This window comes from Kingella pumchi, from assembly GCF_022288825.1.
Classification (GTDB): Bacteria; Pseudomonadota; Gammaproteobacteria; order Burkholderiales; family Neisseriaceae; genus Kingella_D; species Kingella_D pumchi.
The window spans coordinates 1-47,239 of the sequence record NZ_JAKOOW010000009.1; the positions used below are offsets into that span (position 1 = coordinate 1).

Below are 47,239 nucleotides of genomic sequence, written 5' to 3' on the forward strand. Positions count from 1 at the left end.
GGTATCCAAACGGCTTGATTTGAGTTTTGGTATTTTTGCCCGACGGGGTGAAAAATACAGTTGCTACGGGAACTCTGCAGAAGGCGGAGTAGGGTGCCGCACCACGCACCGTTTTGCGGCTTCAGGCTGCCTGTTCCAAGCAGCCTGAAAAGCTAAAACAGGCAGCCTGAAAGGTTTTCAGGCTGCCTTTTGTGTTTGATGAAAAAGCAGCCTAAAAGCGGTAAAACCCTTTCAGGCTGCCCAAAAGCGGTATTAGGCATCAAGAAAGCCGTCGCGACTGCCAAACCAGCGCTGCAGGTGCTGTTCGACAATTTCCGGCTGCTGGTCGAGCAGTTGTCCGGCGGCGGCAGCGGCGGCATCGAGCAGGGCGTTGTCTTGCGGCAGCTCGGCAAAGCGCAGGATTTCGGCACCGCTTTGGCGGGCGCCGAGAAACTCGCCGGGGCCGCGGATTTCCAGGTCGCGGTTGGCGATTTCAAAGCCGTCGGTGCTCTCGTAAATTACTTTCAGGCGCTGGCGGGCGGTGTCGCCCAGCGGCTCGGCAAACAGCAGCACGCAGGTGCTGGCGGCGGCGCCGCGGCCGACGCGCCCGCGCAGCTGGTGCAGTTGCGACAGCCCCATGCGCTCGGCGTGTTCGATCACCATCAGGCTGGCATTGGGCACATCGACGCCGACTTCGATCACGGTGGTCGCCACCAAAACGTTCAGGCTGCCTGAAACAAACTGTTCCATCACCGCCGCTTTTTCCGCGGGCTTCATGCGCCCGTGCACTAGGCCGATATTGAGTTCGGGCAGCGCGGCCTGCAGCGCGGCCTGGGTGTCGGTGGCGGTTTGCAGCTGCAGCGCTTCGCTCTCTTCGATCAGCGGGCACACCCAGTAGGCCTGGCGGCCTTTTTGGCAGTGGCCGAGCACCAGCCCTTCGACTTCGGCGCGGCGGGCGCTGTTGACCAGCCGCGTTTTTATTGGTGTGCGGCCGGGGGGCAGTTCGTCGATTTGCGAAACTTCCAAATCGGCGAAAAAACTCATGGCCAGCGTGCGCGGAATCGGCGTGGCGGACATCATCAGTTGGTGGACGTCGCGCCCTTTGTTTTTCAGCGCCAGCCGCTGGGCGACGCCGAAGCGGTGCTGTTCGTCCACAATTACCAGGCCGAGATTGGCGAACTGCACGTCGTCTTGAAACAGGGCGTGGGTGCCGACGGCCAGTTGCGCGCGGCCGTCGGCAATCGCGGCTTTGGCGGCGTCTTTCTCTTTCTTTTTCAGGCTGCCTGAAAGCCAGACGACGGCAATGCCCAAAGGCTCGAACCATTGTTTGAACTTGAGATAGTGCTGCTCGGCCAGGATTTCGGTGGGCGCCATCACGGCAGCCTGAAAACCGCCCGTATCTTCGATGGCGGCCAGCGCGGCGAGCGCGGCGACGATGGTTTTGCCACTGCCGACATCGCCCTGCAGCAGGCGGTGCATCGGGTGCGGCTGCGCCATATCGGCGCGGATTTCGGCGAGCACGCGCTGTTGGGCGGCGGTAAGTTCAAACGGCAGGGCGGCGGTGAGTCGGCTGCTGAGACTGCCGTCGCCGCGCAGCATGGGGGCGCTGCCGCTGCGGCGGCGCTGTTTGGCCAGCCGCTTGGAGAGCTGCTGCGCCAAAAGTTCGTCAAACTTCAGGCGGCGGCGGGCGGGCAGTTCGGGATCGGCCAGCTTGTGGGCGGAGATTTCCGGCGGCGGGTTGTGCAGCAGGCGCAGGCTGTCGGCCAGCCGGGGCAGCCTGAAACGCGTCAGCAGCGGCTCGGGCAGGATTTCTTCGATGTTCAGCGCGTTTAAGGCAGCCTGAACGGCGCGGCGCAGCACCGGCTGGCTGAGACCGGACACGGTGGGATAAACCGGCGTCAGGCTTTCGGCCAGCGCGGTGCCGTCGGCAGCCCGGAGCTTGGGGTGGATCATTTCGCTGCCGTAAAAGCCGGCTTTGATTTCGCCCAGCGCGCGCACCCGTTTGCCCTGCGCCAGCTGCTGCTGGTGGCTGGGGTAAAAATGGATGAAGCGCAGATTGAGCATGGCGCCGGCGTCGTCGCGGATGCGGGCGATCAGCTGGCGGCGCGGGCGGAACTGCACTTCCTGCCAGATCACTTCGCCTTCGACCATGCACGGCACGCCGGCGGGCGCGTCGGCCAGCGGCGTGATGTGGGTTTCGTCTTCGTAACGCAGCGGCAGGTGCAGCGCCAGATCCCATGCGCTGTGCAGGTGCATTTTTTCCAGCTTTTGGGCGGCGCTGTCGGAAATTTTGAGCTGTTTGCGGATGTCGGGCGTCATGGCGGGCGGCGGAAAACGGGCGGGATGGCCGATTATAGCGAAAAAGTTATAGCGAAAAAGGGCAGCCTGAAAACGGCAGCGGGGCTTTTCAGGCTGCCTTTGACGGGCAGGCTTACAGCGTTTCCAAAAACGCCGCCAGGTCTTTGCGCTCCTGCGGGCTTAAATCCAGCGGGCGGATCAGCGGGTCGATTTGCCGCGCCGATTCGCTCTCGGCGGTTTTGGGGTTGCGCATGCCCAGGTTGTAGATGGCGACGATGCCCTGCAGATTGACGAACATGCCGTGGTGGAACCACGGTTTGCTGCGGCTTAAGTTGCGCAGGGTCGGCGTTTTGAAGCTGCCCCAGTCTTCGCGGCGGCCGGTGGTTTCGTAGCGGCCGTAGTCCTGATAGAGCGAGCCGGACAGGGTTTGGTTGAGATTGTGCATTTTGCCGTCGGTCATCATGGTGCCGGAGTGGCAGTTCATGCAGCGCGCTTTGGTGCGAAACAGGTGCAGGCCGCGGATTTCGCTGTCGCTTAAGGCTTCGCGCTCGCCAAGCAGGAAATCGTCGAAACGGGTGGGCTCGGGGCGCAGGGTGTGTTGGTAGGCGGCCAGCGCCGCGGCCACGCCGTCCAAATCAATGCCGCGCCCGAACACGGCGGCAAACTCGCCCGCATAGCCGGCCTGCGTGAGAATGGCGGGCACCTGTGTTAGATCCAGATTCATTTCATTGGGGTCGGACATCGAAAAGCGCATCTGCGCCGCCAGCGAATCGGCGCGGCCGTCCCAAAACAGCGCGCTCTGCGGCTGCCACAGATGGATCAGCGCCGGACTGTTGCGCCGCCCCTGCCGTCCCATCACGCCGGTGGATACGCGCTGCGGCTCGGCAAAGGCATACTCGGCGCGGTGGCAGCTGGCGCAGGCAACGGTGCCGTCGGACGAGAGCCGTTTTTCATTAAACAGCTTTTTGCCCAGCGCCACTTTGGCATCGGCCAAGGGTTTTTCAGGCTGCCTGGGCAGCGGCGCCAGTTCGCTGAAAGCCACGCCCGCATCGACGTGCGCCGCCGGCCAGTAGCGCGGCGGCAGGCTGTACACCTGCCGCAGGCAGTCTGCCTGGCTGCGGTCGCAATGCGGCGCCAGCGTGCAGGCAGCCAGCAGCAGGGCGGGCAGAAAATGGCTCAGGCAGCGCAATGTAGTCGGCGCGCTTATCCGGCGGGTCATGGTTTTTCCTTGCAAGGGCGGAACGCGATTTTAACAAGAATGGTTTTCTTTTGTGCAAAGTGTTAAGATTAAGTAAATTTTTACTGATATTGCGCAAAGGAGAAGCGATGAGGGTAAAAGCGATATGGCTGCTGCTGGCAGCGGCGGGCGCGGTTGAGCCGCTGTGGGCAGAAAGCAGCCTGAAACCGCAAAATCAGGATGAAACAGAACATTCAAGCACGCTGCTGGTGGTGCGGGTGCGCGCCGCGCAGAAAAAAGGCGCGTCGCTGTATCTGCAGGCAGACGATATCGCCCGCCGGCCGACCCGCAACGGCACCATTACCGAGCTTTTGCGCAACCATCCGGGCGTGCAGTTTGCCAACACCGCCAACGAATCGACCCACGCCGGCGAAATCGCCCCCGAGCTGGTGGGTTTCCACGGCCAGCCGTATTACAACAATCTGTTTTTGCTCGACGGCCTGTCTGCCAACGACATTATGAATCCCGGCGCGGCCAACGGCGGCTACACCACGCCCGAAAAGCAGTTTGAAGCCCGCGACCAGCTGTTTCTCGCTCCGGGCGCGCCCGAAGCCTTTCAGGTGGATTCGTCGCTGCTCAAAGACGTGGCGGTGTACGACAGCAACGCGCCGGCGAAATATTCGCGCTTCAGCGGCGGTGTGATTGATGCCCGTTTGAAAGACCCCGATCCCGAGCGTGCCGGCGGGCAGGTGGGCTGGCGCACCACCCGAAGCAGTTGGACGCGCTTTCATCTGGGCGAATACCAGGACCGCGACGAATTTGAAGCGGCCAATGCCGAAAACGACGTACAGCCGCGTTTTGTCAAACACAGCTACAACCTGAGCCTGAACCAGCCCTTGGGCAAAAACGCCGCGCTGCTGGCCGGCTACACGCGCACGCAGTCGGCCATTCCCGAATACCACAGCATTCTCGGCCGCTGGCAAAAAGAGCGGCGCCGCTCGGAAACCTGGCTGCTCAAAGGACTGTACCGTTTTAGCCCGCAACAGCAGATCAGCGCTTCGCTGATGTATTCGCCCCACCAGAGCGTGTACTTCCGCAACAATGCCGACAAGGGGCGCTATGTCGCGCACGGCGGCGGCTGGCGCCTGCAGCTTGAAGCGGATAATGCTTTTGACTGGGGCAAAATTCGCTCCACGCTCGCCTATACCCATAACCGCAACCGCATCGCTTACGATGCCGGCCATGATTCCTATGTGTGGCTGGGATCGAAATACATTGCAGGCAGCCGCCACATCGACTGGTGCAGTATCCGCGACCGCAACGGCGACTGCACCTACGCCATCACCGGCGGGCTGGGCGAACTCGAATCGCACACCGCCACTTGGAGCCTGAAGCAGGAATACGGCATCCGCGCTTTGGACTGGGGCGCCGCCCGCCACAAAATCGACTTCGGCTGGCAGGCCGATATTGCCCGCGCCAAGTCGCGCCGGCCGCAGGATGCGCGTTTTTTCCAAACCTATTTCGCCCCGCAAAACGGCTATCCCGACAACATCACCCATGTTAGCCCCGACTGCACCGACTGCATCGCCGGCGAACAGTACGCCAACCGCTACTGGGTGTCCAAAGCCCACAGCACCGCCGTCGGTGCCAGCCATTACAGCCTGTGGCTGGCCGACGATATCCGCTGGGGGCGCTGGACGCTGCAGCCCGGCTTCAATCTCAGCTACGACAGCCATCTGCGCAACTGGAATGCCGCGCCCCGCTTTGCTTTCGAACACCGCTTCATCAGCGACGGCCGTTTGGCGCTCAGCGGCGGCCTGAACCGCTATTACGCCGGCAGCATGCTGGCCTACGCCCTGCGCGCCGCCATTCCCCGCTCCGAAATCTACAAACGCATCCGCGACCCGCAGCACGGCGAATCGGGCTGGACGTTTGAAAACTACTCGCCCGTTCCCGCCTACCGCAGCGGCAGCCTGAAAACGCCCTACAGCGACGAAGCCAATCTCGGCCTGCGCTGGCAGTTTGCCGGCCAGTTGTTCGAGGCCAAATACGTCCACCGCAGCAGCAGACGCCAGTTCGTCCCCCTGCGCAACGCCCGCGACAACAGCTACACCTTGACCAACGACGGCCGCGGCCACAGCAACCATTTCAGCTTCAGCCTGCAAAGCGCCGAACCCTACCGCTGGCGTGGTCTGAATCTGGGCTACCGCCTGGGCGCCCGCTACCAGAAACACCGCAGCAGCCACCACGGCAATTACGACAGCTCGCTGGTGCAGGAAGTAGCCAACGGCCGCACCACCTTTTACCTTTACGAAGGCCGCCGCTACCGTTCGATAGCCGAATTGCCGCCTTTTGATTTCAACCGCCCGTGGGAAGCCTTCGCCGAAGTGCAGACCGACATCCCCGCCTGGCATCTGAGCTGGACGCACAGCCTGAATTTCCGTTCCGGCTACAAAAACTACCTGCGCTACGGCGTGCGCGAATGCAGCCAGTCGTCGCAACCGGCCGCCTGCGACGGCTGGAACGGCTATGTGTACGACTATCGTCCGAAAAAATTCAAACACGCGCTGACGCTGGACTGGCGTTTGCGGCTTGCCCTGCCGGTGCGCAAAAGCCGCAGCTTCGAATTGAGTCTGGACGTGCTGAACGTGCTCGACAACAAAAACGCCACCAGCAGCAGCCAGTCGGCCTATCTGGGCGGCGTCAACAATCCGGCGCTGGCCGCCTACGGCGGCATCCAAAGCCCGACTTCCTACGAAACCGGCCGCCAGTTCTGGCTCGGCGCCGCCTACCGCTGGTAGCTGCCTGCCGTTTTCAGGCTGCTTTTGACGGATTAGGCAGCCTGAAAGCCGGTTTCGGTTGTTCAGGCTGCCTTTGTCTTTTACTACACTCGAATACTTTTCAGGCTGCCTTGCGCAAGATGGCAAGGCAGCCTGAAAGTTTTGCTGCGGGGATTTAGGCTTCTAACAGGCTTTGGCCGAGATAGCCGCCTTTTTCAAAGCCGGGTAGGACGAAGAAGTAGCCGCCGCCCACCGGTTTGATGTATTCCTCCAGTGGTTCGAAGTCGAGCAGTTTTTGCACGAAGATAAAGCCGTCGTCGAGATTGGCCTGGTAGCAGATGAAGATCAGGCCGACATCGAGCTGGCCGGCTTTGGAGAGGCCGCGCGAGTAGTTGAAGGGGCGGCGGAACAGCAGGTGTTTTTTGAATTCCTCGGTGCGCGGGTTGGCCAGGCGCATGTGGCTGTCTTTGGGTACGACTTTGCCTTCAGGATCGCTGGCGTAGTTGGGGGTGTCATTTTCCTGTTTCATGCCCAGCGGGGCGCCGCTGTATTTTTCGCGGCCGAAGATGGTCTGCTGCTCCTGCAGCGGGGTGCGGTCCCAAAATTCGACCAGATGGCGGATCAGGCGCACGGCTTGGTAGCTGCCGTTTTTCGCCCAGGCCGGTTCGTCCTGGCTGTTGGGGGCGACGCCGCTCCACAGCACTTCGTCAGCGGTTTTGGGGTCTTGGATATTGGGGTTGGCGGTGCCGTCGTGAAAGCCGAGCAGGTTGCGGGCGGCGGAACCGGGCTCGGTTTTGGGTAGGAAGCCGTCGATACTCCAGCGGATGATGGCGTATTGGGCGGTGTTTTTAATGATGTCGCGCAGGGCGTTTTGGCAGGATTCGGGGGAGAAGCTGCACACTTGCAGGCTGAGATCGCCGTCGCACCATTCGGCCTGGAGTTTGTCGTTGGGGAAGTCTTTCATCTCGCTCAGGTGCTTGGGCTTTTTGCCGGCAAGGCCGAAGCGCTGGTCGAACAGGCTGTTGCCGACGCCGAGGGTCATGGTCAGGCCGTCGGGGGGGACGACTTTGCCGAGTATGCCGCTGCCGGCGGGTGGGAGTTTGTCGTCGCCGTCGATCAGCTCGCCGCCTTTGGTGAGAAATTCGATGCGGGCGGTAATGATGCGCAGCAGTTTTTCCAGATCTTTGGCGCTGGTGGTGGTTACGTCGAAGGCGGCCATGATGGCAAACTGCTGGTGCGGGGTGGTGATGCCGGCCTGGTGGGCACCGTGGCAGTCGTAGCTTTTGTCGGAGTGGCGCAGCAGGTGCTGGCAGTCGCTGTTGTCGGCGGCGCTTTGGTTTCCCTGACTGCTGCCGGCGGGATTCTGGCCGCAGCCGCTGAGAACGGCGCCGACGGCGCTGCCGATGCCCAGCGCGGCGGCGGTTTTGAAAAGGCGGCGTTTGGAAGGGGATTGGGGTTGACCGTTATTCATTTTGTGTCCTTTGTAGGGTGGGTTGTGCGGTTGTTTTCAGGCAGCCTGAAAACTTAAAACGACGAATCGGGCTGCTTGAGAAATTCGATTTCTTCAGCGCTGCTTGGGCGGCCGAGCACGGCGTTGCGGTGGGGATAGCGGCCGAAGCGGTCGATGATGACTTTGTGCTTGAGCTCGAATTGGTAGGCGTAATCGGAAGTGTATTGCTTAAACAGCGCTTCGGCCTGCTGGTGGACGATGCGGCTTTCGCTGTGCATCAGCGGCATCAGCATGAAGTGGCGTTCGCGCTCGGCCATATCGGCAAAGCCGCTCTGGCGCACGGCTTCCTGTGCCAGCGCTACGGCCATATTGTCGTGGGCGAAAGCGGCGGGGCTGTTGCGGTGGAGATTGCGCGGGAACTGGTCGAGCACGATGATTTCGGCAAGACGCCCGTGCAGGCTGTCGCGCCAGCGGTAGAGTTCGGATTGGGCAGCTTGCGCCAGCAGTCCGGCAAAGCGGCTGCGCACGGCTTGGTCGAAGTCGTCGCTTTTTTGGAACCAGAAGGGCTGGTTTTCTTCGGCGAACCAGAAATCCAAAACGGTTTGCGGGGTCATGGCGTGTTTCCTGGGAAAATGTTTTTCAGGCTGCCTAAAAGTTCAGGCAGCCTGTTTGGTCGGCGCGAGACTTAGTTCAGGCCGAGAATGCCGCGCAGTTTGGCCAAGTCTTCAGCCAGTGCGTTGATCGGCGCCTGCAGGGCTTTACGGTCGGCTTCGGTCAGTTTGTCGTAGGTTTCAAAGCCGTTGCCTTTTTTGTATTTGGCCAAGAGATCGTTGACCTGCTTGAAGTTGGCGTCAACTTTTTCCAGCAGGGCTTTGTCTTTTTCCGCAATCATCGGACGGAAGAGATCGACGATTTTCTTCGAGCCGTCTACGTTGGCTTGGAAGTCGGAAAGGTCGGTGTGGCTGTAGCGGTCTTCTTCGCCGCTGATTTTGCTGCTGGCCACTTCTTCAATCAGCGCTGCCGCACCGCCAACCACTTTGCTGGGCGGGAAGGAGAGCAGGTCGATTTCTTTTTTCAGGGTTTTCACGTCTTCTTCCAGCTTGTCGGCAACGGTGTCGATGCCTTTGGTGCTGTTTTCCACCCACAGGGCGTGTTCGATGCGGTGGAAGCCGGTGAAGCCTTCGTCTTTGGCGCCGTTTTTGAAGTCGTCTTCACGGGCGTCGATGGCGGGGTCGAGTTCGTTGAACAGCTCGGCAATCGGCTCGATGCGCTCGTAGTGGCTGCGTACGTCGGCAAACATGGCTTTCGCTTCTTCGATCTTGCCGGCTTTAACCGCAGCGGTGAAGGCGGAAGTTTTGCTGACCAGCTGTTCGGCTTCTTTTTGGACATAGACTTTGTAGTCTGCCAGCGGCTGGGCCAGTTTTTCCAGATCGGCTTCGTTGCCGGTGTCTTTAAAGCCGTTGTCGGTAACCACCAGTTTGCCGCGCGGATTGTTGAGGAAGCCGCAGGTCATTTCGTATTCGCCCGGCAGCAGGGTAACGGTCATTTTGTCGGTCAGGCCGGGAACGATGTTTTCACGCTCGTCCACTACCATCACGCCTTTGAGGATTTCCCATTCCAGCTTGCGTGAGCTGTTGTTTTTGATGTTGAACACGACTTGGCCGCTGGGTACGGTCAGTTCCATCGGTTCGCAGGCTTTGTCGTTTACCGCGATGTTGATCGCGCCGCCGGCAGCGGCATCGGATGCGCCGGTTGCGGCAGAAGCGGGCTGCTTGCCGCCTGCGGAAGATGCGGGCGCATCGGCTTGTGGCGGCTGGCAGGCAGCCAGGCCGAGCGCCAGCAGTACGGACAGTGCGGTGGTGTTGAGTTTTTTCATGGTTGATGCCTTTCTTGGTTTAGGGCTTGGGGTTGGTGGGAGCGGGTTTTGAGTTACGCAAAAACAGATACATAACCGGAATCAGATACCCGAAGTAAAAAACGAAATCGCTGAGAAGCGGATGATCGGTGTAGCCGAAGAAACCGCCCAGCAGTACGCCCAGCGGGCTGTCTTCGTGCAGGTTTTGCGACCAGTCCAGCGGTTGGTAGGACGACCAATCGAAAGGATTAACCTGCATCAGGTTCCATACCCCCGCTTCATGGAAGGCGCGGAAGGCTCCGGAGAGCAGCCCGGCAGCGACTAAAATTAGGAAAATACCGGTCCAGCGGAAGAATTTGGCAAGATTCAGCCGCATGCCGCCTTGGTAAATCAGGGCACCGATAACTACGGCACACAGCAATCCCAATATCCCGCCCCATTTGGCGGCATCAATGGTGGCTGCTTCTTGGGCGGAAGAGGCTTGGTGGCTGAGAATGGCCAGCATAAAGAATACGCATTCCATGCCTTCGCGGGCAACGGCAAGAAAAGCCATACCGACCAGCGCCCAGCCGTGCCCCTTGCCGCGGTTTAAGGCAGCCTGAACGGATTGGTGCAATTCCTGCTTAATCGAGCGTGCCGCTTTTTTCATCCAAAGAATCATATAAGTAAGAATGGCAACGGCAACTAAACCGATGGCGCCTACTACGAATTCCTGCTCTTTTTGCGGGATTTCGCCAATTTGGCGGTGCAGGACAAAACCTACCCCGAAGCACAAAAGCGCCGCAAGCGTAACGCCAAGCCAGACTTTGGGTAATAATGACGAATAACCGGATTGTTTCAGAAACGCGGCGATGATGCCGACAATCAAAGCTGCTTCGATACCTTCGCGCAGCATGATGAGAAAAGAGACCAATAACACTTTGGAAAAAGCTTTGCTGAGACAAAAACGCCTGAATTATAGGTTTTCTTGATATGGAAATGCAAATGGTTTTTATCATTTCCAAATGATAAATTAACAATAACCGCCGCCGAACGGTCTGTTCGGCGGCGGTTTTCAGGCTGCCTGAAAGGGCGGCGCTTTATTGGCAGTCGATATCCAACATTTTTACCGGCTGGGTTTTGGATAGCGGGATTTTGCATTTGACGCTGTTGGAACCGGTAACCACCAGAACGTCTTTGCCACCGGCGCTGGTTTTGCTGATTTTCAGCGGCTCGGCAACACCGGCGCCCATAGAAGAAGCGCTGACGCTGTCGATCAGTTTTTCATCGCTGATGCCGGAAGTATTGCTCTGGATATTCGGTTTTTTCGGTTTTGCCATCGCCACGGGGCTGGCCAGTAGGGCAAAGGCGGCGAGCAGGGCGGTATAGTGTTGTGTTTTCATAATTCGGTTTCCTTATGATGCGGCCGGTCGGGCCGGTGCGGCACTTTACTGCAAATTGTGTATAAAGGCAGCAGGTTTACGCAAATTTGTGCAAAGCCGGACGTAGGGCTTGGGTGTTGGCGCGGGGGTCGGCCAATACGTCGCCGCCGAGCAGGCATTCCATCTGCAGAATATGTTCCGGCCGTTTGCAGTGCAGGCTGGGGCAGATTGAAGCAGCCTGAAAAGGCAGGCGGTGGCGGCTGGCAAATTGGCGGGCGCGCTCGTTGGCGGTTTGCAGCATAAAGCTCATGCTGATGTCCAAGTAGAATTTCCGCGCCTGCAACACGATGATTCTGGCGGCAAACCAATCGGCTTCGTCGGTGAACTCGCTGGGGCTGTGGCGGCTGAAATCGTGGCGCATCGCGGCAATCAGAATGGCGGCAGTACGGATTTCAGGCAGCATGGCTTCGTGCAGTACGTCGGTTTCGTCCAGCCCTTCGCCGGCAGCCTGTGACGGATTGCGGTGGGCGTTGCCGTCGGTAATCAGGCAGCAGTTGCGCAGCGCCTGTGCGGATTGAGCTGGGTTTTGGTTTTCCGTCGGACGGTTCAAAGCGGCTTTCATCATTCTATTTCCTTGTTTTCTGGCAAACCTGCCGAGAGTCTTGAGACGGTTTGCTTTAAAAACTGCAGAAAACAGAAAACCGCCTCGGATAGGTTCTCGGGGCGGTTTGCTTTGCGTTTAATGGTTGTATGTCTTACCCACGCGCAAAGGGATACCGCACCGAAGTGCAGTACCACCAATAACAGCAAGCGCGCAGTAAAGATTTCATGATTACGGAATTCTTGGGTTTCGAAAAACGATGGGGCGAAACATACGCTTTTTGCTTTTGCTTTGTCAAGGCGGGCGGTGAAAAAATTTCGGCGGTTTGGCTTCGCTTTGGTTTCGGGATGGCGGCAGGCAGCCTGAAATGCCTGAATATTCGCCCTTGCCACTATTGAAAGTGTGGGAAACTTTGTTAGAATGCGCCCTGTTTTGCCTATGCTTTGTGCGTGGCATTTCCGCTGGCGGCCAAAGTGCCGGCAGTGTTGGATTTTTGTTTAATTTATTTAAGGATGACCACATGGCCGTCGAACGCACCATTTCCATTATCAAACCCGATGCCGTCGGCAAAAACGCAATCGGCAAAATCTACACCCGCTTTGAAGACGCCGGTCTGAAAATCGTTGCCGCCAAAATGAAGCATTTGAGCCAAAGCGAAGCCGAAGGCTTTTACGCCGTGCACAAAGAGCGCCCGTTTTTCGCCGATCTGGTGAAATTTATGACCAGCGGCCCGGTGATGATCCAGGTGCTGGAAGGCGAAAACGCCGTGGTCAAAAACCGCGAGCTGATGGGTGCGACCAATCCGAAAGAAGCCGCTGCCGGTACCATCCGCGCGGACTTTGCCGAATCCATCGACGCCAATGCCGTACACGGTTCCGACAGCCTGGAAAACGCCGCCATCGAAATCGCGTATTTCTTTGCCGCCACCGAACTCTGCCCGCGTTAAGTCTTCGGATTTTTCAGGCTGCCTGCCCTTTCAGGCAGCCTGAAAACAGATTCCGGCAGGTAGCCTGAAAACAAAAAAATACAAAATACCGCACAAACACACCAAACGAAACCGACCGAACCATGATGAAAACCAACCTGCTCGACTACGACCTGCCGGCTCTGACCGAACACTTCGCCCAAATGGGCGAAAAGCCGTTTCGGGCGCGCCAAGTGATGCGCTGGATTCATCAGGGCGGTGCGGAAAATTTTGACGAGATGACCGATTTGGCCAAATCGTTGCGCGCCAAACTGAACGAAAAAGCAATCGTCGGCATTCCGGCGCTGATGACTTCGCAGGAAAGCCGTGACGGCACGCGCAAATGGCTGTTGGACGTTGGCACCGGCAACGGTGTCGAAACCGTTTTTATTCCGGAAACCGAGCGCGGCACGCTGTGCATTTCTTCGCAGGTGGGCTGCGCTTTGGAATGCACGTTCTGCTCCACCGGCCGGCAGGGTTTCAACCGCAATCTGACCGCCGCCGAAATCATCGGCCAATTGTGGTGGGCAAACAAAGCGCTGGGCGTTACTCCGAAAAACGAGCGGGTGATTTCCAATGTGGTAATGATGGGCATGGGCGAGCCGATGGCCAATTACGACAACGTGGTTACCGCGCTGTCGATTATGCTGGACGACCACGGCTACGGCCTGTCACGCCGGCGCGTTACCGTTTCCACTTCCGGCATGGTGCCGCAGATGGATCGGCTAAAAGACGATATGCCGGTGGCGATGGCGGTATCGCTGCACGCTTCCAACGACGCGGTGCGCGACCAAATCGTGCCGCTGAACAAAAAATACCCGCTCAAAGAACTGATGGCCGCCTGCCGCCGCTATCTGGCCAAGGCGCCGCGCGACTTTATTACTTTCGAATATGTGATGCTCGACGGCATCAACGACAAAGCCGAGCACGCCCGCGAGCTTTTGGAGCTGGTGAAAGACGTGCCCTGCAAATTCAACCTGATTCCCTTTAACCCTTTCCCCAATTCCGGCTACGAGCGCTCCAGCGGCGAGAATATCCGCATATTCCGCGATATCCTGCAGCAGGCAGGGCTGGTGGTAACCGTACGCAAAACGCGCGGCGACGATATCGACGCCGCCTGCGGCCAGCTTGCCGGACAAGTGAAAGACAAAACCCGCCGCCAGCAGAAATGGCAGCAAATCTATATGGAGAGCCGATAATGCGCCGTTTTTTCCGATCCGTACTGCCGCTGTGCGCCGCCGCAATATTTTTGGGCGGTTGCGTAACCGAAGGTCCGGGCTCCGAACTGACCAAATTTAAAAAACAAAGCAGCAAAGAGCGCCACGAAGAATCGGTGCGCATCAAAACCCAGCTGGCTGTCGAATACATCCGCGCCAAAGATTACCGCGCCGCCACCGCGGCAATCGAAGAAGCCATTCGGGAAAACAGCCGCTACGATATGGCCTGGCTGGTGCGCGCGCAGATTTACCAGTTTCTGAAAGTGCCCGACAAAGCCGAAGAAAGTTTCCGCCAGGCCTTGTCGATCAGCCCCAACGGTGCCGAAATCAACAACAACTACGGCTGGTTTTTGTGCAGTATGAGAAACCAGCCCAATGCCGCCATGCCGTATTTCGACCGCGCGCTGGCCGATCCCACCTATCCCGGCCCCGAAGTGTCGTGGCTGAACAAGGGCGTCTGCAGCGCCAAGCAGGGCGCTTACGATTTGGCCGAAAGCTATTTCGAGCGTGCCTTGAATCTGAATCCCGAATTTGTTGTTGTGCATAAAGAGCGCGCCCGCGCCAAGCTTATGGCTGGCAACGTTGCCGAGGCCGACCGCAATTTCCGCGTGTTCCAGCGCCAAGTGGAAAAACTCGGCGCCGACGATCTCTATTTAGGCTGGAAAATTGCCAAAGCGCAGGGTAAAAAACAGGAAGCTTACGAATACGAAGCCCAGCTGCGCAGCAGTTTCCCCTATTCCGAAGAATTGCAAAAAATCACCACTGGAAGCGAATAATGAGCGAAAACCAAACTCCGTCAGCCATCAGCAGCGCCGACGCTCCGGCAGCGCTGGGTGCCGAGTTGCGCCGCCAGCGCGAAGAGCGCGGTTTGTCTTTGGGCGAAGTGTCCGAGCGGCTGAAACTGCCGGCACGGCAGGTTGAAGCCCTGGAAAACGGCCATTACGACGATATGCCCGAGCCGGTATTTGTGCGCGGCTTTCTGCGCAGCTACGGCCGCTTTCTCGATTTGGACGAAACCGTGCTCAACAGCTATCTGGCGCACATCGTGCCGCCGGAAAGCATCGAGCGTTCGCGCCCGCAGCAGCATGCGGCCGACAGCATGGTCAACCAAGAATTGAAAAAACCGTTCCCCACTTGGATTTTCGGCCTGCTGGCCGCCGCGCTGCTGGGCGTCGGCATTTATTACTGGCAGGGCAAGTCGCAAAGCGAGCACCTGCGTCAGGAAGCTGGTGCCGGTTCGGCGGTGCAAAGCGGCGGCAGCCAGGCGGCTTCCGAAGTGCCGCTGGCCAACGGCAATATGGTCGTCAAGCCGATGGAAGAGCCGCAGGCCGCTTCCGGCGCGGCGTCGGCACCGGCTGCTGCCGGCGGCGAGCTGGTGATCAACACCCGCTACCGCACCATGTTGACCGTCAGCAATGCCAAGGGCGAAATCCTGATCAACCAAATCGTTCCCGCCCGCAGCGAGCACCGCTTTAAAGACGGCGCCCCCTATGAAGTGCGCTTGGGTTACGCCATCGGTTCCACCGCCAGCTACGGCGGCGAGAACATCGACATCGACAGCAAACGCAAAGGCAAAACCGCCGTCTTTACCGTAGGCAGCACCGTTCAGGCTGCCTCTGAGCCGCAGTAAGGCAGCCTGAAAAAATGAAACCCCTACGCCGCCGCACACACCAAGTCCGCATCGACCATCTGACCGTCGGCTCCGAAGCGCCGGTTGTCGTGCAGTCGATGACCAATACCGACACCGCCGATGCCCAAGCTACCGCCCTGCAGGTGCGCGAATTGAGCGAAGCCGGTTCCGAAATGGTGCGCATCACCGTCAACAGCCCCGACGCCGCATCCAAGGTGGCCGAAATCCGCAGCCGTTTGGACGATATGGGCTGCCCCACGCCGCTGGTGGGCGACTTCCATTTCAACGGCGAGCGCCTGCTGGCCGAGTTTCCCGACTGCGCCCGCGCGTTGTCCAAATACCGCATTAATCCCGGCAATGTCGGCAAAGGCGCCAAGGGCGACGAAAAATTCGCCTTTATGATCCGCACCGCTGCCGAGCACGACAAAGCGGTGCGCATCGGCGTGAACTGGGGATCGCTCGACCAAAGCCTCGCCAAGCGGATGATGGATGCCAACCTGGCATCGGCTAATCCCAGGCAGCCTGAAGAAGTGATGAAGGAAGCCCTGATCGTTTCTGCGCTCGAATCGGCGCAAAAAGCGGTGGATTTGGGGCTGCCCGAAGACAAAATCATCCTTTCCTGCAAAGTGTCCAATGTGCAGGATCTGATTCAGGTTTACCGCGATCTGGGCAGCCGCTGCGCCTATCCGCTGCATTTGGGGCTGACCGAAGCCGGCATGGGCAGCAAAGGCATCGTCGCCTCCACCGCCGCGCTGGCGGTGCTGATGCAGGAAGGCATCGGCGACACCATCCGCATCTCGCTCACCCCCGAGCCCGGTACATCGCGCACGCAGGAAGTGGTGGTGGCGCAGGAAATCCTGCAAACCATGGGGCTGCGCTCGTTCACGCCGATGGTAACCGCCTGCCCGGGCTGCGGCCGCACCTCCAGTACCGTGTTCCAAGAGCTGGCGCGCGACATCCAGCAGTATCTGCGCATGCAGATGCCGGTGTGGAAAGACAAATACCCCGGCGTGGAAAGCATGAACGTGGCGGTGATGGGCTGCGTGGTCAACGGCCCGGGCGAGAGCAAGCTGGCCGATATCGGCATCAGCCTGCCTGGCACCGGCGAAACCCCCATCGCCCCCGTTTATGTGGACGGCGAGCGCAAAGTAACCCTCAAAGGCGACAATATGGCCGCCGAATTTCTGGCGATTGTGCAGGAATATGTTGAAACCAATTACGGCGAAGGCGGCAAGAAACGCAACGCCCCGCGCGTGATTCCGATTCAGGCAGCCTGAAAGGCTTTTTTCCGCCGGACAAGCCCCATTCGTTATTTTCAGGCTGCCTGACGGCAAAAGCAGCCTGAAACAAGGAAACCGCCATGGCTCAATCTCCCCAAAAAACCGGCAGCAGCGCCAAGGCGCCCGCCGCCGAAGCCAAAGACCTGCGGGCGATGCTGCTGCAGCTTTATCTGCTGAACAATCCGCGGCTGGAGCATAAAGTCTTCATCTATTCCTTCAACGGCGTAACCGACGGCAACACCAACCCCTTCCACTTTATCGGCGGCGATCTGCCGGCAAACGTCAAAAAAAGCCTGATTCTGCAAAACCTTGCCAGCGGCGAGATGATTCAGGCTTTTGTGGTGCCCTACGTTGAAAAAGGCCAGACCCAGTTCCAAATCGAAAACAGCGTGCTCTACGGCAACCGCAGCGGCACGCTGATCGAAATCTCGCTGGCGGCCGACAAAATCGGCGGCAGCGAGAAATACCGCCAGTTCAGCGCGCTGGCAGCCAGCATGTTACGCCAGTTCGTGATATAAACCCGTCCGCCGCAGCGTTCAGGCAGCCTGAAAACCGGTTTGCCCGCCCTTTGCGGTGCCTTTTCTTTTTCCACAGCTCAAGATATGGCACAGAAAATCCAAGCCGTAAAAGGCATGAACGACCTTCTGCCGGTCGAACAGGCAGACTTCAAACTCAACGCCGCCCTGTGGCAGGCCTTTGAAGAAACCGTGCTGCGCTGGACGCGCCGCTTCGGCTACGCGCAAATCCGCACCCCCATCGTCGAGCCGACCAATCTTTTCGTGCGCTCCATCGGCGAAGAAACCGACGTGGTCGGCAAAGAAATGTACACCTTCGCCGATTCCAACGACAGCCTCAGCCTGAGTCTGCGCCCCGAAGGCACCGCTTCCTGCCTGCGCGCGGTGGTCGAACACAACCTGCTGTACAACGCCCCGCAAAAGCTGTGGTACATGGGGCCGATGTTCCGCCGCGAGCGCCCGCAAAAAGGCCGCTACCGCCAGTTTCACCAAGTCGGCATCGAAGCGCTGGGCTTTGAAGGCCCCGACATCGACGCCGAAATCATCGCCATGTGCGCCGATTTGTGGCGCGAGCTGGGCATCGCCGAACATCTCACCTTGGAAATCAACAGCCTGGGCAACCGCGAAGAGCGCGCCGCCCACCGCAGCGCCCTGGTCGCCTATCTGCAGCAGCACGAAGACAAGCTCGATGAAGACAGCCGCCGCCGCCTGCACACCAATCCCCTGCGCGTGCTCGATACCAAAAACCCCGAGTTGCAGCAGATTGCCGACAACGCCCCCGCGCTCGTCGATTATCTGGGCGAAGCATCGCAGGCGCATTACGACAGCTTCAAAGCCCTGCTCGACGGCCTGGGCATCCAATACAAAGAAAACCGCCGCTTGGTGCGCGGGCTCGATTACTACAACCAAACCGTATTCGAATGGACGACCGACAAACTCGGCGCCCAAGCCACCGTCTGCGGCGGCGGCCGTTACGACGGGCTGATTGAAGAGCTCGGCGGTAAGCCCGCCCCTTCCATCGGCTTTGCTCTCGGCATCGAACGCCTACTGCTTTTGGTGCGCGAATACGGCAGCCTGAAAGCCGAAGCCGCGCCCGACATCTACATCATGCAGCAGGGCGAAGGCAGCACGCTGGCCGCCATGCGCCACGCCGCCGCACTGCGCGCAGCCGGTTACGCCGTCGCCCAATACTGCGGCAGCCAAAAGCTCAAAGCCCAAATCAAACGCGCCGACCAGTCCGGTGCCCGCTTTGCGCTGATTGTGGCCGAGCAGGAAGTAGCCGATAACAGCGTAACCCTGAAAGACATGCGCGGCAGCCACGAACAAACCACCGTGCCCGCCGCCGACCTGACCGAACAACTCAAACAGTGGAGCCGCTAATGTCCGCCCATCACGACGAACAACAAGACATCGAAACCGCCAAACACCTGTGGCGCAGCGGCGGTAAATGGGTATTTGCCGCGCTGGTGGCCGCCGCTATCGGCTATTTCGGCTATGTGATTTACCAGCACCAGCTCGGCAAACGCGCCGAAGCCGCCGCCGCGCTGGCCGCCGGCGTTGCAGAGGACGAAGGCCGCTTCAAAACCCTGCAGCAGGAATACCCTGACAGCATGGGCGCCGCCGAAGCCGCCTTCCAAGTGGCCGCCAAGCAGTTTGACGCCGGCAAATACGACGAAGCCGCCGCCACCTACCAATGGCTGCAGGCCAACAACCCGCAGCCCGCCGTTCAGGCTGCCGCCGTGCAGAACTTGGCCAAAGTGCGCCTGCAGCAGCAAAAATACGACGACGCGCTCAAAGCGCTCGCCACACCGGTCGATGAAGCCTACCGCGGCCTGATCGAAGAAACCCGCGGCGACATCTACAGCGCGCAGGGCAAAACCAAAGAAGCCGCCGCCGCCTACAAAGCCGCGCTGGAAAAACTGCCCGAAGACTCGCCCGCCCGCGACCTGTTGGAAATGAAAACCGCCGACTAAACGCCTTGTCCGGCGGCATAAGGCAGCCTGAAAGCCGTTCCCCCGCTTTCAGGCTGCCTGAACGCTATCTGCAAGGAAAGGAAAACCGTGAAGAGCATCTTGTTTGTCCTTGCCGCTTTTGCCGGCACCGGACAACTGGCCGTTTAAGCTTTAGGACGCTTTTTAAAACGTAAAACGCAAAAGGCAGCCTGAAACCCCTTTCCCCCTTTTCAGGCAGCCTGAAACCCGCAGCCTTATTTCCCACCCCGTGCCTATCCCCTGATTGCGCACCTGCTGGCCGCCCGAAACCCGTTTTCAGGCAGCCTGAAACAGAAAGTCAAACTATGAAACCCACCATCGCCCTAGTCGGCCGCCCCAATGTCGGCAAATCCACCCTGTTCAACCGCCTTACCCGCAGCAAAGACGCGCTGGTGCACGATCTGCCCGGGCTCACGCGCGACCGCCATTACGGGCACGGGCGCGTCGGCAGCAAGCCCTATCTGGTGGTGGATACCGGCGGTTTTGAGCCCGTGGTGGACAGCGGCATCCTGCACGAAATGGCGAAGCAAACCCTGCAAGCCGTGGACGAAGCCGATGCCGTGGTGTTTCTCGTCGATGCCCGCACCGGCCTGACGCCGCAAGACAAAATCATTGCCGACCGCCTGCGCCAGTCGCCGCGCCCCGTGTATCTGGCGGTAAACAAAGGCGAAGGCGGCAACCATGCCGTGCTGGCGGCAGAGTTTTACGAACTCGCACTGGGCGAGCCGCATGTGATTTCCGGCGCGCACGGCGACGGCGTTTACTATCTGATTGAAGATATTCTGGAAAACTTCCCCGATGCGGACGAAACGCAGCCTGAAAACAAACACCCCGTGTTTGCCGTAATCGGCCGCCCCAATGTCGGCAAATCCACGCTGGTCAACGCCATTTTAGGCGAAGAGCGCGTGATTGCGTTTGACATGGCCGGCACCACGCGCGACAGCATCCACATTGATTTTGAACGCGAAGGCAAGCCCTTCACCATTATTGACACCGCCGGCGTGCGCCGTCGCGGCAAAGTAGATGAAGCAGTAGAAAAATTCTCCGTTATCAAAGCCATGCAGGCGATAGAAGCGGCAAACGTAGCCGTGCTGGTGCTGGACGCCCAGCAAGACATCGCCGACCAAGACGCCACGATTGCAGGTTTCGCGCTGGAAGCGGGCAGGGCGCTGGTGGTGGCGGTAAACAAATGGGACGGCATCAGCGAAGAGCGGCGCAACGACATCAAACGCGACATCGCCCGCAAGCTGTATTTTCTCGATTTCGCCAAGTTCCACTACATCTCCGCGCTCAAAGAAAAAGGCATCGACGGCCTGTTTGCCAGCATTCAGGCTGCCTACGACGCCGCCTTTATCAATATGCCCACGCCCAAAATCACCCGCGTGCTGCAAAGCGCAGTGGAGCGCCAAGCCCCGCCGCGCGCCGGTTTGGTACGCCCGAAAATGCGCTACGCCCACCAAGGCGGCATGAACCCGCCGGTTATCGTCATCCACGGCAATTCGCTGCAGCACATCTCCGATTCCTACACCCGCTATCTCACCCAAACCTTCCGCAAAGCCTTCAACCTGCAAGGCACGCCGCTGCGGATTCAGTACAACGTCGGCGACAATCCGTATGAAGAAACCGCCGAAAAAGTGAAAAACAAACCGCTGCGCCGCGCCAGCCTGAGCAACCGCATCGCCAAACGCGAAGGGCGCAAGGCGGAAAAAGAGCGCAACAGCGGCGGCAAAAAGAAAACCCGCCAAGTGAGCGTGAAAAAGCGGCAGGGCGGCAACTAGCGGCAAAGGATAAGGCAGCCTGAATCCCCGATTTACTCCGCTATTAACTATGCCGTCATTCCCGCGTAGGCGGGAATCTTGGTTGGCATTCGGCAATACTTGAAAAAACAAGCCGCTGCTTAAGGTTCCAAGATTCCCGCCAGCGCGGGGTAGCGTAGCGGACTTGCGTAAGCTAATGACGTCGCTTGAGACGATTTCAGGCAGCCTGAAAGCCGTTTGATAAAAAACAACCCCAAATAGGAACCCCAACCCATGATTATCCGCGAGAAGCAGGGCATTTTGCCGATGCTCTTTGCCTGGCGCGGCACCATCTTCCCCAAAGTGCTGCCGGCGATTATCGCCTTATCCGGGCTGTCGGTGGTGATGGGCGTGATGTCGCACTACCGCCTGCTGGCGATTCCCCCCCCGCCTTTGGTCGGCTTTACCATTTTCGGCGTGGTGCTTTCCATCTTTCTCGGCTTTCGCAACAACGCCTGCTACGAGCGCTGGTGGGAAGGGCGCAAGCTGTGGGGCAGGCTGGTGGCCACCGAGCGCCATCTGATCCGCGACAGCCGCGTGCTTGATACCGACCGCCGCCGTCACCTGCTCAAGCGCAGCATTCTTTTCACCTGCCTGCTGCGCGACCGCCTGCGCTACCAAACCGCCCACACCGACTTGTTTCTCGAATACGGCGAAGGCGGCGCCGACATCTACCAAAACCACCCCAATCCGCCGCAGTTTGTGCTCGAACAGATGCAGCGCGATCTGATTGCCGCCCTGCGCCAAGAGCAGATCGGCGAAGTAGTCTATAGCGCGCTGACCCACCACATCGAAGCGCTGGGCGAAATCCAGGCCGGCTGCGATCGCATCGCCAGTACGCCGCTGCCCTTTGCCTATTCGGTGCTGCTGCACCGCGCGATTTACAGCTTCTGCATCATGCTGCCCTTCGGCATCGAATCCGTGCTCGGCCTGTGGACGCCGCTGATGGTGGCCTGGCTGGTGTATATGTTTCTCGGCCTGGACGCCCTAAGCTCGCAGCTGGGCGACCCCTTCGGCCTGCAGGAAAACAACCTGCCGCTCGATTCGCTGGTGCGGGTGATCGAGCGCGAAGTGCTCAGCGCGCTGGGCCAGGAAATCCCGCCGCCGCTTGCCGCCGAGCGCTATGTGATGACTTGAGCGCCCAAACGCCAAAAGCAGCCTGAAAGCCGGTTTTTGCCGCTTTCAGGCTGCTTTTTTTCGGATGATGGGTTTTCAGGCTGCCTTTTGCCTGCGCCGCCGTTTTAAAGCAAGCGCCTGTTTTTGCTTCGTAACTTGGTTATGCTGTGCAGGCAGTCTGAAACTTTTGTCCGCCCGAATACCCTAGGCCTTGCGAAAGGTAAGCGCATAAAAACGACCGTCCCACAGCAAATGAGTTTGGCGCTCAAGCGCGGCGGCGGGAATCAGGCTTTCGATGTCGGACAGATCGAAACGTGCGCCGTCAAACGCGCTTCTGGTCAGCGGGTTGCGCCGGTATTGGCGCTCGATCAGATCCTGGGTTTCGTCGGCCACCATCAGCAGCGTGCCGGGCTTGGCCACGCGCAGCATTTCCGCCAGCGCGCGCTGTTTGTTGGAAAAGAAATTGATGCCGCCGACATGAAACACGATGTCGAAACTGTTGTCGGCAAAGGGCAGATCTTCGGCGGCGCAGTGCAGCGGCGTAAACGGCAGCTTGTGCCGCCAGAGCTTATCGGCGCGGCGCAGCATGCCCAGCGACAAATCGGCGCCGACGATATTCAGGCTGCCGGTGTCGATTTGCGGCGGGATAAAGGCGAAATCGCGGCCGGTGCCGACCGACACATACAGCACCGCCACGCCGTTGCGCCATTCGGGCAGCGCCATCATTTCGCGGCGCATGGCGGCGATGCTGCGGCGGTAAACAAAGCGGTCGGCCAGCCGTTCGCCCAGATCGTAAAGCGCGGCCAGGCGGTTGTAGAGTTTCATGTATTTGCCGTTGTCGCCGGCCAGCTGTTCGGGGGCGAGATAGCGCAAAATGCCCTGCTCGGCGGCCAGCCACGCGGGATTGAGATCGCGGCGCAGCAGCGGGGCGATGGCGGGTGGAATCGGAACCTTCATGGCGCTCTCCTTATCGGTGCCGTGGGAAAAAAGCAGCCTGAAAGCCGTTAAAACCGCAGAACCCCTGGCCAGCTGCCGCGGCATGCTGACCGTGCAGGAAGCCGGTGCATTGCGCGCATGGATAACCGCGCCTTATGCGGCCGACCCTGCCCGCCGCTGCGCCGCCGTCCAAGGCAATATGCACCAACTCATGCGCCGCTACGGCATTACCCCTACCGCACGATAAACCGCAGGCTGCCTGAAACGGCTTTCCGCCGCACCGAAAGCAGCCTGCACTTTCTTCATTCCGCCCGATTGATTTCGGTTTCCAAGCGGATAAATGCGGCAATCATCGCCTGCCACACAGCTTCGGCCACATCGGGCGACAACCCTGCGGCAGCGGCCTGTCCGCGGCGGGCGGCAATTACTTGGGCAACGCGGTCGGGCGCGGCCACGGCTTTTGCATCGCCGCGCGGTTTGAGCCGCCCAGCCTGTTCCACCAACGCCTGCCGTTTGGCGAGCAGCGCAATGAGTTCGGCATCCAAGCCGTCTATGGCTTGGCGGACTTCGGTGAGGGTTTGCGGTAACATGATTCGGCCTCCTAATAAAATGAAAAACACAGCGGCGAGCAACCCTGCCGCATCTAATAAAAAGCAGCCTGCACCGCTTTTCAGGCTGCCTGCATTATGCCGCCAGCGCCGCTGCCAGCGTTTCCACCACTTTATCCTGTTCGTCGAAACTCAAACCGAAATACAGCGGCAGACTGATGGCGCTTTGGTAATAGGCTTCGGCGGCGGGGAAGTCGCCGTTTTGGAAGCCGAAGCGCCGCCGGTAATAGGGCTGGGTGTGGACGGGGATGTAATGCACGTTCACGCCGATGCCGTGGCGGCGCAGGTAGTCGAACACGTCGCGGCGGCTTTTGCCGCTGTCGGCGCGGATTTGCACCGGATACAGGTGCAGCGCCGAGCGGCTGGCCGGGTTGCGCGGCGGCAGGATCAGGGGCAGGGGGGCGAGCAGGCGGTCGTAGCGCCCGGCCAGCTCGTGGCGGCGTTCGACAAATTCGTCCAGCCGCCGCATCTGGCTTACGCCCAGAGCAGCCTGAAGCTCGGTCATGCGGTAGTTGTAGCCCAAATCGATTTGCTGGTAGTACCAGGCGCCGTCGGCTTCGCCGCTCATTCGGGCGGGGTCGCGGGTGATGCCGTGGCTGCGCAGCAGCGCCATTTTTTCCGCCAGATCGGCGCGTTGGGTCAGCGCGGCGCCGCCTTCGGCGGTGGTGATGATTTTCACCGGATGAAAGCTGAACACGGTGATGTCGCTGTGCTCGCAGGCGCCGGTTTTCAGGCTGCCGTAGGATGCGCCGATTGCGTGCGAAGCGTCTTCGATCACCGCAAAGCCGTATTCTTTGGCCAGCTTGCCGATGGCGGCCATATCGCAGGGTTCGCCGCACAGATGTACGGGGACGACGATTTTCGGCAGCCGCCCCGCCGCGCGGGCAGCCTGCAGTTTGGCTTCGAGCGCGGAAACCGACATATTCAGTGTGGCGGGGTCGATATCGACAAAATCGACATCCGCGCCGCAGTAGAGCGCGCAGTTGGCCGAGGCGGTAAAGGTGATGGGCGAGGTCCACAGCACATCGTCCGCGCCCAGCCCGAGCGCAAGGCAGGCCAGATGCAGGGCGGAAGTGGCGCTGTTTACCGCCACGGCATGCGCGGCGCCGCAATAGGCTTTCAGGCTGCTTTCAAAGGCCGGCACCTGCGGGCCTTGGGTGAGAAAGTCGGATTGGAGGACGGCAAGGACGGCGTCGATATCGTCTTGGGAAATGGTTTGGCGGCCGTAGGGGATCATGGGGAAAGCTCGCGAAAGGTTGGACGGGGCAGGCAGCCTGAAAAACCGGTTTTGCCGTTTTCAGGCTGCCTTGCGGCTGGGCGGCGCTATTGTAGCAAAAGCCCGCCGGCGGGGCAGAGCGGACGGCGGCTTCTGATGCGGCGCGGCAGCCTGAAAGCCAGCGGCCGAAACGCTTTCGCTATATAATCCGCCCGTTTGCCAACCCGTCTTGCAAGGATATGCCATGACCGATTTCCGTCAGGATTTTCTCCGTTTCGCGCTCGAACAAAAAGTATTGAAGTTCGGCGAGTTCACCACCAAAGCCGGGCGGCCGTCGCCCTATTTTTTCAATGCCGGCCTGTTTGACGACGGCGCTTCCACGCTGGCGCTGGCGCGCTTTTATGCGCAGGCGATCGACGAGAGCGGCATTGCGTTCGACATGCTGTTCGGCCCCGCCTACAAGGGCATTATCCTGGCCGCCGCCACTGCAATGATGCTCGCCGAGCGCGGCCGCAATGTGCCTTTTGCCTACAACCGCAAGGAAGCCAAGGACCACGGCGAGGGCGGAGTGCTGGTGGGCGCGCCGCTCAAAGGGCGGGTGCTGATCATCGACGACGTGATTTCCGCCGGCACGTCGGTGCGTGAATCGGTGAAGCTGATTCAGGCTGCCGGTGCCGAGCCGGCTGCGGTGGCCATTGCGCTTGACCGCATGGAAAAAGGTACGGGCGAATTGTCTGCCGTGCAGGAAGTCCAGCAGCAGTACGGCCTGCCGGTGGTGGCGATTGCCAATCTGCAGGATTTGTTTGCCATGCTGCAAAACAGCGGCAATACCGAAATCAGCCGTTACCTGCCGCAGCTGAGAGCCTACCGCGAGCGTTACGGCGTCGCCTGATTTTCGGGCTGCCCGGGCGCCGCTTCCGCGGGCAGCGGCAGCCTGAAACGCTTTAAAGCCACCCCAAAGCAGCCTGAAACGGCATCCGCCGCTTTCAGGCTGCTTTTTCGGGCAAAACGCGGCGCGAATTTGCGGCAAAACTGCCAAATGCCGGTGCTTTTGCCGTTTTAATACTGTAAAAACGGGGGCGGAAAAGGTAAAATCCGCGCCAGTTTTCCCACCGTTTTCCCCCGTGGAGCAACCGCCGCATGCTGATTACGCTGATTGTCGTTTTGTTTGCCGTTTTCCTGCTGTTAAGCTGGATTTACTTTTGGCAAAGCCGTGCCTGGAAGGAAGAGCTGGAGTTTTACGAGGCCGAAGCGGCGCGCCGCCAGGCCGAGCCCGAACAGATGCCGCTCAATTTCCGCCAGCCGGTGAGCACGCCGCGGCTGCACGACGATCTGGCCTTTATCCTGATGGACGATGACGAGCCGCAGCAGCCGAGCCTGCTGCCTGAAGACGAAGACGCCGCTGCCCCTGCAGAAACGCCCGCTCCAGTGAAGCGCGCCAAGCCGGCCGCACCGCCCATCGAACTGCCCGCCGATCCCGAGCCGCTGCCCGCCGCCAAGCCGGCGGTCGGCGCGCAAATTATCACGCTGGACGACATTCTCAGCAGCGAAGTTCCCGCCGCTTCTGCCGGCCACCACGGCGGAGACGGCTTTTTCAGGCAGCCTGAAAACTTCGCCGCCCCGCCCCGCCATACTTTTTCCGCCGCACTTTCCGAGCGCGAAACCATCAGCGACGAAGAAGCGCTGCGGCTGGTAAGGCAGGAGCAGGAGGCCGCCGGCAGCAAGCGGCCGGCGCAAACCATCGAAGCCGACGATCCGGCGGTGCAGCGGGTGCGCCGGCGCGCGCTGGAGCAGTTGGAGGAAATCCAAAACAAGCTGCCGCCGCTGCCGCAAATCCGCCGCAGCTACACACGCGAGCCTGAAGAAATCGACTTGGAAGACATCCGCGAACGCCTAAACCGCCGCCAGAGCGCCCGCCGCGAAATCGAAGAGCCGGCGCCGCCAAGCCCGCAGCCCGACCAGGCGCTCAGCGTGATTCCCGAAGACGAAATCTGGCAAAACCTGAACAACAGCAATGCCGCCGCCTTCCGCCGCAACCGCCGTCCGGCACCGTCTTACGGCAGCTATGCGCCGCCGCGCGCCGAAGCCGTGCCGCAGCCGGCATCTTTTCAGGCTGCCGCCCAGCCCTATGCGCCGCGCGCGCCGGAGATTATCGACAGCCCGTTTAATTTCCCGCCGCCCGCCGTCGAGCGCCTGCCCGATGCCGGCTATGCCGCCGTGCAGCCTGAAAGCGGATATCCGCCGGCCGCGCCGTTTGCCGCGGAAAGCCCGCAGCACCATTTGGCCGGCACACACGACACCGGCTGGACCGAAGCCGATTTCGAGCAGTATTACCGCGAGCAAAAGCAGCCTGAAAACCGTTTTGCCGAAAGTTTTTACGGCAACAGCGCCGGTACCAGCGGCGACACCGTCAATACCGCCTGGCTGGAGGGATTGGAAAACCTGCCTGCCGCCGATAGTGAAGCGCCCGAGTGGCAGCGCTGGCTGGAATCGGGCGAGGGCTTTGAGCACGGCGAGGGCGGCAACAGCCAGCTGCCGCCGATGAGCCTGCTGCTGCCGCCCAAGCACAATCCGGCGGCGGTGCAGAGCGAGGAAGAGTTGCTGCAAAACAGCATTACCATCGAAGAGAAGCTGGCCGAGTTCCGCGTGAAAGTGAAAGTGCTCGACGCCTATGCCGGGCCGGTGATTACCCGCTACGAAATCGAGCCCGATGTCGGTGTGCGTGGCAATTCGGTGATGAATCTGGAAAAAGACCTGGCACGCTCGCTGGGGGTGGCCGCCATCCGCGTGGTCGAAACCATTCCCGGCAAAACCTGCATGGGGCTGGAATTGCCCAATCCTAAGCGCCAGACCATCCGCCTGCGCGAGATTCTGGAATCTTCGGTTTTCCAAGATAATCCGTCCAAGCTGGCGCTGGCGCTGGGGCAGGATACCAGCGGCGCGCCGGTGGTAACCGATTTGGCCAAGGCGCCGCATCTCTTGGTGGCCGGCACCACCGGCTCGGGCAAATCGGTGGGCGTGAACGCGATGATTCTGTCGATGCTGTTCAAAGCCCGCCCCGAAGACGTGCGCATGATTATGATCGACCCGAAAATGCTCGAACTTTCGATCTACGAAGGCATCCCGCACCTGCTGGCGCCGGTGGTTACCGATATGAAGCTTGCCGCCAACGCGCTGAACTGGTGCGTGAACGAAATGGAAAAACGCTACCGCCTGATGAGCCATCTGGGCGTGCGCAACCTGGCCGGCTACAACGAAAAAGTTACTTCCGCCCAAGCCGCCGGCCGCCGCTATGCCAACCCCTTCAGCCTGACGCCCGACAATCCCGAATATCTGGAAAAACTGCCGGCTATCGTGGTGGTAGTGGACGAGTTTGCCGATCTGATGATGACCGCCGGCAAGAAAATCGAAGAACTGATCGCCCGTTTGGCGCAGAAAGCCCGCGCCGCCGGCATCCACCTGATACTCGCCACCCAGCGCCCCAGCGTCGATGTGATTACCGGCCTGATTAAAGCCAATATTCCCACCCGTATTGCCTTCCAAGTGTCGAGCAAGGTCGACAGCCGCACCATCATCGACCAGATGGGCGCCGAAAATCTGCTCGGCCAGGGCGATATGCTGTTCCTGCCGCCCGGCACCGGCTACCCGCAGCGCGTACACGGCGCCTTTGTTGCCGACAACGAAGTGCACGGCGTGGTCGAGTATCTGAAGCAGACCGGCGAGCCCGATTATGTGGAAGACCTGCTCAACGGCGGTATCGACGATCTGTTCGGCCAGCATCCGGCCGGCAGCGGCGGCGAGCGCGACCCGCTGTTTGACGAAGCGGTGGCCGTGCTGCTGCGCACGCAAAAAGCCAGTATTTCGTCGCTGCAGCGCCACCTGCGCGTGGGCTACAACAAAGCCGCTACGCTGTTTGACCAGCTCGAAGCCGAAGGCATCGTCTCCGCGCCCGACCATAGCGGCAAGCGCACCATACTTGCCCGCAGCCCCGATTCCGAGTAGGCGCCGCCGACTGTCAAACCCAAAGCAGCCTGAAAAGTCCGAGTGCTTTTCAGGCTGCTTTTTTCAGGTTGCTTGGTTTTGAACCGGCGCTCTGGTTTCATGTATTGTCGGCACCGCAAAATCCCTTGCCGGCTGATAACAGGTAAGGCAGCCTGAAAGGCAAAAAAAGCAGCCTGAAAACCTTTCAGGCTGCCTTTGCCGTATGTGCGGAGCAGGCGTTTAGTGATGCCCGCAGCCGCCGCCGTGGGCTTCGCGCATGGCTTCTTCGGCCTGCTGGTCGGCGTGGTAGCTGGAGCGCACCATGGCGCCGCAGGCGGCGTTGTGAAAGCCCATTTGGTAGGCTTCTTTTTCAAACTGCTTGAACATTTCGGGGGTTACGTAGCGCAGCACCGGCAGGTGGCCGTCGGAGGGCTGCAGGTATTGGCCGATGGTGAGCATTTCGATGTTGTGCGCGCGCATGTCGCGCAGGATTTCGCGCACTTCGTCGTCGGTTTCGCCCAGGCCGACCATAATGCCGGACTTGGTGGGAACGTGGGGCATCATTTCTTTGTAGCGGCGCAAAAGTTCGAGCGAGTGTTTGTAGTCAGCGCCCGGACGCGCCATTTTATACAGGCGCGGGTGGGTTTCGAGATTGTGGTTCATCACATCGGGCGGGGTTTCGGCCAGGATTTTCAGGGCGATGTCGAGCCGGCCGCGGAAATCGGGCACGAGAATTTCGATTTTGGTGGTGGGGCTGGTTTGGCGGATGGCGGTGATGCAGTCGGCAAAGTGCTGGGCGCCGCCGTCGCGCAAGTCGTCGCGGTCGACCGAAGTGATGACGACGTAGCGCAGGTTCATGGCGCGCACGGAATTGGCCAGGTTTTGCGGCTCTTCGGGGTCGAGCGGGTTGGGGCGGCCGTGGCCGACGGCGCAGAAGGGGCAGCGGCGGGTGCACATGTCGCCCATAATCATAAAGGTGGCGGTGCCGCGGCTGAAGCATTCGCTGATGTTGGGGCAGGCGGCTTCTTCGCAGACGGTGTGCATTTTCTGCTCGCGCAGGATGTCTTTAATCTCGAAGAATTTTTTGGGATTGGGCAGCTTGGCACGGATCCACTCGGGCTTTTTCAGCTTCTGCTCGGGCTGGACGACTTTGATCGGGATGCGGGCGGTTTTGCTGGCGCCGGTGTGTTTGACGCCTTGGCGGTTGTCCAGGGGGTTGGTGGCTTCGGTGGAACTCATTTTGGTGTGTCTTTCGTGTGGGTTTGAGGTTTTCAGGCTGCCTGAAATGGTGCGCTCAGGGCGGTTTTTAATCGGGTTCGGGCTCAAGCTGTTTTCAGGCTGCCTGAAAAACCGCCTGCCTTTGCAGGTGGCCGGTGAGTTTTTCAGCCACTTCGGCAAGCTCGGGGCAGGGGCGGGCAAGATCGGCGATTTGGGTCATTTCGAGTCCGGCGTAGCCGCAGGGGTTGATGTGGGCGAAGGGTTCGAGATCCATGTTTACGTTGAGTGCCAGGCCGTGATAGACGGCGCCGTTTTTGATGCGCAGGCCGAGCGAGGCGATTTTTTTGCCGGCCACATATACGCCCGGGCGTTTGGGGTCGGCGGCCGATTCGATGCCGTAGTCGGCAAGGGTGGCGATAATGCTGTTTTCCAGCGCGGAAACGATGCTGCGCACGCCGGTTTTCAGGCGTTTGAAGTCAATCAGGGTATAAACGACAAGCTGGCCGGGGCCGTGGTAGGTAATTTGGCCGCCGCGGTCGATCTGGACAACGGGGATGCTGGTGTCGCCGAGCAGGTGTTCGGCCTTGCCGGCCAAGCCCTGGGTGAACACCGGATCGTGTTCCACCACCCACAATTCGTCTTCGGTATCGGCATTTCTCTCGGCGCTGAACTGCTTCATCGCTTCGAATACCGGCAGATAGGGGCGGCGCCCCAAAAAGACGGTTTTCATTACAGTACGACTTTCACCATCGGATGCGCGGTCAGGCTGCGGTAGATATTGTCCAGATGCTCTTGGTTTTCGGCCTGCACGCTGACGGTGGCGCTGACATAGTTGCCCTTGCTGCTGGGGCGGGTTTGGATGTGTTCGTCGGCGGTATCGGGCGCGTGTTCGCGCACGGTTTTCAGAATTTCGCTGTTGAAATCGGGATGTTGCTCGCCCATCACTTTGATCGGGAAGCGGCAGGGGAAGTCGATTAGCGGTTTTTGTTCTTGCTCGCTCATGTGTGCGTCCTTAAAAAACAGGGCGGCATTTTAGCGCAAAGGCTTTGTGCTTCCAATGCCTTTGCTATAATCGCGCGTTTTCTCCCAGCCGCTTTCAGGCAGCCTGAAAGCCCGTTTTCCAACCCACAAGGCAGACTCTATGGCAATCCAATGGTTTCCGGGACACATGAATAAGGCGAAAAAAGCGATTGCCGAACGCCTGAAAAGCGTGGACATGGTGGTCGAAATGCTCGACGCGCGCATGCCCGCTTCCAGCGAAAACCCACTGCTGGCGCAACTCGCGCGCGGCAAGCCAAAGCTGAAAATTTTAAACAAACAAGACCTGGCAGACCCTGAGCGCACCGCCGTCTGGCTCGAATACTTCAACAGCCGTGAAGAAACCCGCTCGATTGCGCTCGATGCGTCCGAGCGCCAAGCCGCGCAGAAACTGATCGCCGCCAGCAGGGCTCTGGTGCCCCACCGCAGCGGCATCGACAAACCCCTGCGCGTGCTCATCTGCGGCATCCCCAACGTCGGCAAATCCACCCTGATCAACGCCATGCTCGGCAAAAAGTCCGCAAAAACCGGCAACGAACCGGGCATCACCAAAGCCGAGCAGCGCCTGCTCTTGGCCGATGATTTCTGGCTTTACGACACCCCCGGCATGCTGTGGCCGAAAATCATCGTTGAAGAAGGCGGCTACAATCTTGCCGCCGGCGGCGCCATCGGCCGCAACGCGCTCGATGAAGAAGAAGTCGCGCTCGAACTTTTAGACTACCTGCGCCGCCATTACCTGCCGCTTTTGCAGGCACGCTACGGCGCCGACAAAGACCCGTCCAGCCACTGGCAGGACGACCAATGGCTCGAATGGGTGGCAAAAAAACGCGGCGCCCTGATGGGCGGCGGCCGTCCCAACTACCAAAAAGCCGCCGAACTGGTGCTCACCGATTTTCGCGACGGTCAAATCGGCCGCATCACCCTGGAAACTCCGCAGCAATGGGAAACCTGGCTGAAAAAAGCCCGCCAGCGCGAAGCCGAACTCAAAGCCCAACGCGAAGCGCGCAAAGCCGAGCGCAAAGGGCAGGCAGCGCCCAAGCCGCAACAGTCACCGCAAGATATGGAAGACTGAGCGCTTTCAGGCAGCCTGAAAACCGTTTTGTAAGAAAGGCAAAAAACCATGCCCTTTACCGACCAAGAAACCCAAGCCCTGCTCGCGCAAAAGGGCGTCGGCAAAACCGTCATCCGGCGTTTGCACGAAATGGGTTTGGACAGTCCCGCCAAACTTGCCGCCGCCGATGTTGCCGATATTTTGGCGCAGGGCGCGGCGCTAACCGGCTCGAGCTGCTGGAAAAACAGCCCGCAGGCGCGCGCCGCCGTTCAGGCTGCCGTTGCTTGGGCGCAGCATTACTGCCGCGACGCCCAAGCCGAAGTTTAGGCAGCCTGAAACCCCAATCCGCCCGAAACCGCCAAACAATGAATACCACCGAACTTGCCGTAATCTTCCTGCCCGCCGGCGTGATGCTGCTGGCTGCCGCCGCGCTGTGGCAGGTTTATGTGGTGCTCAGCGAAAGCTACACCCTGAACCGCTTTAAAGACCGCCAGCTGCTGCTGCCGGCGCTGGCGATGTTTTTCAGCTTCAGCCTGGCCGTGTACTGGCTGTGCCCCAATTCCCGCCGCAAAGGGCGCTGGTTCTTGCTCGCCGGCCTGAGCGGCACGCTGCTTTACGGCCTGGGAATGTGGTGGCTGCGCCCCTATCTGCCCCGCTGAAGCGCCCGATATCACACACACAAGGAACTCAAATGAGCGACCAAACCCTAGACCTGACCGGCCTGCGCTGCCCGCTGCCGATCCTACGCGCCAAAAAAGCGCTGGCCGCCGCCGCCGGCGGCAGCGTGATTACCGTACTCGCCACCGATCCCGGTGCCCCCGGCGATTTCGCCGCCTTCTGCCGCCACACCGGCCACGAGCTGCTGTCGTCCGAAACGCTGGAAAACGGCGTATTCCAAATGGTGATCCGCCGCAAGGCAGCCTGAAAACCGGAAACCGGCAAACAAACGGTGCGCGGGGCGCACCCTACCGCCGAAACTCCCAAAACAGCCCCGCCGTAGGGTGCGCACCGCGCACCAAAAACCCAAAACAAAAAAGCAGCCTGAAACTCCGTTTCCACACTTTTCAGGCTGCCCGAACCCACCAACTACCAAGAACCCGCCAAGAAACCCCAAACCATGCAAACCCTAACCATTACCCGCCCCGACGATTTCCATCTCCATGTGCGCGACGGCGCCGCGCTCAAGTCCGTCGTGCCTTTCAGCGCCCGCCAGATGGGGCGCGCGCTGGTGATGCCCAATCTCAAGCCGCCGGTGGCCACCGTGGCGCAGGCGCTCGACTATAAGCGCCAAATCGAAGCCGCTATTCCCGCCGGCAGCCGCTTCACGCCGCTGATGTCGCTCTATCTTACCGACAACACCAGCCGCGATACCGTGCGCCAAGCCAAAGCCGCCGGCATCGCCGCGTTCAAACTCTATCCCGCCGGCGCCACCACCAATTCCGATTCCGGCGTCAGCGATCTGTTCAAACTGCTGCCGGTATTGGAAGAAATCGCCGCGCAGGATATGCGCTTTCTGGTGCACGGCGAAGTAACCGACCCCGCTATCGATATTTTCGACCGCGAAGCCGTGTTTATCGAGCGCGTGCTGCAGCCGGTGATGCGCGAGCTGCCCGAACTGAAAACCGTGTTCGAGCACATCACCACCGCCGAAGCCGCCGCGCTGGTGAGCGCAGCGGGCGACAATCTGGCCGCCACCGTAACCCCGCAGCATCTGATGTTCAACCGCAACCACCTGCTGGTCGGCGGCGTGCGCCCGCATTTTTACTGTCTGCCGATTATCAAGCGCGAAAGCCACCGCCGCGCCCTGATTGATGCCGTTACCGGTGCGCAGTCCCACAAATTCTTTCTCGGCACCGATTCCGCGCCGCACCCGCGCGGCGCCAAAGAAAACGCCTGCGGCTGCGCCGGTATGTTCAGCGCCGCCAACGCCATCGAAATCTACGCCCAGATTTTCGAAAACGCCGGCGCGCTCGACAAACTCGAAGCCTTTGCGTCGCACAACGGCGCCCGCTTCTACGGCCTGCCGCGCAACAGCGACACCATCACTCTGGTCAAACAGCCCCAGCGCGTACCCGAATCTTTCGCTTTTGGCGAGAGCGAAGTGGTGCCGATGCTCGCCGGCGAAGAGCTGGCGTGGTCGCTGCAAGGCTGATCGCCGAGCGGTTTAATCAAGATACAAAAAAAGCAGCCTGAAAGGTTTTCAGGCTGCTTTTGGTATGCGGCACCCCGTTTTCAGGCTGCTTGGGGTAGGGGAGACCGGTACGGGCGGGCGATACGCATCAGACAATTTTAAAAAACAGCAAGATGCCCATTGCCGCCAAGATCACCGTCCAATAACGGTTTGGGATAAAAAACAGGAAAGAAGCATCGGAAACAAATAAGCGGCTCAGCACGAAATTGAATCCCGCCGCGAATACGAAGCCCACGCTGTCCATTTGCGCCGCCGACGAAAAATAAATATGGGCAGCCAGCATTTGAGCCGCCACCCTGCCGGCCAGCATGCCCAGCCCCATCGCCAAAACCACCAGCAAACCTTTGCCGCTCCAGATAATCATCCTTACCGCTTCCTTTGAAAAAGCGCGGATTCTACTTTAAAGCCTTTCTAGGGTGCTGCGTAATCCTGTAGTTGTTGGTAATCGGCACCTGTGCGGATATAAAGGCTTGACAGCCGGCCGCCAAACGGCAAAAGGCCGGCAAAAACGGCTCCGGCTCCGGCATGATTCATCAGTTGGTAAACCTTAACAGATAACCATTGGGGTCTTGGATAAGAAATTCGACCGGCTCTGCTACGATGCCGCCTTGGATTTCATAAGAGCTTCTTGTCAGCTCCCGATAAATCGCTATCTGCTCCTTTTTCACCGTTTCATAGAGCGCTTCAACATTGTCGGTGGCGATGGAAAAATTGATTCCCCGCCCTAAGGGATAGTCCAATTCGCCGGTATTCCAGCCCTTGTCATGGATTTGCTCAAACATAAACTGGCTGCCTTGGAAAGACATAAAAACAAACTTGTCTGCTTTGCGTTCATATTCTGTTTTGAAACCCAGTTTTTCATAAAAGTCTTTTGTTTGCTGGATATCAAATACAGAAAGTTCCGGGATCAGTTCTTTAAATTCCATAGCGGTTTTCCGTTGGTTTAAATCTGTTTGCAGCAGGCAGCCTGAAACCATTTTCAGGCTGCTTTTGCTGCTTGGAATGCTTTATTTGCCCGTTTCAGGCTGCGCGAATAGGGCGGGCAGGCCGCGCGGGTGTTGCTGCCAGCGGCTGTGTTTGGCTTGCAGCGCCTGTTCGAGCGCAAGGCGGGCGTGTGCGGGGTTCAGGCTGCCGCACAGGAAGATGTCGGCGGCGGCGTAGTGGTGTTCCGGCCAGGTGTGGATGCTGATGTGCGATTCGGCCAGCAGCAGCACGCCGGTGATGCCGCCGTGGCCGCCGAAGCGGTGGAAATGGGCGGAAAGTATGCACGCGCCGGCTTGGCGGGCGGCCTGTTCCATGGCGCTTTGCAGTTTGGCGGCGTCGCGCAGCGGCTCGGGCGGGCAGCCGTACAGGTCAAGCAGGCCGTGGCTGCCGATGGCGGCACTCATTTGTGGCCGCTTCCGCCGAAGCCGCCAAAGCCGCCTTGTCCGGGCAGGCGGGTGCGGGGGACGCTGCTTTTGCCGCTGGAAAAGGCGGCGCTGTAGTTAAACAGGGTGGCAAAGGCGATGGCGGCAAGGGCGATCAGGGTGTAGGCGGTTTTGTTCATGGCGGGTTGCTCGGATGGTTGGGGGCGGAAGGCGGCTGCGGCGGAATTTTCGCAGGCACAGCCGGCGCAGGCATGATGTTAAACCGCTTTTCAGGCAGCCTGAAAGGGGGAAACGGCTTTTCAGGCTGCCTGCGGTTTAGACGGTATGCTTGTGCAGCCGGGCAAGCTGCGCGGGCAGCTGCGCGCGGATTTGCGCCAGCCGCGCCTGGGTGATGGCGTTTTGGATGTCCTGCGGCCGGCCGGTATGGGCAGCGGCGATGGTGGCGGTGTCGATATCGCGGGCGGCATCGAGCATCGCCAGCCAGAAAGCGCGCTGGGGGTAGGGCGTGTGTTCGCGGCCGAGCCGGCCTTGCTGGTCGGCCTGGCAGACGGCAAGCGCGGCGGCAAAACGTTCGGGGTGGCGCAGGGCGTCGGCGGCGTTCAGCACGTCGAGTACGGCGCGCGGGCGGCGGATGTCGCTGGCGCGGTGCAGGCGGATGTGCAGACGGCATACCAATTCGGCCAGCTCGGCGCAGGCTTTGGGCACGCGATAGCGGCGGCTGACGGCGCGCACCGGTTCGATGCCGGCGCTGTCATGGCCGATGTGGCGCGGCAGCATATCGGCGGGGGTGAGCGCTTTGCCCAAATCGTGCAGCAGCGCGGCATAGCGCTCGGGCAGCCCCAGATTCATGGCGGCGGCGCGCTCAAGCACCAGCAGGGTGTGTTCGCCGCTGTCGATTTCGGGATGGAAGTCCGCCCGCTGCGGTACGCCGAACAGGGCATCGACTTCGGGCAGCAGCACTTTGAGCGCGCCGCTTTGGCGCAGAATGTCGATCATCTTGCGCGGATGCGGTTCCATCAGGCCGCGCGACAACTCCTGCCACACGCGCTCGGCCACCAGTGCTTCGGCTTCGCCGTTATCAACCATCTGCCGCATCAGCGCCAGCGTTTCGGGGGCGACGGCAAAACCGTAGCGGGCGGCAAAACGGGCGGTGCGCAGTATCCGCACCGGGTCTTCGGCAAAGGCGGGGCTGACGTGGCGCAGAATGCCGTTTTTCAGGTCTTCGGCACCGCCGTAGGGGTCAATCAGACGGCCGTCGTTATCCTGCGCCATGGCGTTGATGGTCAGGTCGCGCCGCTGCAGGTCTTGTTCGAGCGTAACGTCTTTGTCGGCGTGGAAGCTGAAGCCGGCATAGCCTTTGGCAGTTTTGCGCTCGGTGCGCGCCAGCGCGTATTCTTCGCGGGTTTCGGGGTGCAGGAAAACGGGAAAATCTTTGCCCACAGGCTTGAAGCCGCGAGCGAGCATGCTTGGGACGTCGGCGCCGACCACCACCCAGTCGCGGTCTTCAACCGGCCGGCCGAGCAGGGCGTCGCGCACGGCGCCGCCAACAAGATAGGTTTGCATGGGCGGATGTCTTTCGGGTGGGCTTTCAGGCTGCTTTTGCATTGGGACGACGGTGCGCGGTGCGCACCCTACGGGTTTCCGACTACTTTTGGGTTTCAGGCAGCCTGAAAACTTTTGCCATGCCCGTGCCGGTTTATTTGCGTTGCGGTAGCAGGCGGGGTTTTCAGGCTGCTTTTTATTTGGGATGGTGCGCGGTGCGCACCCTACGGGCTTTCAGGCTGCTTTAGGGTTTTCAGGCAGCCTGAAAACGGCGGCAGACGGGGTTTACAGGCGGTCGATCAGTTGGCGCACGGCATCGAGTGCGGGGTGGCTGCCGTCGCGCTCCGGGGCGAGCACGCCACACAAATGGGCGTAGGCCATACCCAGCTCGCGGGCGAGTATGGCTTCGGGCATGGCGGTCATGCCGTACACGTCGGCGCCGTCCTGGCGCATGCGGCGGGCTTCGGCGGCGGTGGGCAGCCGCGCGCCCTGCACGCAGGCGTAAACCGCCGCTTCGTGCGCCGGCATACCGCTTTGGCGGATCAGGGCGAGCAGCTCGTCGCGCAGGGCGTGGTCGTAGGGGTGGGTGAAATCGGTGTAGGCGTTTTCCAGCGTGCCGCGTTCGACAAAGCTGCTTTCGCGGCTGTGGGTGTAGTCGATCAGATCGTGCGGCAGCAGCAGTTCGCCGGCGCTGAAGCCGTCGTGCAGCGGGCGCACGGCGGATACCGACACGATGCGGCGCACGCCGATGCTGTGCAGCGCCCAGATATTGGCGCGGTAGTTGATCAGCTGCGGGGCGATGGTGTTGTTCAGGCCGTGTCGGCAGAGAAACACCACCGGCCGGCCGCCGACTTCGCCTTCCAAAAGCGGGGCGCTGGGCTGGCCGTAGGGGGTGCGGACGATGCGCCGCGCGCCGGTGTGCCATTGCGGCAGCCGCGCCAGACTGGCGCTGCCGATAACTGCGAGTGTGTTCATGGGCAATCCTGTGCGCCGCCGGAGCAGGGCGCGTATGCGGAAAAAGGGAAAACAGGCAGCCTGAAAGCCGTTTTTGCCGTTTCAGGCTGCCTGCGGGGTGGCGGCAAGGGCGTTGCTGCCGCCTGCCGGCTTTCAGCCGTGCTGTTGGAGAAAATTGGCGAGCATGTCGTGGCCGTGTTCGGTGAGCAGCCCTTCGGGGTGGAACTGCACGCCTTCGATGGCGAAGTCTTTGTGGCGCACGCCCATGATTTCGTTATCTTCTGTCCATGCGGTGATTTCCAGGCAGTCGGGCAGGGTGTCGCGCTCGATGACCAGGCTGTGGTAGCGCGTGCATTGCACGGGATTGGGCAGGCCGGCAAACATGCCGCTGCCGTGATGAAATACCGGCGAGGTTTTGCCGTGCATCAGCGTTTTGGCGCGCACCACGCGGCCGCCGAAGGCTTCGCCGATGGTCTGGTGGCCGAGGCAGACGCCGAGTATCGGCAGTTTGCCGGCAAAATGGCGCATCGCCGCCACCGAAATGCCGGCTTCTTTGGGCGAACAGGGGCCGGGGCCGATCAGCAGGTATTGCGGCGCGAGTGCGGCGATTTCGTCGAGCGTGATGTCGTCGTTACGGCGCACCTGCACGTCTTGGCCGAGTTCGGCAAGGTATTGGACGATGTTGTAGGTGAAGGAGTCGTAGTTGTCGATGAATAGTAACATGGGAATCTTTCGGCAGGAGCGGGCATTATATGCGCGAGGGGTAGCCTGAAACAGGTTTGATGGTGCGGCAAAGGCAGCCTGAAACGGTTTTCAGGCTGCCTTTGCGTGCCTTGCGGCGGCCGGAGGGTTTCAGGCTGCTTATTTCCAGTAGCGCCACCACGGGGTGTCTTTGGCCGACCATTCTTTTTTTAGATAGGGGCTTTCGGGGAAGTTGGTTTCCAGCACGCGGCGGGTGTCGCCGGCCAGCTGGGTGTTGCCCATTTTCTGGTAGCTGTAAACCATAATCGCCAGCGCTTCTTCCACATAGCGGGTGTTTTGGAAGTTTTGCAGCACTTTTTGCGCGCGGTTGTTGGCGGCGACATAGGCGCCGCGTTTGGCGTAGTGGCGGGCGATGGCGATTTCGTTGCCGCCCAAGGCATCCACCAGCTGCGCCATGCGCTTGCGGGCGTCGTCGGCGTATTTGCTGGTGGGGTAGCGGGTAACCAGCTCGTTAAAGGCGCGGTAGGCGTTGCGGTTGGCCTGCGGGTCGCGGTCGGACCAGTCTTGCGAGGCCAGTTTGTTCAGGAAAGACTGGTCTTCGCCAAACAATACCAGCCCGCGCAGATAGAGGGCGTAGTCCATATTGACGCTGCCGGGGAAGTTGTTTTCAAAGCGGGTCAGGGTGTTGAGCGCTTTGGCCGGCTCTTCGTTTTTGTATTGCGCGTAGGCGGTTTCCAGCAGCGACTGCTCGACGTAGCGGCCTTCGGGCTGGCGGGAGATGAGCTGTTCATACAGCGCGGAGGCTCGCGTATAATTGCCGGAATTCAATTCTTCGCGCGCCTCGTTGTACAGGCGGTCGGACGACCAGCCCTGCGTGGCCTGCGCTTCTTTGTCAACAGTGGCCTTGTTGTTGCCCGAACCCGCGCAGGCGGAAAGGGCGGCGGCCACGGAAATCATAAGCAGAAATTTTTTCATGGATAACTTTCCCTTTGAAAACGGCGCGGATTATAACGATGATTTGCCGTTTCAGGCAGCCCAAATTGAACAAAAGCCGGTAAAACTGGCCGTGCCGCTGGATTTGGCGGGCAGCCGGCTGGATGCGGCGCTGGCCAAACTGCTGCCCGATTACTCGCGCAGCCGTCTTTCAGGCTGGATTAAAGACGGCGCGGTCAGCCTAAACGGCAAGCCGGCTTCGCCCAAAGACAAACTGATCGGTGGCGAAGAAATCGAAGTGCGCCCGCAGCTGGACGAAGAAACGCTGGCCTTTGCCCCCGAAGCGATGGCGCTGGACATTGTGTATGAAGACGACAGCGTGATCGTGCTCAACAAGCCGGCCGGTCTGGTGGTGCATCCGGCGGCGGGCAACTGGTCGGGCACGCTGCTCAACGGCCTGTTGGCGCATTGTCCCGCGCTCGCGCAGGTGCCGCGCGCCGGCATCGTCCACCGGCTCGACAAAGACACCAGCGGCCTGATGGTGGTGGCCAAAACCCTGCCGGCGCAAAACCATCTGGTGCAGCAGCTGCAAAACCGCAGCGTCAAGCGTATTTACCGCGCGGTGGCCGACGGCATCGTGCCCTTTGACGGCAAAATCGACGCCGCCATCGGCCGCGACCCGCACAACCGCCTGAAAATGGCGGTGGTCAAATTCGGCGGCAAAGAAGCCGTTACCCACATCAAAGTGCTGGAGCGCTACCGCGACCACAGCTATATCGAATGCGCGCTGGAAACCGGCCGCACCCACCAAATCCGCGTGCACATGCGCGAAGCGCGCCATCCGCTGGCCGGCGATGCGGTGTACGGCAACCCGCGCCATCCCTGTTCCGAAGTGGTCAGGCAGCAGATCAAGGGCTTGAACGGCCGCCAGGCGCTGCATGCCTACCGCCTGAGCTTTGTCCACCCGCAAAGCGGCGAGACCCTGCAGTTTGAAGCGCCGCTGCCCGAAGACATCTATTCGCTGCTCTCGGTGCTGCGTTTGGAAAGCGGACTCGATTCGCCGCTGGCCGCCCAGGCCGAATGGCAGGACAAATTCGAAGATGACGACGATTGGGACGACGACGATTACGACGTTGAAATCATCTACGCCAAAGAATAGCAGCAGGCAGCCTGAAAGCCGGTTTTCGGTTTTTCAGGCTGCTTGGGGGCAGTTTTCCCTGATTTTGCGCGGCACGGATGCTTGGAAAATTTTTAAACCGGAGACGAAATGGTTAAGGTATATGCTCTGCTGAGTTTGTTGGGTGCTTTACTTCCTTTAATCCCGTTTGGCTTGTTTCTTGTGGCGCATGGGTTTGATGTAGGTTTGTTTTTTGATGAATTGTTTTACAGCCATATCAGCACCTTTTTTGCCTTTGATGTAATCGTATCGGCGCTGGTTTTTATTGCTTTCGCGGTGTCGGAATCCTTAAAGGCAGGCAAAGCATGGATGATGTGGTCTGTTTTGGGCTTGGTAATCGGCGTCTCTTTCGCACTTCCACTGTTTTTGCTTTTTCGTGAGATGGCTGCCAATGGAAAAGCAGCCTGAAAGCTGGTTTTGGGCTTTTCAGGCTGCTTTTTGCGGCACAAGGCAGCCTGAAAATAAAGTCTGCCTACCCATCACTTATTCGGAGAACTCGAATGGACTTTCTTTTCCCGATCGCTATCGTTGCATTTGTCCTGTTTTACTGGCGCAGCGCCTACATCGTCTGCAAGCGCGAGATACCGCTTAACTCGATTGGGGATTTTTTGGCGAAAAACTGGCAGTGCAACCAGATTATTTGGGGAATTCTGCTTGGCCGCGCCAAATACAAAAACGTGCCGCGGGATTTTCATTTTTATTGGATCAAATACGTCGGCTTATGCTACCTGCTGTTTTTTGCCTCAATGTTTATTTTTGTGTTTTTTTACAACCTGTTTGGATAAACCATGCACATTAACCACCGCCCCATCGGCTCCGGCCATCCGCCCTACATCATTGCCGAGATGTCTGCCAACCACAACGGCAGCCTGCAAACCGCTTTTCGCATTATCGACGAAGCCAAAAAGGCCGGCGCCGATGCCGTGAAAATCCAGAGTTACACCGCCGACACCATCACCCTGCCGTGCGAGAGCGAAGACTTTATGATCCGCGGCGGGTTGTGGGACGGCCAGTCGCTGTACCAGCTGTACCAAAAAGCCCATATGCCCTGGGAGTGGCACCAGCCGCTGTTTGATTACGCCCGCGCCGCCGGCATTACCCTGTTTAGTTCGCCCTTTGACGAAAGCGCGGTCGAACTTTTGGAAAGCCTGGACGCGCCGGCCTACAAAATCGCTTCTTTTGAAGCCGTCGATCTGCCGCTGATCCGCCGCGCCGCGCAAACCGGCAAACCGCTGATTATTTCCACCGGCATGGCCGATGCCGAAGAAATCGCCGAAGCGGTGGATGCCGCCCGCAGCGCCGGCTGCCGCGAGCTGGCGCTGCTGCACTGCGTGAGCGGCTATCCCGCGCCCGCCGCCGACTACAATCTGCGCACCCTGCCGGATATGGCGCAGCGTTTCAGGCTACCTGCCGGCCTGTCCGACCATACGCTGGACAACACCACCGCCGTTGCCGCCGTGGCGCTGGGCGCCTGCATTATCGAAAAACACTTTACGCTCGACAGAAACGGCGGCGGCCCCGACGACAGCTTTTCGTTGGAGCCGGACGGGCTGGCGGCGCTGTGCCGCGACAGCCGTACCGCCTGGCAGGCACTCGGCGCGGTGGACTACGGTTTGAAGTCCAGCGAGCAGGGCAACATCAAATTCCGCCGCTCGCTGTATTTCGTGCGCGATATGCCGGCGGGCGAAACAATCGACGCCGGCGCCATCCGCAGCGTGCGCCCGGGCTACGGTCTGGCGCCCAAGCATTTTGACGCGCTGCTGGGCAAAACGCTCAAGCGCGCGGTCTCTGCCTGCACGCCGGTTTCGTGGGACGATTTTGCCGATTAAGTTCTCTGCCGACACCCAAAAGCAGCCTGAAAGCCGAAACGGGGCTTTCAGGCTGCTTTTTTCCTGACGTTTGCCGTTTCAGGCTGCCTGATAGCGGCATTAACATAAAACAAACCTTGCTTTGCAAATCTTGAAAATCGGCAGCCAATCCAGTATAACGATTCGCCGTTCGAAATTGCTTTCAATCGCAAACCGATGGTTTAACAAGAAAAACCTTAAAGAAGGAGTAGAGTATTTATGAATCCGATGTATATTACCTTCGCAATCTATCTGATCGCGGTGCTGCTGATCGGTCTGGCAGCTTATTTCTCCACCCGCAATTTCGACGACTACATTCTCGACGGCCGCAGTCTCGGCCCCTTCGTTACCGCCATGTCGGCGGGTGCGTCCGATATGTCGGGCTGGCTTTTGATGGGTCTGCCCGGCGCGATTTACCTGAGCGGCCTGAGCGAAGCCTGGATCACCATCGGCCTGACCGTCGGCGGCTGTTGGTGGCCGGCCGCCTGCGCGTGCACACCGAGCATGCCAACAACGCGCTGACGCTGCCGGACTATTTCTTCCACCGCTTCGGCGCCGGCGGCCATCTGATGAAGGTGGTTTCGGCCGTGATTATTCTGTTTTTCTTCACCTTTTCTTCACCATTTACTGCGCTTCGGGCATTGTGGCGGGGGCAACCCTGTTCCAAAGCCTGTTTGAAGGCATGACTTACAACCAGGCCATGTGGCCGGGCGCGGGCGCGACCATCGTCTATACCTTCCTCGGCGGCTTTTTGGCCGTAAGCTGGACGGACACCCTGCAGGCTTCGCTGATGATTTTCGCCCTGATTCTGACGCGGTGATGGTGTATCTGGGCTTGGGCGGCGCCGAGCAGATGTCCGTCGCCATTCAGGGTGTGGCCGCCGAAACCGGCAAACAATACGGTAGCCTGCTGGCGGGTACGACTTTCGTCGGCATCGTTTCCACCGCCGCCTGGGGCTTGGGCTACTTCGGCCAGCCGCACATTCTGGCGCGCTTTATGGCGGCCGAAAGCGCCAAATCGCTGGTATCCGCCCGCCGCATCGGCATGACTTGGATGATTCTGTGCCTGGGCGGCGCGGTGGCCGTCGGCTATTTCGGCATCGCCCACTTTGCCGCCAATCCGGCCGATGTGGCCGCAATGAAAGGCAACCACGAGCGCGTGTTTATCGCCCTGTCCACCCTGCTGTTTAACCCGTGGATTGCCGGCGTGATTCTGAGCGCGATTCTGGCGGCGGTGATGTCCACCCTCTCGTGCCAGCTTTTGGTGTGCTCCAGCGCGATTACCGAAGACTTCTACAAAGGCTTTCTGCGTAAAAACGCCCCGCAATCCGAACTGGTGTGGGTCGGCCGCCTGATGGTGCTGGCGATTGCCGTGATTTCCATCCTGATTGCTTCCGACCCCGAAAGCAAAGTGCTGGGACTGGTGTCCTACGCCTGGGCAGGTTTTGGCGCCGCCTTCGGGCCGGTGGTGATTTTGTCGGTATTCTGGAAACGCATCACCGCCGCCGGCGCGCTGGCCGGCATGGTGGCCGGCGCCGTTACCGTGGTGCTGTGGGCCGAGTTCGTCAAAAAACCCGCGCTCGCCGCCGGCCAAAACGGCTGGACTACCGTGTACGAAATCGTCCCCGGCTTTATCGCCTGTGCCTTGGTGGCTGTGCTGGTGTCGCTGGCCGACAAAGTGCCGTCCAAAGAAGTGCAGGAGCGCTTTGCCAAAGCCGATGCCGATTACCGCGCGGCGAAATAACGTTTTCAGGCTGCCTCGGCTTTGAGAGAAAGCAGCCTGAAAACCAAAACAACAGCCGCCCGCATCATATTGCGGGCGGCTGTTGCCGTATTTAAGGCAGCCTGAAAGCGGGAAAACCGACTTTCAGGCTGCTTTTTCCGCTTGGCTTTCAGGCTGCCTGAAAGGGCGTTTAGCCGCCGTGGCAGGCTTCGTAGAGCGGGGCGAGGGCGCGGATATTGGCGGCAATCCACGGTGCGGGGTCGCTGCCGTCGAGACGGTCTTTTTCGATGTGGCGGCCGATGCAGAAAAAGTCGTCCTTGTCTTGCAGCTGCAGATAGCCGGCGTCGCGCTCGGCGAGTGTTTGGTAGTCGGCGTATTCGCTCTCGGCGCCGTGCCAGATGTCGAAAGCGGCAAAGGCGCTGCGATCGAGGGTATCCAGCCAGCGGTTGTAGTCGGGTAGGGCGATGGGGGATTTGCCGGCTTTGTAGCAGTGCCAATCGAGGCTGACGCTTAAGCGGCGGCGGTTGAGCAGGATGGAGAAAATGGCGGCGGAATCGGCGTATTGGGCGTATTTGAAGTAGGCGAAAAAGTGGGCGCGCACCTGCCAGCCGTTGCACCAGCGCTCGATGTGCGGCGGGGCGAACGGGGCGCCGAGATCGTCGGCCACGCGCAAAATCAGCGCCTGCCAGTCCTGCCAGGCGGCTTTGTAGTCGGCTTTGATTTTGGGAATGGTTTCGGGGCAGTATTTTTTCAGCTGGGCAAACTGGAAAAACGGGCGCTCAAACAGCGCGCAGTGCTCGGGTGTCAGCATGATGTCGGTCAAATGTAAAGAAAATCAGGAAGCGGATTATAGCGCCGCAGCGTGTGTTTGTGGTGCAGGCAGCCTGAAAGCGGCAATGGCTTGCTTGACGCCTTAACCAATCTTAACCATAAAATTAGTTATGGTATAACAATGTTTAATTGCGGATATGTTTCAAAAGAAAATACTGGTGTTGTCGCTGTTGTCGGTAAGCGCTTGGGCGTGGGCAGACGAGGGCGGCGACGGTCAAACCCTGCAGCAGGTTACCGTCAGCGGCAAACGCAAAGCCGTGCAAACCCTGCCTTTGGGCAGCGGACGCAAGGCCAGCGATGTGGTGATCGACGGCGAAAAATTCCATGCGCGCTCGGCCACGCTGGGCAACGCTTTGGCGGGCGAGAGCGGGGTGCACAGCAATCCTTTCGGCGGCGGCGTGAGTGCGCCGGTGATACGCGGGCAGGAGGGCGTGCGGGTGAAAATGCTGCAAAACGGCTCGGACGTGGTGGATATGTCGGCGATTTCGCCCGATCACGTCGTAGCCGCCGATACCTTGCTAGCCAAACAGGTCGAACTGGTGCGCGGTACGCCGACGCTGCTTTATGCTTCGGCATCGCCACGCCGGCGTGGTCAACGTGGCCGACGGGCGCATTCCCGAAAAGCAGCCTGAAAACGGCATCGAGGGCGAAATGCTGGTGCGCGCCGATTCCGCCAGCAAAGAGCGCACCGCCACGGCGGGCATCACGCTCGGCGTGGGCGACCATCTGGCGCTGCGGCTGGAAGGTTTGAGCCGTAAATCGGATTTGTACAAAGTGCCCGGCGTGAAGCTCGAAGAAACCGTGTACCGCCTGCCCGATTCCAACAACAAATCCCACGTCGGCACAGTCGGCCTGTCGTATGTCGGCGAAAAAGGCTATCTCGGCGCGGCCTACAGCTACCGCAACGACGATTACGGCGTAGTCGGCCACAACCATATGTACGACCCGTGCAGCGCCCATATTTTCGACCCCGAAAACCGCAAGTACTACCAAAACCGCGATTATCTGCTGATGTATCCGCACCTGATGGACGACAGCGATTTGAAACGCGAGCTGCATTTTCACTGCGGCACGCCGCACGAAGAAAACCAGCCGCGAAGCCACGACAACATCTACGGCCACCACCACGACCACAGCAGCCCCGGCCCGCAAATCGCCCTGTTTTCCCGCCGCCTCGATTTGCGCGGCGAATGGCGCCAACCCTTTGCTTGGCTGGACAAAATCAAAATCAGCGCCGCCCGCGCCGACTATCGCCACGACGAGCTCAACGACGGCAAGTTTTACACCGACCCCTACTACCCTGAAGACAAGCAGCGCCGAAGCGCCGACACTGCCGCCCAGGCAAAGGTTGCCCCGACACCGTGTTTGCCAACAAAGGGCTGAACACCCGCATCGAGTTCTACCACGCCCCAATCGCAGGCCGGCTGAAAGGCGTATTCGGCGCGCAGTAGTAAACGCAAAAAAGCAGCGCTGGCCGCCTGTATGCCGTACCCGTGCCCGAAGATTCCACGCGCGGCTACCACCTGGTCAATGCAGGCATCCGCTACAAAAACCGCATCGGCAAAGCCGACTACACCCTCTCGCTCGACGGCAACAACCTGCTGAACCAAAAAATCTACATCCACAACTCCTACCTGCCTTATGTACCGCAGATGGGGTGCAACTTTATCTTTGCCGTAAATGTGAAGTTTTAAACCCCGCCCGCAGGCAGCCTGAAAGCACAAAAAACGCTTTCAGGCTGCTTTTTTGGGGGCGGTGCTTCGGCTGCCATCGGACGGATTGCCGCATCCGGCAGCCGCGTCCAAACGGCCACCAAGCAGCCTGAAACCAAACTTTCAGGCATATAGGACAAAAAAGGTGCTATTTTCGAGAACCAGTCTGCTATAGGACAAAAAAGGTGCTACTCATCACTAGA

General features: G+C 59.9%; 49 protein-coding genes and 1 pseudogene. 27 read left to right on the top strand and 23 right to left on the bottom strand.

What is annotated here, in order from left to right:
• Window positions 1-252: 252 nt before the first annotated feature.
• Window positions 253-2,298 (bottom strand): ATP-dependent DNA helicase RecG, encoded by a 2,046-nt coding sequence (gene recG, locus MB824_RS02705; RefSeq protein WP_238745738.1) that lies wholly within the window; start codon window positions 2,296-2,298, stop codon window positions 253-255.
• Between the two features lie 112 nt (window positions 2,299-2,410).
• Window positions 2,411-3,496, bottom strand: a complete 1,086-nt coding sequence (locus MB824_RS02710; RefSeq protein ID WP_238745741.1) for a cytochrome-c peroxidase — start codon at window positions 3,494-3,496, stop codon at window positions 2,411-2,413.
• A 107-nt stretch (window positions 3,497-3,603) separates the two neighbouring features.
• Between MB824_RS02710 and MB824_RS02715 the strand changes: the two genes are divergently transcribed.
• Window positions 3,604-6,255 (top strand): TonB-dependent receptor, encoded by a 2,652-nt coding sequence (locus MB824_RS02715; protein WP_238745743.1) that lies wholly within the window; start codon window positions 3,604-3,606, stop codon window positions 6,253-6,255.
• Between the two features lie 154 nt (window positions 6,256-6,409).
• Here the strand turns inward: MB824_RS02715 and efeB are convergent, their stop codons facing one another.
• From efeB to MB824_RS02745, 6 genes are all read right to left on the bottom strand, one after another.
• The gene (efeB, locus tag MB824_RS02720; RefSeq protein WP_238745745.1) at window positions 6,410-7,705 is read right to left on the bottom strand and encodes an iron uptake transporter deferrochelatase/peroxidase subunit; all 1,296 of its coding nucleotides are present in this window, start codon (window positions 7,703-7,705) and stop codon (window positions 6,410-6,412) included.
• Window positions 7,706-7,758: 53 nt separating this feature from the next.
• Window positions 7,759-8,298 (bottom strand): DUF924 family protein, encoded by a 540-nt coding sequence (locus MB824_RS02725; RefSeq protein WP_238745747.1) that lies wholly within the window; start codon window positions 8,296-8,298, stop codon window positions 7,759-7,761.
• A gap of 71 nt (window positions 8,299-8,369) precedes the next feature.
• Window positions 8,370-9,560, bottom strand: a complete 1,191-nt coding sequence (gene efeO / locus MB824_RS02730; RefSeq protein ID WP_238745749.1) for an iron uptake system protein EfeO — start codon at window positions 9,558-9,560, stop codon at window positions 8,370-8,372.
• 19 nt (window positions 9,561-9,579) lie between these two features.
• Complete coding sequence (gene efeU / locus MB824_RS02735; protein ID WP_238745941.1) at window positions 9,580-10,434, bottom strand: iron uptake transporter permease EfeU; 855 nt, start codon at window positions 10,432-10,434, stop codon at window positions 9,580-9,582.
• A gap of 184 nt (window positions 10,435-10,618) precedes the next feature.
• Window positions 10,619-10,921, bottom strand: coding sequence for a hypothetical protein (locus tag MB824_RS02740; RefSeq protein WP_238745751.1), 303 nt, complete (start codon window positions 10,919-10,921; stop codon window positions 10,619-10,621).
• A 76-nt stretch (window positions 10,922-10,997) separates the two neighbouring features.
• Window positions 10,998-11,525, bottom strand: a complete 528-nt coding sequence (locus MB824_RS02745) for a hypothetical protein (RefSeq protein WP_238745753.1) — start codon at window positions 11,523-11,525, stop codon at window positions 10,998-11,000.
• A 496-nt stretch (window positions 11,526-12,021) separates the two neighbouring features.
• Between MB824_RS02745 and ndk the strand changes: the two genes are divergently transcribed.
• The 10 genes from ndk to MB824_RS02795 all read left to right on the top strand — a co-directional run bounded on the left by ndk (window position 12,022) and on the right by MB824_RS02795 (window position 22,031).
• Complete coding sequence (ndk, locus tag MB824_RS02750; RefSeq protein WP_238745755.1) at window positions 12,022-12,447, top strand: nucleoside-diphosphate kinase; 426 nt, start codon at window positions 12,022-12,024, stop codon at window positions 12,445-12,447.
• Window positions 12,448-12,572: 125 nt separating this feature from the next.
• Entirely contained in the window at window positions 12,573-13,664 is a 1,092-nt protein-coding gene (gene rlmN / locus MB824_RS02755) for a 23S rRNA (adenine(2503)-C(2))-methyltransferase RlmN (RefSeq protein WP_238745942.1), read from the top strand.
• On the top strand, window positions 13,664-14,458 hold the full coding sequence (gene pilW, locus MB824_RS02760) for a type IV pilus biogenesis/stability protein PilW (protein WP_238745757.1): 795 nt from the start codon (window positions 13,664-13,666) through the stop codon (window positions 14,456-14,458). Before rlmN ends, pilW begins: the two co-directional genes overlap by 1 nt.
• Window positions 14,458-15,312: a helix-turn-helix domain-containing protein gene (locus tag MB824_RS02765; protein ID WP_238745759.1), complete on the top strand. Its 855-nt coding sequence runs from the start codon at window positions 14,458-14,460 to the stop codon at window positions 15,310-15,312. The genes pilW and MB824_RS02765 overlap by 1 nt, the downstream gene beginning before the upstream one ends.
• A gap of 14 nt (window positions 15,313-15,326) precedes the next feature.
• On the top strand, window positions 15,327-16,589 hold the full coding sequence (gene ispG, locus MB824_RS02770) for a flavodoxin-dependent (E)-4-hydroxy-3-methylbut-2-enyl-diphosphate synthase (protein ID WP_238745761.1): 1,263 nt from the start codon (window positions 15,327-15,329) through the stop codon (window positions 16,587-16,589).
• A gap of 83 nt (window positions 16,590-16,672) precedes the next feature.
• Window positions 16,673-17,110, top strand: coding sequence for a hypothetical protein (locus MB824_RS02775; protein WP_238745763.1), 438 nt, complete (start codon window positions 16,673-16,675; stop codon window positions 17,108-17,110).
• An 84-nt stretch (window positions 17,111-17,194) separates the two neighbouring features.
• Window positions 17,195-18,487, top strand: a complete 1,293-nt coding sequence (gene hisS, locus MB824_RS02780; RefSeq protein WP_238745765.1) for a histidine--tRNA ligase — start codon at window positions 17,195-17,197, stop codon at window positions 18,485-18,487.
• Window positions 18,487-19,080 carry a YfgM family protein gene (locus tag MB824_RS02785; protein WP_238745767.1) on the top strand — a complete coding sequence of 198 codons (594 nt, stop codon included), beginning with the start codon at window positions 18,487-18,489 and terminating at the stop codon, window positions 19,078-19,080. The genes hisS and MB824_RS02785 overlap by 1 nt, the downstream gene beginning before the upstream one ends.
• Before the next feature lie 323 nt (window positions 19,081-19,403).
• A complete protein-coding gene (der, locus tag MB824_RS02790; RefSeq protein WP_238745769.1) occupies window positions 19,404-20,876 on the top strand; it encodes a ribosome biogenesis GTPase Der in 1,473 nt (490 codons plus the stop codon).
• A gap of 252 nt (window positions 20,877-21,128) precedes the next feature.
• Window positions 21,129-22,031, top strand: a complete 903-nt coding sequence (locus MB824_RS02795; protein WP_238745771.1) for a bestrophin family protein — start codon at window positions 21,129-21,131, stop codon at window positions 22,029-22,031.
• A gap of 183 nt (window positions 22,032-22,214) precedes the next feature.
• On the opposite strand, the gene MB824_RS02800 is transcribed toward MB824_RS02795, so the two are convergent.
• The gene (locus MB824_RS02800; RefSeq protein ID WP_238745773.1) at window positions 22,215-22,967 is read right to left on the bottom strand and encodes a class I SAM-dependent methyltransferase; all 753 of its coding nucleotides are present in this window, start codon (window positions 22,965-22,967) and stop codon (window positions 22,215-22,217) included.
• On the opposite strand from MB824_RS02800, the gene MB824_RS02805 reads away from it, so the two are divergent.
• Window positions 22,966-23,193, top strand: a complete 228-nt coding sequence (locus tag MB824_RS02805; RefSeq protein WP_238745775.1) for a hypothetical protein — start codon at window positions 22,966-22,968, stop codon at window positions 23,191-23,193. The genes MB824_RS02800 and MB824_RS02805 overlap by 2 nt on opposite strands.
• A 55-nt stretch (window positions 23,194-23,248) precedes the next feature.
• Here MB824_RS02805 and MB824_RS02810 read toward each other — a convergent pair whose 3' ends face one another.
• Window positions 23,249-23,536, bottom strand: a complete 288-nt coding sequence (locus tag MB824_RS02810; RefSeq protein WP_238745777.1) for a chorismate mutase — start codon at window positions 23,534-23,536, stop codon at window positions 23,249-23,251.
• Window positions 23,537-23,630: 94 nt separating this feature from the next.
• On the bottom strand, window positions 23,631-24,791 hold the full coding sequence (gene pseC, locus MB824_RS02815; RefSeq protein ID WP_238745778.1) for a UDP-4-amino-4,6-dideoxy-N-acetyl-beta-L-altrosamine transaminase: 1,161 nt from the start codon (window positions 24,789-24,791) through the stop codon (window positions 23,631-23,633).
• A gap of 223 nt (window positions 24,792-25,014) precedes the next feature.
• Here pseC and pyrE point away from each other — a divergent pair, with 223 nt between their 5' ends.
• Window positions 25,015-25,662 (top strand): orotate phosphoribosyltransferase, encoded by a 648-nt coding sequence (gene pyrE, locus MB824_RS02820; protein WP_238745779.1) that lies wholly within the window; start codon window positions 25,015-25,017, stop codon window positions 25,660-25,662.
• 248 nt (window positions 25,663-25,910) lie between these two features.
• Window positions 25,911-28,772 (top strand): DNA translocase FtsK, encoded by a 2,862-nt coding sequence (locus MB824_RS02825; RefSeq protein ID WP_305067904.1) that lies wholly within the window; start codon window positions 25,911-25,913, stop codon window positions 28,770-28,772.
• A 219-nt stretch (window positions 28,773-28,991) separates the two neighbouring features.
• On the opposite strand, the gene lipA is transcribed toward MB824_RS02825, so the two are convergent.
• The 3 genes from lipA to MB824_RS02840 form a co-directional block, all read right to left on the bottom strand.
• Window positions 28,992-29,990, bottom strand: coding sequence for a lipoyl synthase (gene lipA, locus MB824_RS02830; protein ID WP_238745780.1), 999 nt, complete (start codon window positions 29,988-29,990; stop codon window positions 28,992-28,994).
• A 94-nt stretch (window positions 29,991-30,084) separates the two neighbouring features.
• Window positions 30,085-30,699, bottom strand: coding sequence for a lipoyl(octanoyl) transferase LipB (gene lipB, locus MB824_RS02835; RefSeq protein WP_238745781.1), 615 nt, complete (start codon window positions 30,697-30,699; stop codon window positions 30,085-30,087).
• On the bottom strand, window positions 30,699-30,971 hold the full coding sequence (locus tag MB824_RS02840; RefSeq protein ID WP_238745782.1) for an HP0495 family protein: 273 nt from the start codon (window positions 30,969-30,971) through the stop codon (window positions 30,699-30,701). Before MB824_RS02840 ends, lipB begins: the two co-directional genes overlap by 1 nt.
• A 139-nt stretch (window positions 30,972-31,110) precedes the next feature.
• Here MB824_RS02840 and ylqF point away from each other — a divergent pair, with 139 nt between their 5' ends.
• The 5 genes from ylqF (at window position 31,111) to pyrC (ending at window position 34,210) form a co-directional block, all read left to right on the top strand.
• Window positions 31,111-32,079 carry a ribosome biogenesis GTPase YlqF gene (gene ylqF / locus MB824_RS02845; protein WP_238745784.1) on the top strand — a complete coding sequence of 323 codons (969 nt, stop codon included), beginning with the start codon at window positions 31,111-31,113 and terminating at the stop codon, window positions 32,077-32,079.
• A gap of 48 nt (window positions 32,080-32,127) precedes the next feature.
• Window positions 32,128-32,385 carry a recombinase RecA gene (locus MB824_RS02850; RefSeq protein ID WP_238745786.1) on the top strand — a complete coding sequence of 86 codons (258 nt, stop codon included), beginning with the start codon at window positions 32,128-32,130 and terminating at the stop codon, window positions 32,383-32,385.
• A gap of 38 nt (window positions 32,386-32,423) precedes the next feature.
• Window positions 32,424-32,717 (top strand): hypothetical protein, encoded by a 294-nt coding sequence (locus tag MB824_RS02855; protein WP_238745788.1) that lies wholly within the window; start codon window positions 32,424-32,426, stop codon window positions 32,715-32,717.
• Window positions 32,718-32,749: 32 nt separating this feature from the next.
• Entirely contained in the window at window positions 32,750-32,983 is a 234-nt protein-coding gene (locus tag MB824_RS02860; protein WP_238745790.1) for a sulfurtransferase TusA family protein, read from the top strand.
• 192 nt (window positions 32,984-33,175) lie between these two features.
• Window positions 33,176-34,210, top strand: coding sequence for a dihydroorotase (pyrC, locus tag MB824_RS02865; RefSeq protein ID WP_238745792.1), 1,035 nt, complete (start codon window positions 33,176-33,178; stop codon window positions 34,208-34,210).
• A 127-nt stretch (window positions 34,211-34,337) separates the two neighbouring features.
• On the opposite strand, the gene MB824_RS02870 is transcribed toward pyrC, so the two are convergent.
• The 8 genes from MB824_RS02870 to MB824_RS02905 form a co-directional block, all read right to left on the bottom strand.
• Complete coding sequence (locus tag MB824_RS02870; RefSeq protein WP_238745794.1) at window positions 34,338-34,613, bottom strand: hypothetical protein; 276 nt, start codon at window positions 34,611-34,613, stop codon at window positions 34,338-34,340.
• Window positions 34,614-34,782: 169 nt separating this feature from the next.
• Entirely contained in the window at window positions 34,783-35,175 is a 393-nt protein-coding gene (locus MB824_RS02875; protein ID WP_238745796.1) for a bleomycin resistance protein, read from the bottom strand.
• An 81-nt stretch (window positions 35,176-35,256) separates the two neighbouring features.
• A complete protein-coding gene (gene speD / locus MB824_RS02880; protein WP_238745798.1) occupies window positions 35,257-35,637 on the bottom strand; it encodes an adenosylmethionine decarboxylase in 381 nt (126 codons plus the stop codon).
• A complete protein-coding gene (locus MB824_RS02885) occupies window positions 35,634-35,795 on the bottom strand; it encodes a hypothetical protein (protein WP_238745800.1) in 162 nt (53 codons plus the stop codon). The genes speD and MB824_RS02885 overlap by 4 nt, the downstream gene beginning before the upstream one ends.
• Before the next feature lie 136 nt (window positions 35,796-35,931).
• Window positions 35,932-37,179: a multifunctional CCA addition/repair protein gene (locus MB824_RS02890; protein WP_238745802.1), complete on the bottom strand. Its 1,248-nt coding sequence runs from the start codon at window positions 37,177-37,179 to the stop codon at window positions 35,932-35,934.
• Window positions 37,180-37,443: 264 nt separating this feature from the next.
• Window positions 37,444-38,133: an S-methyl-5'-thioinosine phosphorylase gene (locus MB824_RS02895; RefSeq protein WP_238745804.1), complete on the bottom strand. Its 690-nt coding sequence runs from the start codon at window positions 38,131-38,133 to the stop codon at window positions 37,444-37,446.
• 132 nt (window positions 38,134-38,265) lie between these two features.
• Window positions 38,266-38,835: an aminodeoxychorismate/anthranilate synthase component II gene (locus MB824_RS02900; protein ID WP_238745806.1), complete on the bottom strand. Its 570-nt coding sequence runs from the start codon at window positions 38,833-38,835 to the stop codon at window positions 38,266-38,268.
• Window positions 38,836-38,973: 138 nt separating this feature from the next.
• Window positions 38,974-39,789: an outer membrane protein assembly factor BamD gene (locus tag MB824_RS02905; RefSeq protein ID WP_238745807.1), complete on the bottom strand. Its 816-nt coding sequence runs from the start codon at window positions 39,787-39,789 to the stop codon at window positions 38,974-38,976.
• On the opposite strand from MB824_RS02905, the gene rluD reads away from it, so the two are divergent.
• From rluD to putP, 5 genes and pseudogenes are all read left to right on the top strand, one after another.
• Complete coding sequence (gene rluD, locus MB824_RS02910) at window positions 39,788-40,906, top strand: 23S rRNA pseudouridine(1911/1915/1917) synthase RluD (RefSeq protein ID WP_238745808.1); 1,119 nt, start codon at window positions 39,788-39,790, stop codon at window positions 40,904-40,906. The genes MB824_RS02905 and rluD overlap by 2 nt on opposite strands.
• A 108-nt stretch (window positions 40,907-41,014) precedes the next feature.
• Window positions 41,015-41,332 (top strand): DUF2834 domain-containing protein, encoded by a 318-nt coding sequence (locus tag MB824_RS02915; RefSeq protein ID WP_238745809.1) that lies wholly within the window; start codon window positions 41,015-41,017, stop codon window positions 41,330-41,332.
• A gap of 92 nt (window positions 41,333-41,424) precedes the next feature.
• Entirely contained in the window at window positions 41,425-41,709 is a 285-nt protein-coding gene (locus tag MB824_RS02920) for a hypothetical protein (protein WP_238745810.1), read from the top strand.
• Between the two features lie 3 nt (window positions 41,710-41,712).
• Complete coding sequence (gene pseI, locus MB824_RS02925) at window positions 41,713-42,753, top strand: pseudaminic acid synthase (protein ID WP_238745812.1); 1,041 nt, start codon at window positions 41,713-41,715, stop codon at window positions 42,751-42,753.
• Window positions 42,754-42,990: 237 nt separating this feature from the next.
• Window positions 42,991-44,514: pseudogene (putP, locus tag MB824_RS02930) on the top strand (sodium/proline symporter PutP).
• A 169-nt stretch (window positions 44,515-44,683) separates the two neighbouring features.
• Here the strand turns inward: putP and MB824_RS02935 are convergent.
• Window positions 44,684-45,304, bottom strand: coding sequence for a glucose-6-phosphate 1-dehydrogenase family protein (locus MB824_RS02935; RefSeq protein WP_238745944.1), 621 nt, complete (start codon window positions 45,302-45,304; stop codon window positions 44,684-44,686).
• Window positions 45,305-45,461: 157 nt separating this feature from the next.
• On the opposite strand from MB824_RS02935, the gene MB824_RS02940 reads away from it, so the two are divergent.
• The 3 genes from MB824_RS02940 to MB824_RS02950 all read left to right on the top strand — a co-directional run bounded on the left by MB824_RS02940 (window position 45,462) and on the right by MB824_RS02950 (window position 47,018).
• Complete coding sequence (locus MB824_RS02940; protein WP_238745814.1) at window positions 45,462-45,956, top strand: TonB-dependent receptor plug domain-containing protein; 495 nt, start codon at window positions 45,462-45,464, stop codon at window positions 45,954-45,956.
• Entirely contained in the window at window positions 45,889-46,707 is an 819-nt protein-coding gene (locus tag MB824_RS02945) for a hypothetical protein (protein WP_238745816.1), read from the top strand. The genes MB824_RS02940 and MB824_RS02945 overlap by 68 nt, the downstream gene beginning before the upstream one ends.
• Before the next feature lie 110 nt (window positions 46,708-46,817).
• Window positions 46,818-47,018 carry a TonB-dependent receptor gene (locus MB824_RS02950; RefSeq protein ID WP_238745818.1) on the top strand — a complete coding sequence of 67 codons (201 nt, stop codon included), beginning with the start codon at window positions 46,818-46,820 and terminating at the stop codon, window positions 47,016-47,018.
• The last annotated feature ends 221 nt before the right edge of the window (window positions 47,019-47,239 follow it).

Bases quoted from the DNA above. Each gene is read 5' to 3' on its own strand.
- MB824_RS02895 (WP_238745804.1), bottom strand. From the start codon at position 38,133: ATGAACACACTCGCAGTTATCGGCAGCGCCAGTCTGGCGCGGCTGCCG.
- hisS (WP_238745765.1), top strand. From the start codon at position 17,195: ATGGCACAGAAAATCCAAGCCGTAAAAGGCATGAACGACCTTCTGCCG.
- recG (WP_238745738.1), bottom strand. From the start codon at position 2,298: ATGACGCCCGACATCCGCAAACAGCTCAAAATTTCCGACAGCGCCGCC.
- MB824_RS02915 (WP_238745809.1), top strand. From the start codon at position 41,015: ATGGTTAAGGTATATGCTCTGCTGAGTTTGTTGGGTGCTTTACTTCCT.
- MB824_RS02775 (WP_238745763.1), top strand. From the start codon at position 16,673: ATGGCTCAATCTCCCCAAAAAACCGGCAGCAGCGCCAAGGCGCCCGCC.
- MB824_RS02935 (WP_238745944.1), bottom strand. From the start codon at position 45,304: ATGCTGACACCCGAGCACTGCGCGCTGTTTGAGCGCCCGTTTTTCCAG.
- MB824_RS02785 (WP_238745767.1), top strand. From the start codon at position 18,487: ATGTCCGCCCATCACGACGAACAACAAGACATCGAAACCGCCAAACAC.
- MB824_RS02795 (WP_238745771.1), top strand. From the start codon at position 21,129: ATGATTATCCGCGAGAAGCAGGGCATTTTGCCGATGCTCTTTGCCTGG.
- pseI (WP_238745812.1), top strand. From the start codon at position 41,713: ATGCACATTAACCACCGCCCCATCGGCTCCGGCCATCCGCCCTACATC.
- pyrE (WP_238745779.1), top strand. From the start codon at position 25,015: ATGACCGATTTCCGTCAGGATTTTCTCCGTTTCGCGCTCGAACAAAAA.
- MB824_RS02810 (WP_238745777.1), bottom strand. From the start codon at position 23,536: ATGTTACCGCAAACCCTCACCGAAGTCCGCCAAGCCATAGACGGCTTG.
- MB824_RS02945 (WP_238745816.1), top strand. From the start codon at position 45,889: ATGCTTCGGCATCGCCACGCCGGCGTGGTCAACGTGGCCGACGGGCGC.
- MB824_RS02825 (WP_305067904.1), top strand. From the start codon at position 25,911: ATGCTGATTACGCTGATTGTCGTTTTGTTTGCCGTTTTCCTGCTGTTA.
- rlmN (WP_238745942.1), top strand. From the start codon at position 12,573: ATGAAAACCAACCTGCTCGACTACGACCTGCCGGCTCTGACCGAACAC.
- MB824_RS02855 (WP_238745788.1), top strand. From the start codon at position 32,424: ATGAATACCACCGAACTTGCCGTAATCTTCCTGCCCGCCGGCGTGATG.
- MB824_RS02740 (WP_238745751.1), bottom strand. From the start codon at position 10,921: ATGAAAACACAACACTATACCGCCCTGCTCGCCGCCTTTGCCCTACTG.
- MB824_RS02940 (WP_238745814.1), top strand. From the start codon at position 45,462: ATGTTTCAAAAGAAAATACTGGTGTTGTCGCTGTTGTCGGTAAGCGCT.
- MB824_RS02860 (WP_238745790.1), top strand. From the start codon at position 32,750: ATGAGCGACCAAACCCTAGACCTGACCGGCCTGCGCTGCCCGCTGCCG.
- efeO (WP_238745749.1), bottom strand. From the start codon at position 9,560: ATGAAAAAACTCAACACCACCGCACTGTCCGTACTGCTGGCGCTCGGC.
- MB824_RS02885 (WP_238745800.1), bottom strand. From the start codon at position 35,795: ATGAACAAAACCGCCTACACCCTGATCGCCCTTGCCGCCATCGCCTTT.
- lipA (WP_238745780.1), bottom strand. From the start codon at position 29,990: ATGAGTTCCACCGAAGCCACCAACCCCCTGGACAACCGCCAAGGCGTC.
- MB824_RS02920 (WP_238745810.1), top strand. From the start codon at position 41,425: ATGGACTTTCTTTTCCCGATCGCTATCGTTGCATTTGTCCTGTTTTAC.
- MB824_RS02725 (WP_238745747.1), bottom strand. From the start codon at position 8,298: ATGACCCCGCAAACCGTTTTGGATTTCTGGTTCGCCGAAGAAAACCAG.
- MB824_RS02905 (WP_238745807.1), bottom strand. From the start codon at position 39,789: ATGAAAAAATTTCTGCTTATGATTTCCGTGGCCGCCGCCCTTTCCGCC.
- MB824_RS02745 (WP_238745753.1), bottom strand. From the start codon at position 11,525: ATGATGAAAGCCGCTTTGAACCGTCCGACGGAAAACCAAAACCCAGCT.
- ylqF (WP_238745784.1), top strand. From the start codon at position 31,111: ATGGCAATCCAATGGTTTCCGGGACACATGAATAAGGCGAAAAAAGCG.
- MB824_RS02800 (WP_238745773.1), bottom strand. From the start codon at position 22,967: ATGAAGGTTCCGATTCCACCCGCCATCGCCCCGCTGCTGCGCCGCGAT.
- MB824_RS02765 (WP_238745759.1), top strand. From the start codon at position 14,458: ATGAGCGAAAACCAAACTCCGTCAGCCATCAGCAGCGCCGACGCTCCG.
- MB824_RS02715 (WP_238745743.1), top strand. From the start codon at position 3,604: ATGAGGGTAAAAGCGATATGGCTGCTGCTGGCAGCGGCGGGCGCGGTT.
- der (WP_238745769.1), top strand. From the start codon at position 19,404: ATGAAACCCACCATCGCCCTAGTCGGCCGCCCCAATGTCGGCAAATCC.
- MB824_RS02710 (WP_238745741.1), bottom strand. From the start codon at position 3,496: ATGACCCGCCGGATAAGCGCGCCGACTACATTGCGCTGCCTGAGCCAT.
- ispG (WP_238745761.1), top strand. From the start codon at position 15,327: ATGAAACCCCTACGCCGCCGCACACACCAAGTCCGCATCGACCATCTG.
- ndk (WP_238745755.1), top strand. From the start codon at position 12,022: ATGGCCGTCGAACGCACCATTTCCATTATCAAACCCGATGCCGTCGGC.
- pilW (WP_238745757.1), top strand. From the start codon at position 13,664: ATGCGCCGTTTTTTCCGATCCGTACTGCCGCTGTGCGCCGCCGCAATA.
- MB824_RS02840 (WP_238745782.1), bottom strand. From the start codon at position 30,971: ATGAGCGAGCAAGAACAAAAACCGCTAATCGACTTCCCCTGCCGCTTC.
- rluD (WP_238745808.1), top strand. From the start codon at position 39,788: ATGGATAACTTTCCCTTTGAAAACGGCGCGGATTATAACGATGATTTG.
- pseC (WP_238745778.1), bottom strand. From the start codon at position 24,791: ATGATCCCCTACGGCCGCCAAACCATTTCCCAAGACGATATCGACGCC.
- MB824_RS02850 (WP_238745786.1), top strand. From the start codon at position 32,128: ATGCCCTTTACCGACCAAGAAACCCAAGCCCTGCTCGCGCAAAAGGGC.
- pyrC (WP_238745792.1), top strand. From the start codon at position 33,176: ATGCAAACCCTAACCATTACCCGCCCCGACGATTTCCATCTCCATGTG.
- lipB (WP_238745781.1), bottom strand. From the start codon at position 30,699: ATGAAAACCGTCTTTTTGGGGCGCCGCCCCTATCTGCCGGTATTCGAA.
- MB824_RS02900 (WP_238745806.1), bottom strand. From the start codon at position 38,835: ATGTTACTATTCATCGACAACTACGACTCCTTCACCTACAACATCGTC.
- MB824_RS02805 (WP_238745775.1), top strand. From the start codon at position 22,966: ATGGCGCTCTCCTTATCGGTGCCGTGGGAAAAAAGCAGCCTGAAAGCC.
- speD (WP_238745798.1), bottom strand. From the start codon at position 35,637: ATGAGTGCCGCCATCGGCAGCCACGGCCTGCTTGACCTGTACGGCTGC.
- efeU (WP_238745941.1), bottom strand. From the start codon at position 10,434: ATGCTGCGCGAAGGTATCGAAGCAGCTTTGATTGTCGGCATCATCGCC.
- MB824_RS02875 (WP_238745796.1), bottom strand. From the start codon at position 35,175: ATGGAATTTAAAGAACTGATCCCGGAACTTTCTGTATTTGATATCCAG.
- MB824_RS02890 (WP_238745802.1), bottom strand. From the start codon at position 37,179: ATGCAAACCTATCTTGTTGGCGGCGCCGTGCGCGACGCCCTGCTCGGC.
- efeB (WP_238745745.1), bottom strand. From the start codon at position 7,705: ATGAATAACGGTCAACCCCAATCCCCTTCCAAACGCCGCCTTTTCAAA.
- MB824_RS02870 (WP_238745794.1), bottom strand. From the start codon at position 34,613: ATGATTATCTGGAGCGGCAAAGGTTTGCTGGTGGTTTTGGCGATGGGG.